The following is a 47,765-nucleotide window of genomic DNA, read 5'->3' as shown; positions in this document are numbered from 1 at the left end:
CGAGGATGCGCCCGGTCACGACGGCCAGGCGCGGATGGGCGTCCAGCAGGTCGGCGGCGCGGTCCAGCGCGCCCGGCTCCCACCAGGTGTCGTCGTCGCAGAAGGCCACGTAGGGCGTGCGGACGTGGTCGAGGGCGGCGTTGCGCCCGACCGCGCCCAGGTTGTCGTCGGCGCGGATCAGCCGGACCTGCGGGAACCGCTCGGCGACGGCGTCGGCGGTGCCGTCGGTCGAGGCGTTGTCGACCACGACGACCGGCGGCCGCCCCGGCAGTCGGGCCAGCCGGGCCAGGACGTCCAGCAGCGACTTCCGCCGGTCGCGGCTGATCACTGCGACGGTGCAGCGCATGGCGGCGCCCTACCCCGGTGAGGCGGGGCCTACCGCCCGTCCGGCGGCGCGCCGCTGTGACTCAGATCACAGGGAATTTGTCGGGGTTCTCCAGTTTGCTCCGCTTCTAGCCGGTGAGGTCCAGAAGTGAATGACCTATGGGTGATTAGGCGCAGACACTAGTAAAAATCCAAAACCGGGTGCTAGGTCCATATTTTAGGGAGCTTCCGACCGAAGCCGATGTCAAGGACGCGGGCATCCGCTTTCCGCCTACGGGCTGAGCTTCGAGCCCGTACCGAAGGGGCCGACACCCCGAAAGCACATCAACAGACGGTGCCGAGCAACGGCCGCCGCGACCCTGCGTGCCGACCTGCCGATCGGAGCCTGCCCAATGCGCATCCTGGGAATCAACGCCATATTCCACGACCCCTCCGCCGCGCTCATCGTGGACGGCCGGATCGTGGGCGCCGCGGAGGAGGAACGGTTCAGCCGGCGCAAGCACGGCAAGCGTCCCGTCCCGTTCTCGGCCTGGGAGCTGCCCGAACGCGCGGCGCGCTGGTGCCTGGACGAGGCCGGGCTGGAACCGGGCGACCTGGACGCCGTCGCCTACTCCTACGATCCCGCGCTCGCGGAGCCCGGCATGTGCGGCCACGACGGGCACTGGGAGGAATTGCGAACCCGATACGCGACACGCGCCCCGCATTTCCTTGCCACGGCTTTGCCCGGCCTCGATCCCGGCATTGTTCGGTTCGTCCCGCACCATTTGGCCCATGCCGCCTCGACCGCGCTCGCCGCACCCGATCCCGGGCGCGGCGACGTCCTTGTCATCGACGGGCGCGGCGAAGCCCATTCGCACCTCGCCGGAACATACGACAACGGCGACGGCAAAGGCGGTTTCACCACGTTCGCCGCGCAATGCCTGCCGCACTCGCTGGGCCTCATGTACGAAGAACTGACCGAGCATCTCGGTTTCCTCCGGTCCAGCGACGAGTACAAAGTGATGGCGCTCGCCTCGTACGGAGAACCCCGCTTCCTCAAGGAAATGAGGGAACGGATCCGCACGACCGGCGACGGCGGATTCGCGGTGGCGCCGATCGACTGGGCGGCGCTGGCCAAGGCCCGCTCCCCCGCCGACGGCGAGGACCAGTGGACCGCCGACCACGCCGATCTCGCCGCGAGCGCTCAGGCCCGGCTGGAGGAGGTCCTGCTGGAACTGGCCTTGTGGACGCACCGCCGCGGCGGCTCGGACCGGCTGACGCTGGCGGGCGGGGTCGCCCTGAACTGCGTGGCCAACTCCAGGCTGGCCGAGGAGGGACCGTACAAGGAGATCTGGGTGCAGCCCGCCGCGGGTGACGCGGGCACCGCCTTGGGCGCCGCGCTGCACCTGGCCTGGGCGGCCGGTGAGCGTCCCGCCGCGATGCCCGGCGCCGACCTGGGACGGCGGTGGACGGACGAGGAACTGGCCGTCCGGCTGGAGACCGCCCGCGTCCCGTACGAGCGGCCCGCCGACCTGGCCGGGACCGTCGCCGACGCGCTGGCCCGCGACCAGATCGTCGCCTGGTTCCAGGGGCGCTCCGAGTTCGGCCCGCGCGCGCTGGGGCACCGCTCGCTGCTCGCCCATCCCGGCAACGCCGCCAACCTGGAACGGCTCAACGCGGTCAAGGGCCGCGAGCAGTTCCGCCCGATCGCGCCGATGGTCGCCCTCGACCGGGCCGCCGAGATTTTCGAGGGGCCGCTGCCCAGCCCCTACATGCTGTTCGTCCATCGGGTGAGGCCCGAGTGGCGCGACCGCATCCCGGCCGTCGTGCACGTGGACGGGACCGCGCGGATCCAGACCGTCGACCACCAGGCCGAGCCGCTGGTCGCGGGCCTGCTCAAGGCGTTCGAGGCCCGCACGGGCCTGCCGGTCGTCGTCAACACCAGCCTCAACACCGCGGGGAGGCCCATGGTGGACGACCCGCGCGACGTGCTGGAGTGCTTCGGCTCCGCGCCGGTGGACCTGCTGGCCATCGGGCCCTACGTCGTCCGGCGCGCGGAGGTGTTCGCCAGGTGACGTCCCGCGTCTCGTACAGCATCGTCGTCCCGACCATGGGACGGCCCAGCCTGCGCACGCTGCTGGACGCGCTGCTCGGCCCGCTCGGAGGGGAGGACGCGCCCGCGCCCGAGGCGATCGTGATCGTGGACGACCGGCCGCGCCCCGGCGCCCCGCTGCCCCTGCCCCCGTCCGTGGACGGGACCGGCGACCTGGTGCGGGTGATCAGGTCCGGCGGGCGCGGACCGGCCGCCGCGCGCAACGCGGGCTGGCGCACGACGGCCACCGAGTGGGTGGTGTTCCTGGACGACGACGTGGTCCCCTCGCCCGGATGGGCCCGCGATCTGGCCGCCGACCTCGCGACAACGGCGTCCGAGGCCGGCGGCTGCCAGGGGATCGTCACCGTGCCGCTCCCCGCTTCCCGCGCCGCGACCGACTGGGAGCGCAACACCGCCGGGCTGGAGTCGGCACTGTGGATCACCGCGGACATGGCGTACCGCCGGGACGTGCTCGCCGAATGCGGGGGCTTCGACGAGCGGTTCCGGCGCGCCTACCGCGAGGACGCCGATCTCGCGCTGCGCGTCATGGACAACGATCACCGGCTGGTGCGCGGCACGCGGCGGGTGACCCATCCCGTCCGCCCGGCGGGGTTCTGGGCCTCGGTCAAGGCGCAGGCGGGCAACGCGGACGACGTGCTGATGCGGCGGCTGCACGGCCGCGACTGGAGGGAACGGGCGGGCGAGAGGTCCGGCCGCTTCCCCCGCCACGTGGCCACCACGGCCGCGGGCCTGCTGGCCGGGGCCGCTCTCGCGGCCGGAGCACACCGCACCGCCCTGGCCGCGGGCGCCGCCTGGGCGGGACTGACCGCCGAATTCGCCATGGCCCGCCTCCCGAGCTTCAGGAGCGGGGCGCCGGAGGAATTCAGTGGGCCGTGCCGGACAGATCTTGCCGAGGGCTTGGGGGGTCGCCTCCCGGCGCTGGGGCGGCTCGGGGCGCTGTGGGCGGGTGAGGTCGCCAAGATGCTGGTGACCAGCGTGGTCATCCCGCCGGCCGCCGTCCTGTACCGGCTGCGCGGGCTGGCCGAGCACCGCGGGGCGGGGCCGTGGCCGCCGCGCCAGGTGGTGCTGTTCGATCGGGACGACACGCTGATCCGGGACGTCCCGTACAACGGCGATCCCACGACCGTCGAGCCCATGCCGGGCGCCGCCGAGGCGCTGGAACGCCTGAGGCGGCAGGGGGTGCGCATCGGCGTGGTGTCCAACCAGTCGGGCGTGGCCAAGGGCTACATCACCACCGACGACGTGCGCCGCGTCAACGCGCGCGTGGAGGAACTGGTCGGCCCCATCGACGTGTGGGAGATCTGCCCGCACGACCGCGACGACGACTGCGACTGCCGCAAGCCGCTGCCGGCGCTGGTGGAACGTGCCGCCGGGCGCCTGGGCGTGCTGCCCTCCGACTGCGTCGTCATCGGTGACATCGGCGGGGACGTGGAGGCGGCCGTGGCGGCGGGCGCCCGGGGCATCCTCGTCCCCACCGGCAGGACGCGGCTGGAGGAGATCGCCGCCGCGAGCGAGGTGGCGCCCGACCTGAACAGCGCCGTCGACCTGGTCCTCGGCGACAACCGGAAACGGGAGCGCGTCCCCGCCGAGCGGGGGGTGCGATGAGGGTCCTGGTCGCGCGCCTGGACAATCTGGGCGACGTGCTGCTCGCGGGCCCGGCGGTCCGGGCGGTCGCGGACGTCGCCGAGCGGGTCACGCTGCTGTGCGGGCCGCGCGGGCGGGCCGCCGCCGACCTGCTGCCCGGCGTCGACGACGTCATCGAGTGGCGCGCCCCCTGGATCGACCCCGAGCCCGTCCCGGCGGACGGCGCCCTGCTGGCCGCCATGCTCGACGTCCTGGCGCGCCGGTTGCGCGCGGGCCGCTTCGACCGCGCGCTGATCTTCACCTCGTTCCACCAGTCGCCGCTGCCGCTGGCGCTGCAACTGCGGCTGGCGGGGGTCCCGTGGATCGGCGGGATCAGCGAGGACTATCCGGGCTCGCTGCTGGACCTGCGGCACCGTCCCGACACCGACGTCCCGGAGACCGAGCGGATGCTGGCGCTGGCCGCCGACGCCGGTTTCCCCGCCCCCGCCGACACGCGGCTGCGGATCCGCGGGCCGCTGCCCGAGGTGTGGCCGTTCACCGGCGGCCCCGGGTACGTGGTCGTCCACCCGGGCACGTCCGTCCCGGCGCGGGCGTGGCCGCCCGAGCGCTGCGCCGAGGCGGTGCGGCTGCTGGACGCCGCCGGGCACCGCGTCGTGGTCACCGGTCACCGCGACGAGAAGGACCTCACCGCCCGCGTCGCCGGTGACCGCGGGCTCGACCTGGGCGGGCGCACGTCCCTTGAGGAGCTGGCGGGCATCCTGGCCGAGGCCGGCGCCGTCGTCGCCGGCAACACCGGCCCGGCGCACCTGGCCGCCGCCGTCGGCACCCCGGTCGTGTCGCTGTTCGCGCCGACCGTGCCCGCGGCGCGCTGGGCCCCGTACGGGGTGCGTCACATCCTGCTGGGCGACCAGGACGCCCCCTGCAAGGACACCCGGGCGCGGGTGTGCCCCATTCCTGGGCATCCCTGCCTGTCCTCCGTCACCGCGGAGCGCGTCGTGGACGCCGTTCAGGAGGTGATCAAGGAATGAGGGTGCTGCTCTGGCAGGTGCACGGCTCCTGGGCCACCTCCTTCGTGTACGGGCCGCAGACGACGCTCGTCCCCGTCGTCCCCGGGCGCGGACCGGACGGCAAGGGCCGCCCGCACACCTACACGTGGCCGGACCGGGCCATCGAGGTCCCGTACGACCGGCTGCGCGAGGAGCGCGTCGACGCCGTCGTCCTCCAGCGCCCGCACGAGATCGAGCTGTGCGAGCGGTGGCTCGGCCGGACGCCCGGCCAGGACGTCCCGGCCGTGTACGTCGAGCACGACACGCCGCGCCGCACCCCCGCGGACGCGAGCCTGCCCGAGGAGGTCGTCCCCGACAGCCGGCACTTCCTGCACGACCGCACCGACATCCCGATCGTCCACGTCACCCACTTCAACCAGCTCTTCTGGAACTGCGGCAACGCCCCGACGACGGTGATCGAGCACGGTGTCGTCGATCCCGGCTACCGGTTCCACGGCGACATGCCGCGCGCCGCGGTGGTCATCAACGACCCGCTGCGCCGCGGCCGGGTGGCGGGCACCGACATGCTCCCCGCGCTGGCCGGCTCCGTCCCCCTGGACCTGTTCGGCATGAACGTCGGCGACGTCCCGCGCAAGCTCGGCATCCCGCACGAGTCGCTGTGGACGTACGAGGACCTTCCGCAGGCGCGGATGCACGAGGAACTGGCCCGGCGCCGCGTCTACGTCCACCCGTACCGATGGACCTCGCTCGGTCTCGCGCTGATCGAGGCGATGATGCTCGGCCTCCCCGTGGTGGCGCTGGCCACCACCGAGGCGGTCGAGGCCGTACCCCCCGAGGCCGGGGTGCTGTCGACGCGCGTCGACACCCTCGCCGAGGCGGCGCGGTCCCTCGCCGCCGACGCCCCGCACGCCCGGCGGATGGGGAAGGAGGCGCGGGCGTTCGCGAGCGAACGCTACGGGCTGCCGCGTTTCCTGCGGGACTGGCGGCACATGCTCTGGCAGCTGACCGAGAGGTGACCCGATGAACCCGAAGCAGATAGCCATGGTCTCCGAGCACGCGAGCCCGCTCGCCATCCGGACGGGGCTCGGGGGCCCGGACGGCGGCGGCCAGAACGTGTTCGTGGCCGACCTGGCGACCGAGATGGGCCGCCAGGGGCACCATGTCACCGTCTACACCCGCCGGGACTCGCCCGACCTGCCCGACCGGGTGAGGCTGTCCCCGGGGGTCACGGTGGAGCACGTCCCGGTGGGACCCGCCACGCCCCTGCCGAAGGACGAGCTGCTCCACCTGATGCCCGACTTCGGGCGCTATCTGGAGAAGCGCTGGGCACAGTCGCCGCCGTACGTGGCGCACGCGCACTTCTGGATGAGCGGGCTCGCGGCGCTGCGGGCCGCCGACGCGCTGGGCGGGCGGATCCCGGTGGTGCAGACCTTCCACGCGCTGGGCTCGGTGAAGCGCCGCCACCAGGGCGGCAAGGACACCAGCCCGATCGAACGGCTCCGGCTGGAGCCCGCGATCGGCCGCACCGTCCAGGCCGTCATCGCGACCTGCACGGACGAGACCAGGGAACTGTTGCGGATGGGCGTGCCGCGCGAGCGCATCAGGGTCGTCCCGTGCGGGGTGGACCTGGAGCGCTTCTGCCCGGACGGTCCCGTGGACCGGTCCGGCGCGGCCGAGCTGGAGGCCCCCGGCTGGCCGCAGACGCGGCTGGTGGCGCTGTCGCGGCTGGTGGAGCGCAAGGGCGTGGACACCGCCATCGAGGCGCTGGCCCAGATCCCCGGCGCGGAACTGGTCGTGGCGGGCGGTCCGCCCTTCGCGGACCTGGACGACGACGAGGAGGTGGGGCGGCTGCGGCAGGTCGCGCGGGAGACCGGGGTGCACGGCCGCGTCTCGTTCCTGGGCCGGGTCGCCCGCGACCAGGTTCCCGCGCTGCTGCGCTCGGCCGACCTGGTCGTGACGCTGCCCTGGTACGAGCCGTTCGGCATGGTGCCGCTGGAGGCGATGGCCTGCGGCAGGCCGGTGGTCGCCACCGGCGTCGGCGGGCACCTGGACAGCATCGTCAACGGCGTCACCGGCGTGTGGGTGCCGCCGCGCCGGCCCGGCGAGGCGGCCCGGCGGATCCGGAGCCTGCTCGCCGACGGGACCCGCGCCACGGCCATGGGCTTCGCCGCCGCCGACAGGGCGCGTTCCCGCTACTCCTGGGAGCGCATCGCGCAGGAGACGCTGGCCGTCTACGAACAGGCCGCGGCCAGGAACGAGGTGGCGGCATGACCCCGCAGCGAGGCGGGGTGACCGCGGTTCCCACCACCACCACGCCCACGGCGGGCACCGGCCCGGTCGCCCGCGAGGACCGTCTGGAGGCGCTGGCCGACGCGGCGCTGCGGTTCCGCGCCCAGGCCCCGGTCATCACGGCGTGGGGACGGCGCCTGGGCGAGGTCCTCGGCTCCGGGGGACGGCTGCTGGCGTGCGGGAACGGGGGCAGCGCCGCCGAGGCGCAGCATCTGACCGCCGAGCTGGTCGGCCGGTACGAGGACGAGCGGCCCCCGCTGGCGGCGATCCCGCTGCACGGCGACAGCTCCACGGTCACCGCGATCGGCAACGACTACGGCGCGGCGGACGCCTTCGCCCGGCAGGTACGCGCGCACGGCCGTCCGGGCGACGTGCTGATCTGCCTGTCCACCAGCGGGCGGAGCCCGAACGTGATCGCGGCGGCGCGCGTCGCGCGGGGGCTCGGGCTGACCGCGTGGGCGATCACCGGCCCGGGTCCCAACCCGCTCATCGAGGCGTGCGACGACGCCATCGCGGTGGACGCCCACAACACCTCGACGGTGCAGGAGATCCACCTGGCCGCGATCCACCTCCTGTGCGGGGTGATCGACCAGAGTCTGGGAGCGCCGGATGACCGCCGGTGAGGGCGCGAGGCGCGTCCGGGGCGCGGCGCCGGGGGGCCGCTCGGACGGGCCCCTGGTCGTGGTCGGCGACGTGCTCCTGGACATCGACATCGTGGGCGCCGCGTCCCGGCTGTGCCCGGACGCGCCCGTCCCGGTGATCGACCACGCCGACGAGCGGCCCCGTCCCGGCGGGGCGGGGCTGGCGGCGCTGCTGGCGGCGGCCGAGGGCCGGGAGGTGGTGCTGGTGACGGCGCTCGCCGACGACGAGCCCGGCCACCGCCTGCGCGCGCTGCTGGAGCCGCACCTGGAGGTGGCCGCCTTCCACCTGCACGGCGGCACGCCCTGCAAGCTGCGGATCCGGGCCGAGGGACGGTCCGTCGCCCGGCTGGACGTCGGGGACGGCAGGGCCCAGGACGGGCCGATCGGCCCGAGCGTCACCGCGGCGCTGTCCCGTGCCGGGGCGGTGCTGGTCTCCGACTACGGCCGCGGCGTCACCGGCCACGCCGCGATCCGCAGCCTGCTGGAGGGCCTGGCCGGACGGGCCCCGGTGGTGTGGGACCCGCATCCCCGGGGCGAGCCGCCCGTCCACGGCACCCGGCTGATGACGCCCAACGAGGACGAGGCGGCCAGGCTCGCCGCCGCCCACGGCGCCGAGATCACCGGCACCGGCCTGGCCCCCTCCACCCGCCGCGCCCGGCACCTGGCCGAGGCGTGGGGCCTGGAGGCGGTCGCGGTCACCCTCGGGTCGGAGGGCGCGCTGCTCTGCGATGGGACGTGCACCCCGTACCTGGCTCCGGCCGAGCCGGTCCCGCCGTACGGCACGCCGGACTGCTGCGGAGCGGGCGACAGCTTCGCCGCCCGCGCCACCGAGGTCCTGGCCGACGGCGGCGGTCTGGCCGAGGCGGTCGGCGAGGGCGTGCGCCGCGCGTCCGCGTTCGTGCACGGGGGCGCGGCCGGGGCGGTGGCGTCGCGGCTGGCCGACACCGGATCGCCGGAGGTGCGCCCGCCCAGCGAGGTCGCCGACGCCTGGGACGTGGTGGAACGCACCCGCCGCGCGGGCGGGACCGTGGTCGCCACCGGCGGCTGCTTCGACCTGCTGCACGCCGGGCACGTCGCCCTGTTCCAGCAGGCGCGGCGCCTGGGCGACTGCCTGATCGTCTGCGTCAACTCCGACCGCTCGGTGCGCCGCCGCAAGGGCCCGGGACGTCCGGTCACCCCGGCGGAGGACCGGGTGCGGGTGCTGCGCGCCCTCACGGACGTGGACGCCACGCTGGTGTTCGACGAGGACACCCCCGAGCCGCTGCTGGACCGGCTGCGGCCCGACATCTGGGTCAAGGGCGCCGACTACTCCGGCGCCGCCCTGCCCGAGGCCGGCACCGTCCGCGCCAACGGCGGCGAGATCGTGCTGCTGCCGTTCATGGAGGGACGGTCCACCACCCGCATGCTCAAGGAGGAATCATCATGAAGGTGCTCATCACCGGGGGTGCCTCCGGCTTGGGCGCGGCCATCGCCCGGCGGGTCGCCGACGACGGCGGCACGCCGCTGATCGTCGACCGGCATCCGCCCAAGAACGAGGCCGGCACGCACAACGGCGACATCGCGCACATGCAGGCCGACCTGGCCGACCGGCAAAGCGCCGAGCGGGCCGTGCACGGCCTGGCCCGGGAGGCGGGCGGCCTGGACGCGGTGGTCACCGCCGCCGGGATCGACTCCTGCGGCCGGCTGGGCGACGTCCCCGCCGAGGACTGGGACCGGGTCGTGCAGGTCAACCTGCTCGGCACCGCCGCGGTCGTGCGGGCCGCCCTCCCCTATCTGGAGCACGCGCCGAACGGCCGCATCGTCACCTGCGCGTCCACGCTGGGGCTGAGGGCGCTGAGCGACGCGACCGCGTACTGCGCGTCGAAGTTCGGCGTGGTCGGGTTCAGCCGCGCGCTGGCCGCCGAACTGGCCGGGCACATCGGCGTCACGACGCTGGTCCCCGGCGGCATGGACACCGCGTTCTTCGACGGCCGCGACGAGCGGTACAGGCCCGGCCCGGACGCCCGGCTCAACAAGCCGTCGGACGTGGCGGCGGCCGTGGCGTTCGCGCTGTCGCAGCCGCCCGGCTGCGAGGTGCGCGAGCTGGTGGTGTGCCCGTCGACGGAGCCGTCATGGCCGTGACGGGGACGGCCGGCGCCGAGCGTCCGCCCCGCGCGTTCGTCCTGCGCGCGCTGGGCCTGGGCGACCTGCTGACCGCGCTGCCCGCGCTGCGGGGGCTGCGCCGCGGCCTGCCCGGCTGGCGGCTGACCCTGGCCGCGCCGCGCAGGGTCGCGCCGATCGCCCTGCTCAGCGGGGCCGTGGACGACGTGTTCCCCGCGTCCGGGCTGGCTCCGTTGCCGCCCCCGGACGGGCCCGTCGACCTGGCCGTCAACCTGCACGGCTGCGGGCCGCAGAGCCACCGGCTGCTGCGCTCGCTGCGTCCCGGCCAGCTCATCGCCTTCGCCAACGGCGACGTGGACGGCTGCGACGGCCCGGCCTGGCACTGCGCCGAGCACGAGGTGGCGCGGTGGTGCCGGCTGGTCGAGGCGCACGGCTTCGACACCGACCCGGGCGACCTGGACCTGCCCCGTCCCCCGCTGGGGTCGGCGGCGCCCGGCGCGATCGTGATCCACCCGGGCGCGGGGTACCCGGCCCGGCAGTGGCCCGCCGAACGGTACGGCGCCGTCGCGGAGGCCCTGCGCGCCAGGGGCGAGCGGGTCGTGGTCACCGGGTCCCGGAGCGAGACCGAGCTGGCGCGGCGCGTCGCGATGCTGGGCGGGCTCGGCCCCGAGGCGGAGCTGTCCGGCCGCACCGGGCCGCTCGAACTGGCCATCCTCATCGCGCGGGCCCGGCTGGTGATCTGCGGCGACACCGGCACCGCGCATCTGGCGACCGCGTACGGCACCCCGTCGGTGCTGCTGTTCGGCCCGACCCCGCCCGACCTGTGGGGCCCGCCGCCCGAACGCACCCAGCACACCGTGCTGTGGACGGGCCACCGCGGCGACCCGCGCGGCGAGCGGCCCGATCCGGGCCTGCTGGAGATCTCCGTGGACCGTGTCGTCGAGGCCGCGACGCGGGTCCTGGAACGCCCCAACATCAAGGAGGGAGCACGGCATGACGGAGCGGTATCCGCGCGCGGTCGTGGCGGGGGGCGCGGGCTTCCTCGGTTCGCATCTGTGCGAGAGGCTGCTGGACCGCGGCATATCGGTGGTGTGCCTGGATAACCTGCTGACCGGGTCCACCCGTACCATCGCGCGCCTGCTGCCGCGCGAGGACTTCACCTTCCTGCGGCGCGACCTCACCCGCCCGCTGGCCGTGGAGGGACCGCTCGGGTACGTGTTCCATCTCGCCTCGGCCGCCTCGCCCGCCGACTATCTGCGCTGGCCCGTCCAGACGCTGGAGGTCGGCAGCCAGGGCACCCGCGTCGCGCTCGACCTGGCCGAGCGCAAGGGCGCGCGGTTCGTCCTGGCGTCCACCTCGGAGGTGTACGGGGACCCGCTGGAGCACCCGCAGCGCGAGTCGTACTGGGGGAACGTCAACCCGGTGGGGCCGCGCAGCGTGTACGACGAGGCCAAGCGGTTCGCCGAGGCGCTGACCTCGGCGTTCCGGCACTCCCGCGGGCTGGACGCCGGCATCGTGCGGATCTTCAACAGCTACGGCCCGCGGATGCGGCCCGACGACGGCCGGGCGATCCCGACGTTCCTGCGGCAGGCGCTGCGCGGGGAGCCGCTGACCGTGACCGGCGACGGCTCGCAGACCCGCTCGATCTGCTTCGTGGACGACACCGTGCGCGGCATCCTGGAGTTCGCGCTGTCCGGCCATCCCGGGCCGATGAACATCGGCAGCCCGTACGAGACCTCGATGCTCGACCTGGCCAGGCTCGTCATCGAGCTGACCGGGTCGCGCTCGACGATCCGCTTCGTGGAGCGCCCGGTGGACGACCCGGGCGTGCGCCGTCCCGACACCACGCTGGCGCGGGAGTCCCTGGGCTGGGAGCCCGAGGTGACGGTCGAGACCGGCCTGCGCTCCACCATCGAATGGTTCGAGCGGGAACTGGCCCTGGACCGCCCCGCCTGACTAGCCCCTGGTCCTGACCCTCGTGCGGGCGAGCGCGGCCGGGTCGAACCGGATCCCGTGCCCGCCGTGGTCCCCCGGGCGCAGCACGCCGCCGTCGACGCGGACCGGGTACGGCTCGGCGAGCAGGCCCAGGTCGGCGAACGAGGCGTCCTCCACGTCCTCCACCATCGGCGGCATCGGCAGGGAGCAGGCGAGCTGCCCGGAGATGTCGGGCAGCAGGTGCGGGAACGCGGGGACGTCGTGCGCGCGGGCCAGTTCGGCGATCCGCAGGAACGGGGTGATCCCGCCGACCCGCACCACGTTGGGCTGGACGATGTCGCACGCCCCGGCCGCGAGCAGGTCACGGAACTCGTAGGTGGTGTAGGTGTTCTCGCCCAGCGCGATCGGCACGTCCACGCTCGCCCGCAAGCGGGCGTAGGCGTGCACGTCGGCGGACGGAAGCGGCTCCTCGATCCAGTACGGGTCGTACGGGCGTAACGCCTCGGCGGCACGGATCGCGCGCGGCAGGTCCCACAGCTGGTTGGCGTCCACCATGAGCAGCGCGTCCGGGCCGAGCGTGTCGCGGACGGCGGCGACCCGTTCCACGTCCTCCGCCAGGTCGTCCAGCCCCACCTTGATCTTCGCGGCGGTCAGGCCGCGCGCCTTCCACCGTTCGGCCTGCGCGACCAGTTCCCTGAGGGTGTAGTGCCGGTTGACGCCGCTGCCGTACACCGTGACCGCGTCGCGGCGGCGGCCGAGCAGGTCCACCAGTCCGGTGCCGGCGGCGCGCAGGTCCCACAGCGCCAGGTCGACGGCGGCGAGCGCGATGGTGACCAGACCGCCCCGGCCCGCCTCGTGCAGCCGCCACCACAGATGGTCGAACACCACCTCGGGATGCGCGGGCAGCCCCATCGCCAGCGCGCGGATGTCGGACTCCAGCAGCGCGTGCGCCGCGCGTCCCCCGACCCACGGCGCCCAGGAGAAGCCCGTGCCGGTACGCCCGTCGGCGGTGGTCAGCTCGGTCACGATGACGTGGATGTGCGTCATCTCCGGGCTCCACGGCCGTGTCATCGGCACGCGATGCAGCGTGCTCTTCAGCGCCGTGATCGTCATGGGAGGGCCTCGCGCCCGGCCTTGACGATGTCGGCCAGCTCCCGCAGGTGGTCCGGCCCGGGGTCGGTGAGCGGCGGCCGGACCGAACCCACGTCCAGTCCCTCCATGCGCACCGCCGCCTTGACCAGCGACACCGCGTAGCCGGGCACCTTGGCGCGCAACTCCACCAGCGGCGCGTAGAACCGGCTGATCAGGCGCCGCACGCCCGCGTCGTCGCCCGCGTCCAGCGCGGCGCGGAACGCCGTCGCCACCTCGGGGACGAAGCAGAACGCGGCCGAGGAGTACAGGTCCACGCCGATCCCCCGGTACGCGGGGGCGGTCAGCTCCGCGGTCGGCAGCCCGTTGAAGAAGGTGAAGTCCGGCCCGGCCTCGCGGCGGACGGCGTTCACGATCCGCGCCGTCCGGTCGATGTCACCGACACCGTCCTTCAGCCCCACCACGCCCGGGATACGGGCGAGCGCGACGGCCTCGGCCGGGTCCAGCGCGATCCCGCCCCGCTGGTAGAGGATCACGGGGATCCCGGCGGCCTCGGCGATCCTGGTCACGTAGGCGCGCAGCCCGTTCGCGGGGCCCTGCGCCAGGTAGGGCGGCATCAGCAGAAGGCCGTCCGCCCCGGCCGCCGCCGCCCGCGCCGCCTGCCGCACCGCCGTGCCCAGCGGGCCGCCCGCCCCGGCGATCACCGGAACCCGTCCGGCCACCTCGCCCACGGCGGTACGGACCGCCAGCTCGTGCTCGTCCTCCGACAGGGACGGGAACTCGCCCGTGCCGCACGCGACGAACACCCCGCCGGGACCGTGCGCCATGCCCCGCCGCACATGCTCGGCCAGCACGTCCGCCGCGACCCCGCCGTCGTTCCCGAACGGGGTCACCGGGAAGAACAGGACACCCTCAAGCTTCACGCCGTATCCCTCCTGGACGCCGCTCATCTTTTCTGTTCCTGGGACGGGTCGGTCCGCAGCCGCGCGTGCAGGCCGCCGTCCACCCGCACGACATGACCGTTGATCTGGGACGCGGCACCGGACGCGAGGAACAGCGCCGCGTCCGCCACCTGGTCGGGCGAGGTGGTGCGGCCCGAGGGGATGTCGGTCGTGGGACGGACGTCTTCGACCACGCTGGCCGGGGCGATGCAGTTGGCGCGGATGCCGAGGCCGCCGAGCTCCACGGCGATCGCCCGCGCCAGCGCCTCCAGGCCCGCCTTGGTGACGTCGTAGGCGCTCTGGTCCTCGTGGGCGCGCGCCCCGCCCGGCGACGACATGTTGACGACCACCCCGCCGCGTCCCCCGTCCCGCCAGCGGCGCACCGCGCGCACCGACAGCAGGTACGCCGAACGCAGGTTGGCGCCCATCACCGCGTCCCAGGTCGCGGTGTCGAGGTCGATGAACGGGGTCCGGTACTCGGTGAGCGCGGCGTTGTTGACCAGGACGTCCAGGCCGCCCGCCGCGTCCACCCACGCGAAGACCCTCTCGGCGGACTCCTCCTCGGCCAGGTCGGCGGTCAGCGTGGCGACGCTTCCCGGACCGGGGAACCGCCGGTCGGCGAACGCCTTCAGCCCGTCGGCGTCCCGGTCCACGGCGAGCACCGTGGCCCCGGCCTCGGCGAACCGGACCACCAGCGCCCGCCCGATCAGCCCGGCCGCCCCGGTCACCACCACCCGCTCGCCGGAGAAGTCGAACCGCGCGTCACTCACTTGTCTGCTCCCTGACCTGTGCGACGATCTGCGTGGGATTGACGAACATCAGCGCGATGACCAGCAGCAGCGCCGACAGCGACATGTAGATCACGGCCATCGCGTCGATGGCCTGGGCGGCCCGGATGCCGGGGGTGAACGCCGCGCTGTACAGCGCCACGATCAGCGTCTGGCTGTCGGCGTCGGCGACCAGGAAGGTCAGCTCGAACATCGCCACCGTCCGCACCAGCACCAGGATCCCCGCGGCCAGGATGCCCGGCAGCAGCAGCGGCACCAGCACCCTGGAGAAGACCTGGCGTGTCTTGGCGCCGCACATGCGCGCCGCCGACTCCACGTTCGCGTCGATCTGCTCCACGAACGGGGTCATCACCAGCACCACGAACGGCAGCGCCGGGACCAGGTTGGCCGCGACCACGCCGGTCATCGTCCCGGCCAGATGCACCTTGTAGAGGACGGTCGCCAGCGGGATGCCGTAGGTGATCGGCGGCAGCACGACGGGCAGCAGCAGGAGCAGCATCACCAGCCGCTTGCCGGGGAAGTCCCGGCGGGCCAGCGCGTACGCGGCGGGCACGCCCAGCAGCAGGGACAGCGCCACCACCGCCAGCGTCACGCTCAACGTCACCTGGAGCACCTCGCCCAGCGCGAACTCGCTCCAGGCTTCGGAGTACCAGGCGGTGGTGAAGCCCTGCGGCAGCCAGCCGGTGAACCAGGCCGTCCCGAAGGAGTTCACCACCACCGACAGGATCAGCGCGAACAGGTTGACCAGGAAGAACGCGACACAGCCCCACACGATCCAGCCGGTCAGGCCGCGGCGCGGCAGCCGCCGGAACGTCGACGGGACGGGAACGGCCGTCATGATCCCTTCCCTCCCATCGCGGGGCCCGCGTACAGCCGTCCGCGCAGCAGCAGCGTGAACGAGATGACCAGCAGCTCGAACACCCCCATCAGCACGGCGATGGCGGAGGCCATCGAGTAGTCGTACTTCTCGAACGCCGCCTGGTACGCCGCGATCGCCATCACCCGCGTCTCCCCGGCGGGCTCGCCGACCAGGTTCGCGGACGGGAACACCGAGAACGCCAGCACGAACGCCAGCACGAACGTGGTGGCCAGGCCCGGCGCCAGCAGCGGCAGCGTGACCCGCCGCATCCGCTGCCACGGACCGGCGCCCAGCGTCGCCGCGGCCCGCTCCAGGTTCGGGTCGATGCCCGACAGGTAGGCCAGCACCAGCAGGAACGTGAACGGGAACCCGGTGATGACCAGCGACAGCAGAACGCCCCAGTAGTTGTAGATCAGCCGGATCGGCTGGTCGATCAGCCCGATGTCCAGCAGCAGCCGGTTGAGCCAGCCGCGCGGGCCCAGGTAGCGCAGGATGCCGTCCGCCACCAGCACCGTGCCCAGCGTCACCGGCAGCACCAGCACCGCCGTGAGCAGCCGCCGCCCGCGGAACCGTCCGCGCAGGCGGTAGGCGATCGGCACCGACACCGCCACGTTGAACAGCGCGGCGGGCAGCGCCAGCCGCAGCGTCTTGGTGATCGTGCCGCGCTGGTAGGCGTCGCCGAAGAACGCCTGGTAGTTGGCGAACATCCCGCCGCCGCTCTTGGGCTGCACCGACAGCCCCACCCCGTACATCATCGGGTAGAGGAACAGCACGCCCACCACGAGCACGGCCGGGACCAGCAGGAGCAAAACCCGGTCCACGCCCCGCTCCGCCAGCCGGTGCCGCAGCCCGCCGCGCACCCGCTCGGGCGGCGGCTTCCCGTGCTTTCCGCGTTTCCCGCGTTTCCGCGGTGGGCGGGCGGGGGGCGCCTCGACGGCCATCAGTCCTCCTCCGGCCCGGGGGACTCGCCGAAGACCAGCACCCGCTCCTCCGGCACCGTCAGCTCCACCCGCGACCCGGGCGCGACCCGTTCGGGCAGCCGGAAGTGGACGACGTGCCCGTCCCCGGTGACGCCCTCCGCCGCCACCTCACGGCCGTGGAACTCCGACACCTCCACCCGCACCGTCAGCGGGTTCGGCTTCTCGGACGCCCCGTCCGCGAGGCGGAAGTCCTCCGGGCGCACGGCCGCGACCGCGTTCGCCCCGGTGATCTTCTCCTGGGGGACGCCGGTGAGCCGCAGCTCGCGGTCGGCGATCGTCACCCGCCCGCCGTCCTTGGACACCACCGGCAGCTCCAGCAGGTTCCGGTACCCCATGAACCCGGCGATGTAGGTGCTGGACGGGTAGGTGTACACCTCCTCGGGCGTGCCGGACTGCTCGATGCGCCCGTCCCGCAGCACCACCACCCGGTCGGCCAAGGCGAGGGCCTCCTCCTGGTCGTGCGTCACGTACACGGTGGTGAGCCCGAGGTCCTGATGCATCCGCCGGATCTCGGTGCGCATCTGGACGCGCAGCTTGGCGTCCAGGTTCGACAGCGGCTCGTCCATCAGCACCAGCCGCGGCCGCAGCACCACCGCACGGGCGATCGCGACTCGCTGCTGCTGCCCGCCGGACAGCTGACCTGGCAGCTTGTGCGCGTGCTCGGTCAGCTCCACCAGCCGCAGTGCCTCGTCCACGCGGCGGGTGGTCTCGGCCTTGCCCATCCGGCGCACCGCGAGCCCGAACGCCACGTTCTTGCGGACGGACAGGTGGGGGAACAGCGCGTAGTTCTGGAACACCATCCCGAACGCGCGCCGTTCCGGCGGCAGCCCGTCGATGCGCTCCTCGTCCAGCCAGATCTCCCCCGCCGACAGCGGCAGCAACCCGGCCAGGCAGTTCAACGCGGTGGACTTGCCGCACCCGGAGGGGCCGAGCAGCGCCAGGAACTCGCCGCCCTTGATCCGCAGATCGATCCGGTCCAGCGCCACCGCCGGCCCGAACCGCCGCGTCACCCCCTCCATCCGCAACTCCGAGAACCGCACCCGGTTCTCCTCGATGGCGACCGTCACGACTTCTTCACCTTCTGGCCGCCGATCTCACGGTCCCACTTGTCGAACGCGGCGACCATCGCCTTGGCGTCCAGCGGCGGCGCCTTGGGGTTGTCGGCGATGAGGCTCTCGTACTCGGGACGCCCGAACTCCTGGAGGACCTTCCGGCTTTCCGGCGGAGCCATGCTGAGCGTGACGCCGTTCACGGCCGGCCCTGGGTAGAAGTAGCCCTTGTCGTAGGTGATGGCCTGCTGCTGGGGTGTGAGCGCGAACTTCATCATGTCCGTCAGCACGTGCAGCTTCTCGCCGGAGATGCCCTTCGGGACGACCATGTAGTGGGCGTCGGTGACCCAGGTGAAGCCGTTGAGCGCGCCGACCCTGACGTCCTTGGGCACCTGCCCGAGAACGCGCGGGTTGATGTCCCAGCCGGTGGTGCTGAGGATGATGTCGCGGGTGCCCTCGCCCAGTTCCTTCATGGTCTGGGTGGTGCCGCTGGGGTAGTACTCGATGTACTTGTCGAGTTCCTTGAGGTAGGCCCACGTCTTGGTCCAGCCGTTGACGGGGTCCATCGGGTCGGAGTCCTTGAGGATGTAGGGCAGGCCCATGATCCAGGTGCGTCCGGGGCCGGAGTTGGCGGGCCGCGCGTACATCAGCTTCTTCGGATGGGCCTTCGCCCACGCCAGCAGCTCGTCGGCGGTCTTGGGCGGGTTCGGGACGGTCTTGGGGTCGTACTCGATGAGCGGCCCGGACGGGTAGTACGTCACGGTGACGCCCCTGTTCTTGGCGAGCGCCTGCATCTTGGCGGCGGGCTCCAGGTAGATGGAGTTCAGGTTCGGCAGCTTGCTGGAGTACTTGCCGACCAGGTCCACCCACAGGTTCTGCTCAAGCCCGGCCGAGAGCCCGTCCGTGCCGGTCAGCACCAGATCGATGTCCAGCCGGCCGGCGTCCTGCTGAGCCTTCACCTTGCCCGCCAGTTCGGGCGAGGTGAGCTTGGTGTAGGTGATCCGCTCGACCAGCTTGGGGTTGGCGGCCTTGTAGTTGTCGAAGATCTTCTGGGTGAGCTGGAGGTTGCCGGCGACATCGACGATGTTCAGCGTGACCGGGTCGGACGGCGCCTTGACGTCGGCGAGCGCGGGTTCGCCGGCCGAGCCCGTCCCGCTCTCGGGCGCGCCACAGGCGGACAGCCAGGCGATCACGGAGGCGGCCAGCATGACGGCGGAGGTGCGCAGCGGAGTTCTCATGGGGGGTGGTCCTCCTGGAAGGGTCCGGGCTAGGTCGGCCCGGTGGTGCTCCGGATGAGCAGTCGGGTCTCCAGCTCCGGCGCCGGCGGGCGTGGCGGCGGCGCGACCCTCCCCGCGTCGGGGTCGGCCGCCCTGAGTTCGGCGAGGAGCATGGCGGACGCGGCGCGCGCCAGCGCCGGGATCGGCACGGCCACGGTGGTCAAAGGCGGTGACACCATCGAGGCGGTGGGCACGTCGTCGAAGCCGACGATGCTCAGGTCGTCCGGCACCCGCACGCCACGGGCGTGCAGCCGGGACAGCACGCCCAGCGCCACCAGGTCGTTGTAGGCGAGAACGGCGCTGACCCCCGTGGCCAGCGCCTCGTCGGCGGCCCGGTACCCACCGGTGAACTTCGGCTCGTACGGGCCCAGCTCGATCAGCTCGATGCCCCGTTCGGCGCACCCGGCCGTCAGGAACTTGCGCCGCTGCCTGTTGGACCAGGAGTCGCGAGGCCCTGCCAAGAAGGCGATCCGCCGGTGCCCGAGCGCGTTCAGGTGCGACAGCGCCTGCGCGATGCCCGGCCCGAAGTCCAGCGCGATGGACGGGACGGTGCGGCTGAGCCGATTGGCCAGCACGACCGTGGTCTTGGCGGCGATGGCCCGCACCCGCATCCCCGACATACGCGGCGCGCAGAGGATCAGGCCGTCGGCGCGCTCGACCATGGCCTCGGCCAGCCGCACCTCGGTCGCGGCGTCCTCGTCGGTGTCGGCGAGGAACACCGCGTAGTCGGTGTCACGGAAGTACGCCTCGACACCCTTGATGAACGGGGCGAACACCGGGTTGGCGATATCGGGCACGATCAGCCCGACATTGGACGTCCGTCCCAGGACCAGCGACCGGGCGGCCCGGTTGGGCCGGTAACCCAACCGGTCCGCGCACTCCAGCACCCGCTGCCGGGTCTCGGCGTTGACCAGCTCGGGATTGTTGATCGCCCGTGACACGGTCGACACCGACACACCCGCGGCCAGAGCGACCGCCCGGATCGAGGTCATGCCCGCGAGTATGAAAACGTTTGTGGAACACGTCAAGAAGCGAACTCAGGGACCGGGCGGCCGGCGGCGGACGCGTCACCTCTTACCGGAAGGCTGCGGCATTGCGCCGAGCCCACTCGGCGAAGGGGCGGGGCGGGCGGCCGAGCACCCGCTCGGCGTCCGGGCTGAGCCGCAGCTCGGCGGCGTTGGGCTCGCCCAGGACGGCCAGTGTGGTCTCCACGACCGGCTCCGGCATGAACGCGGCCATCCGCGCGTGCGCCTCGGCCCGGGTGAGCTCCACGAACCGCACCGCCTCACCGAGGGCCGCGCCGATCGCCTCGGCCTGCTGCCGGGGCGTGACGGCCGCCGGTCCGGTCAGCTCGTAGACGTGGCCCGAGTGCTCGTCCTTGCGCAGGGCCACGGCCGCGACCTCCGCGATGTCCGCCGGATCGACCAGCGGGATCCCCACATCACCGAACGGCGCCGCGACGGTCCGCTTCGCACGTACCGACTCCGCCCAGGCGAGGGCGTTGGACGCGAAGCCGCCGGGCCGCAGGATCGTCCAGGCCAGACCGGACTCGCGCACCGCCTCCTCGATCGCCCGCATGACACCCCCGTGCGAGGGCGACTCCGGCCTGGTCACCACGCCCTGCGACGACAGCATCACCACCCGCTGGACATCGGCGCCTTTGGCCACGTCCAGGACGGCTCGCGCGTCGAGTCCCTGGCCGCCCTTTCCACCATCGTGCAGGAACAGCGCTTCGGCACCGTCGAAGGCAGTCCGCAGCGTCCGCGGCGCGGACAGGTCGGCCCGCGCATGCCGAACCCCGCTCGGCAGGTCCACCGGAGCCAGGCCCCGCGACACCGCCGTCACCCGCTCCCCGGCCTCCGTCAAGGCCCGCACCAGCGACCGTCCGACGTTCCCGGTCGCACCCGTCACCGTAATCATGATCACTCCCGTCTTGTCGCGATGACAGGCGACGCTAACAGCCTCGGTATAGTAGGTACCTAGAGGAAAGTAACTACCTCAGAGGGGTGGAACCCATGGCGACCGAGACGAACTGGCCCGCGGCCGGCGCCATGACCGACCCCGAGCAGGCATGCCCGATCTCTCCGGTCGTGGACATCGTGTTCAGCCGGTGGACCACGCCGATCCTCTGGTCGCTCCACACCTTCGGCCGCCAGCGGTTCGTCGAGCTGGAACGGCGCGTCACGAACATCACTCCCAAGGTGCTCACCCAGCGCCTCCGCCAACTGGAGCGCGACGGCCTGGTCATCCGCACCTACCACCCCGAGGTCCCGCCCCGCGTCGAATACGAGATCAGCGACCTCGGCCGCAGCCTCGCCCCTCTCTTCGCCCACCTCGCCGAATGGGCCGCCACCAACCTCGATCGCGTCGAACAGGCCCGGCGACACTACGACGAGCGCTAGTCCGTGAACCGCACCGCACCGGGCTCTCGTACCAGAAATGACAGAAACCCCTATCTCCGAAGACCCCGTGCCCTAGGGTTCTCAAAGGGGTTCTGACTCATTAGCCTGACCCCCGTGCCACCTGAGGCGGCCACAACCCCGCCGTGATCGAGCCGGCCTCACCCCGACAGCGGAGGACCCGATGTCGCTCGAGCGCACCGATCGCGGCACCACCCTGGAAACCAACGGCGACCAGCCCAAGGACCAGGCCCCCACTGCGGACACTCCTGGCGCCCCGGGCTACCCGTCCCGCCTGGAAAGCCGAGCCGTAGCCCGAGGCGAAGCCCCCCAAGCGACCACGGAGCAGAAGCCCTCCACCGACAAGAAGCCCGGAGAGCAGGACAGCCGGTCGAGCCGAGCGGAACAAGACAAGACCAACTCGCCCGAAACCGCCGAGACGGACCGCAGTCGCCGCCCAGAACCGTCCACACCAGGGTCAAGCGAATCGTTGACCCCCCGGCTGGACTCGCGCCGCGCCTACACCGAGTCGTTCCAACAACCCGCCACCCGGGAAGCCAGGGACGACACTGACCGCGCCCAGGAGAACTCACCGCAAGCGGACCAGGACCGCTTCCCCGACCGCGACACCAAGAACGAACGAGACCAGCGTCCCGGCGAAGACAAAAATTCTCGCGAGCCGGGCGCCCGCGAGGACAAGCCCGAAACCACCGAACCACAGGGTGAACTCACCAGACTCCCCGAGACCAGCGACGGCGCACCCTGGCTAGGCCGAGAGCATCCCGCACCGGAACAGGACGCAAGCGAACTCCCCGCCTCGCCCACCGAACCCGAGCCGACGCCAGAAGGAAGACGCGGAACCGACGGAAGCTGGAACACCCCACAAGAACCAGCAGAAGTCGCCGACGAACGCGAACCCCGCATCCCAGAGCAGCGGCCGGACAGCGAAACCGCACCACCAGTTGAACCCGCCATCGAGCGGTCGTCAGCCCCACAACAGGCCGAGACCACCGATCGGCCTCAACAACCCGACGCCGCTCCAGACGAGCCACCGCAGGACCACACCGGCCAGTCCGACCAGCCCGAACCCGCCAATGACGGCACGCAACCCGACCGCGAACACAGGGAACCGTCCACCGAGGTCGCCGAACCCGCCGAACCCCAAGACCCTGCCACCCGCGACGACTCCCCCTTCCGCGCCCAGGCGTACGTGGGAGAGGACGGCGAGGTCAAATGGGTCCTCATGCCCGACCTCGAACTCGAAGGCCCAGGCTACGAAGGCCCCCGCTCCGCCGACCGCGGCGACCCCCTGAAGCCTGTGGACGAGGAAACGGACCTTGGGAGAGATCCAGAGAGGCCGAGGCGGCTGGGTGACGCGTTGAGAGCGCTGAACAAGAATCCTGACGATGCACAGAAGAATCTTGATTCGACGATGCCGAAGATCGACCGCACCATTCCCGACAAACCACCCATCGGTCACCCAAGCGTTGTAAAAGACTCTCGTTTCGAGATGGAGGCCCCCATCCAGGCGAAGGTGGGCGGTACCCTGATTGCAGGAGCGGCAGCAGTCGTCGTCGGCATCAAGGCCGGACAACTGATGAAGGCACTACTCAGCAGGAGCTAAAATGCAAATCAGGGATCAGATCACTCGCACCTTGTATGCCCAGCTAGCTCGCCAGTGGGATGACCACAAGCAACTGATGAGCCAACTGACCAAAGAAGAGATCAACGGCCCGTACGTACAATTGATCACCGCGGCTTTTTTGGAGGCCGTTCAGCGACGTTTCCTCAAGGCAGGTCAGCCTGCGAGCGAAGAAGAGGTGATCGATTACGTCGCGTCCTCACGGGCTCGCTCGGACGATGCCGCTGAAACCATAGACCCCGTCATTGCTGAGAAGCAGATCAACGTTGCACTTGAAAGACTTCCACCTGAAGCAATGGACGATGTGGACAACAACGTGGCGTTCGATACTCAAGTTTTTCTTTTGAGTTTGCTGGTAGCCGACGCCGATTACACTCCGGATCAGCTCAGTGAGTTTGTGGAACGCTCACGAGATCTGGCGGAGGAGTTCTTCTGATGGGCCCAGAGCCGATCGAAGTCGAGTTTCGGGATGAGCACCTGGAGCCACTGCGCCGATTCCTTGGGGGCGATATTGGGGGCCTAGAGCCGTTCGATGCGAATCCAGACAATCCTGATGTCGAAGCAGCGCGGCTCCTGATGCTCACGGCCGCCATGATTGGGATACAAAAAAGATTCGGGAACCCCTTTTACCGCAGGGAGATCATCCGGTTCGTGGCCGACCTGCGAATCTCGCACGGCAAGAATGCGGAAATCCTTGATCCTCGTGTTCTTGAGGAGCTGATCCTAGTAGCGCTCGGCACGGTGCATCCGAACGACATCCATCACTCGACCAATGACCCAGACGTCGCTGTAACTGCCCAAATGCTAATTCTGGGAAAGCTACGGGACGAGAATGTGATCCCTCCCGAAGAAGTCGATGAGTTCACGCAGGAGGTCATGGCATTCGCTCGTCAAATGCTGGAGGTCCAGCGCGCCTTGGTCGCTGGAACGTTCAGCCTTTAAGCTTTGAAGGGCGTTTCAGGGCGGCGGCCAAGTGGCCGAAGCTCCGCCGGCTCATCATGAGCTTGGAACCGTCTGGGTCCCTACTGTCACGGATGGCTACAGCTCCGCGGACGAGCGCCAGCTCGACACACATGTCGCCTTGCTCGCTACTGCGGGAAGACTTGCGCCAGAGCACTCCTGTCAGGTCCATCACTCACTCACTTCGACACTCGCTATTACCTAGACGTTTTTCAAGGCGCTGGCCAGGCGAGCGAAATCCCGTCGACTCAAAATCAGTATTGAACCGTTGGGATCCTTGCTGTCACGGACGGCTACCACGTTGGCAAGCGAGGCCACTTCCACACACTGGTCACCATCCTCATGGCTGCGAGATGCCTTACGCCATAGGATCGTGTCTGACCTCATTGTCCCCATTAGCACAGCCTGACGTCGATGACCTCAAGTGTTCTTCAGGGCCTCAGTTAAACGTCGAAACCCTTGACGGCTCAGGATGATCTTAGGCCCGGTTGGATTCTTGCTGTCGCGTACCGCGATGAAGTTCCTGGCGCTGGCCACCTCGATGCAGTTGTCATTTTGAACCGTGCTGCGGGTGGCTCTGCGCCACTCCACATTGCTCAGGGTCATCTCTCATCCAGCTCTTCTCTGCTCAGCGCTCTGGCATCTCCTACGTTGATCCCTTCTGCCTTCAGACTAGGAACGTTTGGTTCAGGTTGACAAGGTCTTCTAGCCGACGCTGGTGGTTCGTCTGCCGCGTTCAGGGCGCAGGCTGCTTCCGTTCGGACGCAACACATCACGGGATGACCGTCACCTCGGCGGAAGTTGTCGGCCGGGGGCGGCCATGGGCGGCACTACCTGGCCTTGCCCTTTGTGGATCTAGGCGTTCTTCAAGGCGGCAGCCATCTGACGGAAGTGTCGCCGGCTCATTATGAGCTTGGGGCCATTAGGGTTCTTGCTGTCACGGATGACAACCGTGGCGGCAACGATGGCTAGCTCGACACACATGTCACCTTGCTCACTGCTGCGAGAAGACTTGCGCCAGAGCGCTCCTGTCAGGTCCATCACTCTCTCACCTCGGCGTCACTATCGCCCTGGGCGTTCTTCAGATCACAAGCAAAGCGCTGAAAGCTTTGGCGGCTCAGCATGAGTTTGGGACCATTTGGGTCCTTGCTGTCGCGGATCGCTACTACCTTGGCGAACGAGGCGACTTCAACACATTGATCGCCATCGTCGTGGCTGCGTGATACTTTACGCCATACCGCTTTATCCATTCCTGTCGCTCCCTGACGCACTGCCTGGCTAGGCGCTCATGTGTTCTTCAGAGCACGGACGAAACGTCGGAAAACCCTGGCGCCTTAGGATTACTACAGGGCCATCCGGATCCTTGCTGTCTCGGACAGCTACCGCGCTCGGGATGGCGGCCACCTCAACACAGCTATCGGCCTGAGCAGGACTACGGTACGCTTTGCGCCACGCCACCTGGGCCAAGTCCATCTCTCGTCTCTCACCCTTCCAACCAGTGCTCGCGTTTCTCTGACGTTGAGGGCATCTGCCCGCAGACTGGCGCACGGTTGGTTCAGGATGGCAATATCCCTCGTTGAGCGCTGATGGTTTCGTCTCTCGCATTGGCGAAGTAGGCGACCTTCCCTCGGAACGCTACACAACGCGGGACGGCCAACAACTCGGCGGAGTTGTCGGCCGGATCGGCCTGCGCTGCGCCACCTGGGCCTTGCTGTTTGCGAATTTAGACGTTCTTCAAGGCGGCGGCCAGGCGGCCGAAGCTCCGTCGGCTCATCATGAGCGCAGGGCCATCCGGGTCCTTGCTGTCGCGGACGGCGACAGAGCCGGCGACAAGCGCCAACTCGACACACATGTCACCCTGCTCGCTGCTGCGGGAAGACTTGCGCCAGTGCACCTTCATCGTGTCCATTTTTCCTCTATCACCTTTCTGATGAGAGATCGCGTATCCCTTACGTTGAGCGCTTCCGATTGAAGCACGAGAAAAGTTCCATTGACCGCGGCTATGTCGTCCTCGTTTGTTGTTGTCTCACCTCCCCAGGCCATGACGGCATAGGCAACTTGCCTGTGATCTGAACGCGTGGCGATCGCAAATGACCCATGCACATTCCGTACATATTGAATAGGAGCGATCTGGAGTTGAACCTTCTCGGTGCGAGAAAGTTCGATCAGGTGTTCCAGTTGCTCCCGCATCACCTGCGGTCCACCCACCTCGCGATATAGCACTGTCTCATCGAGGATGATGGAGACGAGAGGGCCAGGGTCCCTGTCCAGGATCTCCTGTCGCCGCATTCTCGACTTGACCTTATCCTCGTTCTTGAGAAGTACGCGTGCATAGGCTTCTGTTTGAAGCAGTCCATGCACCAAGCGCTCATCATAGGCGCGGAAGACGATCGCCGATTGCTCTACCTTCGTGAAGTTAACAAAGAATGTCGGATATCTCTCGGTCTTGATTGATTCTAGTAGATCGTCCCAGGCTTCGGCTATAGCCGTCCCCGACTTGAGTGCCCGGTCGAGCCGGAGGGCGAAGTCGCGGCGGCAGCGCGTACGGCCAGACTCCACCTGTGTGATGTAACTGCGGGTCACGTTGACCAGGGAGGCCAGATCCTGTTGCCGCAGGCCAGCGGCAGCTCGGAGTCGCTTGACCTCAGCGCCGAAGCTCAGGAACTCGGGTTTGATCTTGTTCTGCGGCGACATGACGACTCCGAGAGTTAGCAACTTGGGTAGTGATTGTTGCTGCCGTGACACTCCTTGACCGTTGCCCCACTAGCGTACGCCTTCGCATGACTGAATCGTGACCGTTCGACGACACAGGGTGATCCGATAGGTCTTCATAAGCCGATATGCGGCTCATGTCTGGATCTCCCGCCGATCATGTTCAGAGGTTCAGCCATGTCAGCAGTGGGTCTTGCGCCTGAGGTGCCGGTTCTGGTTCTGGCGCCTTCCGATCGGGCGCCGGCGCAGGCGCGACGGTTCCTTGCCGAGCGGTTTCGTCAATTGAAGATCGCCGACGACTATGTCGGGCGACTCGTCGTTACAGAACTGGTCACCAACGCCTACAAGCACGTTGGTGCCGGTTGCATCGTCGTCCGGATCGTGCCGGACGGGCGAGGCGTTCTGGTCGAGGTCTGGGACGAAGGGCCTCAGTTGCCCGTTCTCAAGCAACTGGACGTCGAGGAGACCTCCGGCCGTGGCCTGATGATGATGGCCGCGCTCGTCGAGGACTGGGGTGTTCGGCTGCTCGACGAGCCGGGGAAGATCGTCTGGGCTTCCTGGGCGTGCGGGAAGGCCGGTTCGTGAGCGAGTACGAGGGGCTGCCGCCCGTCGATCGGCGGTTCTTCATGCCCGGGACGGTGTGGGCCTATCGGGGTGGCGAGTCGGTGCCGATCTCGCGGGACGCGGAACCCGAAGCGTGGGAGGAGGCGGTCGGGGCAGACGACTTCGTCGTGTCGCGGGTCGCGGCAGACGGGAAGCCGATCGCGTCCTCGACGGCGCGTCCGATGATGGCGCAGATGCTCGCGGCGCTGCGGCTTGAGGCTGGGATGCGGGTCCTGGAGGTCGGTACGGGGATCGGCTACAACGCGGCCTGTCTCGCGGCGCTCGGCGCCGAGGTGGTCACGGTCGAGATCGACCGTGCCGCGGCCGACTACGCTCGGGGTGCTCTGCGGGCGGCGGGTTACCCCGAAGTGGTCCTGATCATTGGGGACGGGGTGGAGGGTGCGCCCTCGTATGCCCCCTTCGATCGCGTGATCGTCACGGCGGCCGTACACACCGTCCCCTACGCGTGGGTTGAACAGACTCGGCCGGGTGGGCTCATCGTCGTTCCGTGGGCTCCCACCATCCACCCGGACGGGGCGCTGGCCACTCTCACCGTGCGGGACGACGGCACCGCCGTGGGACGCTTCGCCGCCCCGCGACGCGCCACACAGCCTCTCCACGGCCAGCAACTGTCGTGGGACGCCATTTACAGCGCCTACTCACTGTGGATGCATTGGGGCGAGCCTGACCGCAGCCGGTACGGAGTCACGGTCACCCCCGATGGGCAGGACGTCTGGCTCGACTCCCCCTCGCACCCGATCGCCTTCGACCTGGACTGAGCACCCTCCGCTTGCTGCTCATCTCGTCGACGGGGTTTTCGAGGGGGCTCGGGGCGTGCGCCAGCTCTCTCGCCGGGGCCCATGGGATACGCCGTGTGGCGGCGTTACGGAGAGTGGATGACGCGGTAGCGGAGGTGGGTTACGCCGTTGCCCTGGATGACGGTGATGGGGCCTTCGAGGGTTACCGGGGTGTTCTCCAGGTTGTCCAGTAGGCGGACGCCGTCGCCCAGTACGACTGGGACAAGGTCGAACCACACCTCGTCGAGCAGCCCTTCGTTGAGGGCCTGGCCGGCCAGGTTGCCGCCGGTGACGCTCACGTTCTTGCCGTCGGCGGCGGCCTTGGCGAGTTCGATGGCTCGGGCGACGCCGCCTTCGGTGACGAAGGTGAACGGCACCTCGGTTTCGCGGTCCTTCCAGCTTTCGGGGGCGCTGTGGGTGACGACGAAGCAGGGGTGCCCGCCTGGGGTCCGGCCGCCCCAGCCGTCGGTGAGGTCGAAGAGCCTGCGGCCGATCACGCCCGCGCCGGTGGTGGCCATCATGTCGCGCCAGTGCAGCGCGCTGGGCTCGGACAGGTGCATCGTCCAGTCGAAGAGGGGGACGGGGACGTCCCCGGATTCGTGCCAGCGGAACAGCCGGTCGAAGCCGCTTTCCCCGGGGCCGGAGATGTATCCGTCCAGGGACATGGTCGCTGAGGTGTAGACCTTGGCCATCGTGCTCCCTTCGTCGGTCGGTTCGGACCGCGCCCGTCCCCGGACATCATCGCCCCCATGCCCTTGTTCTACAGAACCTTGACGAGGTTGTGTGCAGATGTAGAGGATTGGGCCGAGCAGAAGCTTCCGGAGAGAGGCGGCCGCTGTGACAGAGCTGTTCAACGCCGCGGACTACCTGGTCGACCGGCATGTGCGCGCGGGGGACGGCGATCGCGCGGCCGTCCTGTCCCCGGGCCGGGCGCTCACCTACGAGCAGTTGTCGGTGGAGGTGCGGCGCGTTGCGGCGGGCCTGCGCGCGCTGGACGTCCGGCCCGAGGAGCGGGTGCTGCTGTGCATGGTGGACGACGTCGAGATGTTCTCCGCCCTGCTCGCCATCATGCATCTGGGCGCCGTGGCCGTTCCCTGCTCCACCATGCTGACCGGACCTGAGCTGGGGACGCTTGTGGCCGACTCCCGTGCGCGGGTGGTCCTGGGGTCCAGTACGTTCGGCCAAGCGGTACGGGGCGCGCTCCAGCACGCGCCCGAGGTGCGGCACGTCGTTCTCACCGGGGACGACATCTCCGGCCTGCCGTCCCATGTCGAGGGCCGTACGTGGCAGCGGTTCCTGGAGGCGGGCGAAGGGATGGACGTCGCCCACGCCTATGCGTCCTGGCCCGAATCTCCCGCCCTCTGGCTCTACACGTCCGGTACGACGGGCAAGCCCAAGGCCGCGATGCACCGGCATATCGATATCAAGATGGTGGCGGAGCTATACGGGCAGCAGGTGCTCGGGGTCCGCCCAGGCGACCGCTGCCTTTCCGTGGCGAAGCTGTTCTTCGCATACGGAATCGGCAATTCGATGTTCTTCCCCTTGTCGGTGGGGGCCACGGCGTTGCTGGAGCCGTCCCGTCCGTCGCCCGACCTGTTCGCGCGGCGCGCCACGGCCGACCAGGCGACGCTACTGTTCGGCACGCCCAGCTTCTGGGGCCCGCTGCTCGCCTCGGACGTCCCGGACGACGCGTTCGCCACGGTACGGCAGGGCGTGTCGGCGGGTGAGGCGCTGCCACCCAGGATGTACCACGGCATGCTCGACCGGTTCGGCGTGGAGGTGCTGGACGGGATCGGTTCTACGGAGATGCTGCACATCTTCATCTCCAACCGGCCCGGCAAGGTGCATCCTGGCTCGTCCGGGACGCCCGTGCCCGGGTACGACATCGAGTTGCGCGACCCCGACAGCGGCGGCCTCATCGAGGGCGTCGGCGAGCCCGGCGAGCTGTACGTGCGGGGCGAGTCGGCCGCCGTGGGCTACTGGTGCCGCGCCGAGACCTCGCGCAGGGTCTTCCTGGGCGACTGGTGCCGTACGGGTGACACCTACGTCCGCAACGACGACGGCACCTATACCTGCATGGGCCGCACCAACGACCTGCTCAAGGCGGGCGGCATCTGGGTGTCCCCCACCGAGGTGGAGGAACGGCTGCTCGCCCATCCCGACGTCGCCGAGGTGGCGGTCGTGGGGGTCCCGGACGCCGACGACCTGGACAAGCCGGTGGCGTGCGTGGTGCCCAAGCCGGGTGGCAAGGTGGAGCCGGACGAGCTCATCGCGTGGTGCAGGGAAGAACTGGCCTCGTTCAAGCGACCCAGGGCCGTGGTGGCGCTGGAGGAACTACCCAAGACGGCGACCGGCAAGATCCGGCGCAACGTGCTGCGCGACCTGGCCCGTTCCGAGGTTCGGCCGGACTCCTCCGATATGGAGATCAAGTGATCGACGACCTGGTGGTCGTGGACGCGCACATGCACGTTCCGCGGCTGTCGACGCTCAGGCCGGCGTGGCTTGAGTGGGCGGACCGGTACTCCGGCCCGCATCCCTGGCGGGACGCCTACGACGAGCAGGGCGTTCCGGTGCCCGAGCGGCTGGACGCCCTGCTGGAGGCCGAGGGGGTCGACCGGGCGCTGTTGTTCTGCGAGTACAGCCCGCGGGCCACCGGCATCCAGCCCATCGAGGACGTGCTGCCGATCGTCGAGTTCAACCCGGTGCGGTTCCGGCTCGTGGCCAACGTCAACCCGCACCTGCACCACCCCGTCGCGTCCGAGGCCGAACGGCAGCTCGACCTGGGCGCGGTCGCGGTCAAGCTGCACCCCGTGCACGGCGGCTTCTCCCCCGCCGAGCCCGAGCTGTACCGGGTGTACGCGTTGTGCGCCGAACGCGGCGTCCCCGTGATCCTGCATTCGGGAACGTCCACCTTTCCGGGGGCGCGCACCCGGTTCGGCGACCCGCAGCTGATGCTGGACGTGATCGAGGACTTCCCCGACGTGCACTTCGTGTTCGCGCACGGCGGCCGGGGGTGGTGGTACGACACCGCCGCCTTCCTGGCGCTGTCCAAGCCGAACGTGTGGCTCGACCTGGCCGGGCTGCCGCCCAAGCGGCTGCCGGAGTACTACGCCCGCTTCGGCCTGTCCCGGCTCGCCGAACGGTGGATCTTCGGGACGGACTGGCCGGGCGTGCCCGGGGCGTCCCGCAACGTGGCGGCGCTCGGCGATCTCGGCCTGCCCGAGGCGACGCTGCGCGCGGTCCTGTCCGGCAACGCCGCCCGGATCTTCCCCGGCCTCGGTCTCTGAACCGGATCCCGGCGCTCTGTCGTACCGGCCCGCTACGTTCAGTCCTCGTGGAAGAACAGCTCGCACACCTGCCGGACGCGTGGCGGTCGCGGGTCCACCCGCGCCGTGGCGGCCGCCATCTGCCCCCAGCCGAGGTCGCGTCCGGCATGGAGCGACCGCCCGACTTGACCGCGCACGACTCGCACCACCTGGAGCGGTCGCTGGCCAAGCACGGCGACTCCGCCCTCGTCAAGAGCGCCCGCCGCTTCCTGCGGGACGAGCCCGACCCGTTGGGCGCCGCGATGGTCTCCCGTGTCGTGTCCACGGGCCCCACGTCCCGGGACTGGGCGATGCCGGAAGGGCAGGCGGTGGCGTGGGCCGCCCAGCACGGCCTCGCGTTCGCCGTGTGCGCCACCGTCGAAGCGGACGCGCTCGTCGTCAACCCGCGTACCGGGCTCCCCGAGCACCCGGCCGTGTACCCCGACTTCGTGCCCTCGCATGGCAACGCCTGTTTGCGCAGCGCACGCACCCTCCTGGCGGTCGCGGCCGACGACGAGTACCGCGCGGCCGTCGAAAGGCTGGAAGAGCACCGCACGACGTACGCGCACCGGCTCGCGACGGCCTATCTGGTGCCTGAGAGGCACGACTGGGTGGAGGACTGCTGCACCGATCCGCAGTACGCCAACCGGCAGTGGCACAGGCACCTCTGGAGGCTGCGCTGCGCGCTGGACACCCCCGACCACGCCGACCTTTTCTTAACCCACATCCAGGAGCCTTGGCGTCATTACGAAGGCGACGACGTCATCGCCACCCTGGTGGACGGGCTCGGCTCCGCCGCCCTCCCTCTGCTGACGGCGTGGCTGCGCTACAGCGACGTCGAATCAGGCAGGACCCTCTACAAGGCCCTTGCCCTCCTGCCTGAGGACGCGGCGTTCGACATCCTGGCCGAGCGGGCGGGCGACAAGCACGTCCAGCCCATCCTGGTCGGCGCCATGGAACGCTTTCCCGTCCGCGCCCTGCGGCTCCTCGGTCCCCGCGCCTCCGGGACGTCCCGTACCGCCCAGACCGTCACCGACCTGCTGCGCGGCCACGTGCGCGCCCACCCGGACCTCGCCGCCTCCGCGCTGCCCGGCCTGCCGGAGCAGGCGCGCAAGGTCGTCGGGACGCTACTGGACGCGGTCACCGCCCAGGTCCCCGACGCGCCCGCCGACGCCCTCCCACGCCTGCTGGTCGAGCCCCCGTGGAAGACCCGGCGGAAGAAGGCCAAGCCGGTCGTCATCCCGGACCTGACCGTCCCGGACCGCCGGTCGATCACGTGGGCGCCCGGTGAACGGGAGCGGTGGCTGAACCAGCGGACGGGCCTGTACCGGGCTGCCGAGCCGGACGACTGGACCGAGGCGGTCGAGGACTTCCGCCGCCTGGCGCAGGTGCGGCAGGTGAACATGCTCGCGTTCGGGCCCGAGGAGATGGTGCGTCCGCTGCTGACCGGTTGGACGCCCGACTATGAGCATCCGTCCCTCTACCCCTCCTGGGCCGCGCCGCAGCGCATCCTGGCGAGGTTCCAACTGGATGCGTTCGAGCTGTTCCTTGGCATCCACCGGGTGAACACGTACCTCTGCGATCAGCTGATCCAGCCGTTCCTGTGCGCGGAGGCGGCCGGCACGGTGGCGTACTGGCTGGCCCGCGTGCCGCGGCGGCGCGCGGCGGCGACGGCCTGGCTGGAACGGCACGGGCTGAACGCCGTCCCGTTCCTGGTCCCTCCGGCCCTGGGCAAGCAGGGCGCGCGGCGCAGGGAGGCCGAGGCGGCGCTGCGCCTCCTGGCGACCACGCACGGCGAGGAAGCGACCGCCGAGGCGGCGGCGGAGCACGGGCAGCGCGCGGCCGACGCCATCGCGAGCCTGCTGGCCACCGATCCGCTGGAGACCTTCCCCGCCCGGCTGCCGAAGCTCGGAGCGTGGGCCGATCCGCGGCTCCTCCCTCAGGTGCTGTTGCGCGAACGCGGCCTCGCCCTGCCCGCGGACGCCGTCGGGCATGTGCTCACCATGCTGTCGATCTCGACGCCCGACCAGGTGTACCCGGGCGTGGAGATCGTCCGCGAGGCGTGCGACCCGGAATCGCTGGCCCGGTTCTCCTGGGAGGTGTTCCGCCGCTGGGACACCCACGGCGTGCAGCCCGGCGACAACTGGGCGCTCCACCAGCTCGGCCGGCTCGGCGACGACGAGGCGGCACGCCGCCTCGCCCCGTTGCTGCGGTCCTGGGCGGCCGAGAGGCGCAACGCGCGCGTGGCCGCGGGACTGGACGTCCTGGCGACGATCGGCTCCGACGTGGCCATGGCGCATCTGAACGGCATCGCGCTGTCGGCCCGGTCGGCACCGCTGCGGAAGAAGGCGCGGGAGAGGCTGGAGCAGGTGGCCGCCGACAGAGGGCTGAGCCCCGAGCAGCTCGCCGACCGGCTGGCGCCGACCTTCGGCCTGGAGGCGGACGGCGGCATGACGCTCGACTACGGCCCCCGGCGGTTCCGGGTCGGCTTCGACGAGCGGCTCAATCCCTCTGTGCTCGACGAGGACGGCAAGGCGCGCACCACCCTGCCCCGCCCGTCGGCCGCCGACGACTCCGACCTGGCTCCCGCCGCCTACCAGCGGTTCGCCGCGTTGAAGAAGGACGTGGCGAAGGTCGCCGCCGACCATCTGCGCCGCCTGGAGCGGGCGATGGCCGACCGGCGCCGCTGGCCGGTGCCCGAGTTCCGCGCCTTCCTGGTGGACCACCCGCTGGTCTGGCACATCGCGCGCCGCCTGATCTGGACGGCCGAGACCGGCGGGGAGCTCACCCACTTCCGCATCGCCGAAGACCGCACCTTCGCCGACGTCCGCGACGACGCGCTGGACCTGCCCGACTCGGCCCAGGTCGCGGTCGGGCACCCGGTACGCCTGGGTGACCAGTTGGGCGCGTGGGCGGAGCTGTTCGCCGACTACGAGATCCTCCAACCCTTCCCGCAACTGGCTCGTCCCGTCCACACCTTGACGAAGGAGGAGGCGGCCGGCGACCGCCTCGCCCAGTTCGAGGGCCTGCACGCACCGGCCAAGAGGCTGCTGGCGCTACGTAGCGGCGCCTGGGACGCGGCCGAGCTGGCATATGAGGGCATCACGGAAATAGCACGAAACGTGGGCGGCGACCGCCAGGTGGTCATCACCCTCAACCATGGGCTTCGCCCGGACCTCGTCGGCCAGGAAGACGACCGCGAGATCACCCGCGTCTCGCTCATCGACCGCACGGACGACACACCCGTGTTCGCCGACCTGCCCCCGGAAACGATCTCCGAAATCCTCCTCGACCTGAACAACCTCACCACCCCATGACCATCACCGCGCCCACCGATCAACCCGCCCCCGAACGGACGACCTCTGTCAGGTCCTCGGCGATATCGACCCGAACGGCCCCACCGCCTCATGACGTCGCACCACTCACGGATCAACTCGTTGCGGCGCGGACGGCATCGGGCAGATCGTCGGCGACACGACCTGAACCGCCTCACGACCACCACTCCACCCGCCGGTCAACCCGCCCCGGAACGGACGAAACCAGCCAGACCGTCGGCGATCTCGACCCGAACGGGCCTCACACCCCACGACCACCGCACCACCCGCCCGTCAACCCGTCCCGGCGCCAGCCGCGCCGGTCAAGCCATCGACACCGACCTGGACAGCCCCACCATCGCCTTCCGACCACCGCGCCGCCGGCGGATCGGCCCGTCCCGGCGCGGGCGGCGTCGGTCAGGTCGCCGGCGACATCGACCTGAACCGCGCCACCGCACCATGGCCACCACGCAGTCTGGCGGTCAGCCCGCTTCGGGGCGGACGGCCTCAGCCGAATCGTCGGTATCGGTTGAGAGCCTTCTCGGCGCGCCGTGGCCGGTGTGTCGCTTGGGGGTCAGGTGGTTTCGGGGCGGGCGGCTTCGGTCAGGTCGTTGGCTATGGCGGTGGCGGTGCGGCGCAGTGAGCCGACCCAGAACGGGATGCGGTCGCGGTCGAAGCGGGCCGAGGGCATCGCCACGGAGATCGCCGCGGCGGGGAGGCCGTCGCGTGGCCAGGGAACCGCGACGCCCAGCGCGCTGAGGCCCGTTTCGGTCAGGCCCTCGTTGATCGCGAAGCCGCGGCGGCGGATGAGCGCGAGTTCGCGCCGCAGGCGGGCGAGGTCGACTCCGGCGGCGGCCGGGTCGGGGTAGCGGCGGGCCAGTTCGTCCGGTGGGAGCGCGGCCAGCAGCACCTTGCCGCTGGAGCTGAGGTGGGCGGGCAGGACACGGCCGGAACGGTCGCCGACCCGCAGGATCTGGTCGCACTCCACCGTGTCCAGGAAGCGGACCTCGCTTCCGGCGAGCACCTGGAGGTTCACCGTTTCCCGTACGCGTTCGACCAGCGAGCGCATGTGCGCGGGCGCGATCTCGTGCAGGAGCCGGACCGGGGCCGGGGTGGCGTCGGCGGGACGCAGCGCGGGCCCGGCCCGGTAGCGGCGGTCGGCGTCCTGTTCGGCGAAGTCGCGGTAGACCAGCATCGCCAGCAGCCGGTGCGCCGTGGAGCGGGAGACGCCGAGCCGCTCCGCCGCCGCCGACACCCCCATCGGCCCCTCCTGTTGCAGGAGCGTCGCCAGGCGCAGGGCGTGGTCGACCGAGTCGATGGCGTACTGGGGCCTGTTCTTCACACCAGAATAGTAGATCCCTTCTGTCAGAACCGCCCTACGGTGAGCCCATGACCGTCTCCATCACCCCAGGTGAGGGTCCGGGCCAGCCCGAGCCCTCGCCCGAACTGGACGCGCTCTACCGCGGCTTCGAGCAGGAGCTGCTGATCCCCCTGTGGACCGAGATCGGCGACCTGATGCCGCCCGAGCCCCGCCCGGCCGCCGTGCCGCACGCCTGGCGGTGGAAGTCGCTGCTGCCGCTGGCCGAGCGGGCGGGCGAGCTGGTCCCGGTGGGCCGGGGCGGCGAGCGCCGCGCCATCGCGCTGGCCAACCCGGGCCTGGGCGGGCGCCCGTTCGCGACGCCGACGCTGTGGGCCGCCATCCAGTACCTCGGGCCGCGCGAGAACGCCCCCGAGCACCGCCACACCCAGCACGCCTTCCGCTTCGTGGTGGAGGGCGAGGGCGTGTGGACGGTCGTGAACGGCGACCCGGTCGCGATGCGGCGCGGCGACTTCCTCCTCACGCCCGGCTGGCAGTTCCACGGCCACCACAACGTGAGCGACGAGCCGATGGCGTGGCTGGACGGCCTGGACATCCCGTTCTCCCACTACGTCGGCTCCACGTTCTTCGAGTTCGGTCCGGACGAGGTCAGCGACACCTCCTCCCCCGACAGGTCGCGCTCGGAACGGCTGTGGGCGCACCCGGGGCTGCGGCCCGTCTCCAGTACCGAGCCGCTGCCCAGCTCCCCGATCGCCGCGTACCGGTGGGAGCACACCGACGCGGCGCTCGCCGACCAGCTCGCGCTGGAGGACGAGGGCCACCCCGGCGTCCTGGAGCCGGGGCACGCCGCGGTACGGTTCACCAACCCCTCGACCGGCGGCGACGTCATGCCCACGATCCGCGCCGAGTTCCACCGGCTGCGCGCGGGCACGACCACCGCGACCCGGCGGGAGGTCGGGTCGTCGGTGTGGCAGGTGTTCCAGGGCACCGGCACGGTCCGGGTCGGCGACCACGAGTGGCGTGCCGAGCAGGGCGACCTGATCGTGGTGCCGTCCTGGGCGCCGCTCACCCTGACCGCGAACGAGACCGAGCTGGACCTGTTCCGCTTCGGCGACGCTCCCATCTTCGAACGGCTCCACGCCGATCGCGTACACGTGGAAGGACGGCATCAGTGAGGCTCGCGACGATCCGGACGGCGGACGGCACCCAGGCGGTACGGGTCGACGGTGACCGCTACGCGGCCCTCGGCGCGCCCGACGTGGGCGCGGTGCTGGCGTCCCCGGACTGGTCCCGCACGGCCGCCGCGGCGGGCCCGGCCGAGACGCCGCTGGACGGGGTGGAGTACGCGCCGCTCGTCCCCAGCCCGGGAAAGATCATCTGCGTGGGGCTCAACTACCGCGCGCACATCCTGGAGATGGGACGCGAGCTGCCGCAGGCCCCGACGCTGTTCGCCAAGTACGCCGAGTCGCTGATCGGCGCCGCCGACCCGATCGCGCTGCCCCCGGAGACCGAGGGCATGGACTGGGAGGCGGAGCTGGCCGTGGTGGTCGGGGCCACGGTGCGGCGCGCGTCCCAAGAGGAGGCCGCGTCGGCCATCGCCGGGTTCACCGTCCTCAACGACGTCACCATGCGCGACTGGCAGAACCGCACCAAGCAGTGGCTCCAGGGCAAGACGTTCGAGGGCACCACCCCGCTCGGGCCCGTCCTGGTCACCCCGGACGAGCTGCCGGGCGGCACCACCCCGGCCCTGGAACTGAGCTGCACGGTGGACGGCGAGCAGGTGCAGAAGGCCGCCACGGACGACCTGGTGTTCGGCCCGGTGGAGCTGGTCCGCTACATCTCCACCGTCCTCACGCTCAAGCCCGGGGACGTGATCGCCACCGGCACGCCCGGCGGGGTCGGCCACGCCCGCAAGCCGCCGCGCTACCTGGCCGACGGCTCCCGGGTGGTCACCGAGATCTCCGGCATCGGCCGCCTGGAGAACACGGTGCGGGCCGAGTCATGACGGGCCGGGAGCACGGCGACTCGCTCGCCTGGATGGAGGAGGGGACGCGGGTCCTGCTGGGCGTCCTGGACGGCCTGCCGGACGACGCGCTGGACGCGGCCACGGAGCTGCCGTCCTGGTCCCGGCGGCATGTGGTCGCGCACGTCCACTACAACGCCGAGGCGCTGCGCCGCCTGGCGAGCTGGGCCCGCACCGGGACGCCCAGCCCGATGTACGCGAGCCACGAGCAGCGGAACGAGGAGATCGAGAAGGGCTCGCGGCTCCCCGCCGCTGAGCTGCGCGCGCTCGTCCACGGGTCCGCCGAGGCGCTGGCCGAGGACCTGCGCGAGCTGCCCGACGACGCCTGGAAGAACGAGGTCGTCACCGCGCAGGGACGCACCGTCCCGGCCACGGAGATCCCGTGGATGCGCACCCGCGAGGTCTGGATCCACGCCATCGACCTCAACGCGGGCGTCGGCTTCGACGACCTGCCGCCCGGACTGGTCCGCGCGCTCATCGACGACATCGTCACCAAGCGGGTCGCCTCGGGGCAGGGCCCGGAGCTCGTGCGCTGGCTGGCCGGGCGCGCCGGCTCCGCTCCGGACCTCGGCCCCTGGCTCTGAACGCGGGGACCCGTCCGGTGTGGCGGGTCCCCCGTTCCGGGGGTTCAGACGGGTTCGGGCTCTGGTTCGGGCTTGGGAGGACCCGGGCGCGGCATCGGTGAGGGCGGCACCAGCGGGCCGGGCTGGGGCGGTTCGGGCTGCGGGCCGGGCTTCGGCGCGGGCTGGGGGGCGGGGTTGGGAGCGGGCGGCGGATGCACCGAGCCGGTGACCGCGTCCGCCGGCGGGTCCTGCCTCATGGCGCCTCCTGTGTCGGTCATATGGGTGTCGGTCGTCCGGATGTATCCGTGGCGGCGCGCCTCGGCGGCCGAGGTGCCTTGATACCCACGGGTCACCCCGGTCATTCGGACGGGCCAGGGCGCGAACGGGCCGATTCCCGGGCGGAATGACGGTGTTGAGCGCTATGCTCCTGCGCTGCAGGGCCGTAGCGCAGAGGTCGTCGCGCCCAAGCACCAAGCTGGAGGACGCCGGTTCGAATCCGGCCGGTCCTGCCTCCCGCGCTCCCCGGCCGAAACGGATGGCAGATTGTCGGACCTGCCCGATATCGTGCCGACGGACGGGGCCACAGCGCAGCGGTCATCGCACTCCGCCGACCGGACGATGCCGATCCGGACACGACCGGTCTCATGCGCGGTCGCCGCCATGCCGACGGGGTTCGAGGGGGCGGGAGTTCGGGAGTGCCGATGACACCGGTCGATCACGACGCGCCCATCGACCCTGCCGACATCGACGCCTGCCTCCGCGTCCTCGCCCGCCTTCCCGCGCCCACCGAGCAGGACACCGGCGATCCGCGGCTGCGGGAGGTGTGGCAGGCCGTCGAACGCGCGCACCGCGAGTTCAAGAAGGCCCGCAAGACCGCGCGCCGCGCCGACCGGCGCCACCACGATCGCGAGGCCACCGCCGCCACCACCCGGTTCCGCGACCAGGACCCCGCCCCCACCCCGGCCGAACCGGCCGCCCCCGCCGCGAACGGGAAAGCGCGACCGCGCACGGCCGTCGTCCTGGGCGGGGAGCGGTCGTGCTACGTGTGCAAGGCGCGCTACCGGGAGCTGCATCCCGAGTACCACCTGCTCTGCCCGCCGTGCGCCGAGGAGAACCTGGCCCGCAGGTTCGCGCGCTGCGATCTGCGCGGGCGCCGGGCGCTGGTCACCGGCGGCCGGGTGAAGATCGGGTTCCAGGTGGCGCTCAAGCTGCTGCGGGACGGGGCCGAGGTGCTGGTCACCACCCGGTTCCCGCGCGACGCCGCCCGCCGGTTCGCGGCGGTGCCGGACGCCGGGGACTGGCTCGACCGGCTGCACGTCCACGGCGTGGACCTGCTCGACCTGCCCGCGGTGGCCGGGCTGCTGCGCGCCGCGCACGAGCGCTTCGACCATCTCGACATCCTCATCAACAACGCGGCGCAGACGATCCGGCGGCCCGCCGCCTACTACCGCGAGGTCCGCGCCGCCGAGGCCGAGGCGCTGGCCGGCCCCGCCGCCCGGATCGACCTGGTGGACGCCGTCCCGCCCGCGCGGGAACTGGAGAGCGGCGGCGCGCTCGCCGTCGCCCGGCCCGACCCCGAGGCGCTGGAGGCGCTGTTCCCCGCGGGCCGTACCGACGAGACGGGACAGCCGCTCGACCTGCGCGACCACAACAGCTGGACGCTGCGGCTGCACGAGGTCGACCCCGGCGAGTGGATGGAGGTGCAGCTGATCAACGCGTTCGCGCCGTTCCTGCTCACCTCCCGGCTGCGCGGCCTGCTGGAGGCGTCGCCCTGGCCGGACCGGTACGTGGTGCAGGTGTCGGCGATGGAGGGCAGCTTCTCCCGCAAGGGCAAGACCGTCCGCCACCCGCACACGAACATGGCCAAGGCGTCGCTCAACATGCTGACCCGCACGGCCGCCGCCGACTACGCGGCGTCCGGCATCCACATGAACAGCGTCGACACCGGATGGGTGACCGACGAGCGCCCGCATCCCGGCAAGCAGGCGCAGCGGGCGGTCGGCTTCCGCCCGCCGCTGGACGTCATCGACGGGGCGGCGCGCGTGTACGACCCGGTGGTGCGCGGTGTGCGCGGCGAGCGGCTGTCCGGATTGTTCCTGAAGGACTACCGACCGGTGGAGTGGTGAGATTGGCAGAACCGACGCCCGTACGCTGCCCGGCGATCGAGCACCCCGACGTGCCCGCCGCCGACCCGAACGACCTGGTGCCGCTGCTCGACCGGCTGGCCGAGCCCGCCGCGGTGGACGGCGACGAGACCTTCCCGCTCGGGACGCTGCGTCCCGACGGCCGGGTCGACCTGTGCAAGCAGGGGCTGGGCGCCGAGGGCGCGGCCCGGCTGCTGCCCGTCGCCGCCGGCTCGCCGCACGCCCGGCACGTGCTCCTCGGCACGAACGCCATCGGCGACGAGGGCGCACGCGCCGTGGCGGACGCGCTGCGTCCCGGGCACGGGCTGGAGACCGTCTACCTCGGCTGCAACCGGATCGGCCCGGACGGCGCGGCGGCCCTGGCGGAGTCCCTGGCCGGCGACGGCACCGTCAAGGCGATCTGGCTCAAGCGCAACCCGGTCGGCGACGCGGGCGCCCGTGCGCTGGCGGAGATGCTGCGAACCAACCGGACGATCCGCACGCTCGACCTGGTCAACACCGGTCTCGGTGCCGAGGGCCTGCGGGCGCTGCTGGACGCCCTGGCCGAGCGCCCGCGGCCGCTGGAACGGCTGTTCCTGGGCGGCAACGGGCTGAGCGCCGCTGAGGCCGGCCTGCTGGCCGCGCTGATCCGTGACGCGGGCGTCCGGGAGCTGTACCTGGCGGCCAACCACCTGGGCGACGAGGGCGCGGCGGTGCTGGCGGGCGCGGCCTCCGGCGCCGGGCGGTCCCGTCCGGTACGGCTCGGGCTGGGCGGCAACGGCATCGGCCCGGACGGCGCACGCGCGCTCGCCGGCGCCCTCGGCGGGATCGAGTCGCTCGATCTGGCCCGGCCGTCGTCCGAGCGGGCCCTGGGCGCGCCTCCCAACGCCACCGGCGACGAGGGCGTGGCCGTGCTCGCCGAGGCGCTGCCCGGCACCCCGCTGCGCCGCCTCGACCTGCGCCGCACCGGCATCACCGGGCGCGGCGCCAAGACGCTGCTGGCCTGCGTCCCCGACGACACGCGCCTGGAGTACGTGGGGCTGGGCCCGGGTGTCCCCCGGCGGGTGAAGCGGGCGCTGGCGCCGCGGCTGCGCCCGGCCGCCCGCCCCCACCCCGACATGCGGGCGATCGCAAGCCTGTACCGGTGACCGGTATCCCTGGAACGGGTGGCACCCATGATCGATCGACGTGGCCAGTACCTGGCCGACTGGCGGAGGATTCGCCGGTACGCGGTGCCCCGCTGGATGATCGAGCGGGCCGCCGAGCGCCGACTGGCGGGAGACTGGGCGGGGGCCTGCGCCGCGGCCCGTGTGCGGGTCGGCTTCGACCTGGCGTCCGTGGCCCGCGAGTACGGCGCCGTGGTCGCCCGCTCGCTTGAGAAGGATCTGCTGCACCTGGCCCCCGACCTGCTGCGCTGGCATCTGCCGAGGCTGAGCGAGGGACGCAGCACCCTGGCCACCCACCAGAAGATCATCCTGGCGCGGCACCGCGCGGGAACGCTGTGGGTCGCCACCCCCACCATGGCCGACGGGTCCCAGCATCTGAACCTGCGGTTCGGCGCGATCCCGCGTACCCAGGACGACTTCTGGAGGCCGCAGCCGCAGGATTGGAGCTCCGCACGTCACCTCTGGGACTCCCGGCACACGGCGGAACTGCTCGAACGCCACGGCGACGGAAAACGGGTCCCCTTCTTCCACCCCGACGGCACCCGGGTCGCCGACGAGGAACTGGGCGACACCCGTACCCCGGTGGGACTGGCCGAGCACGTCACGCTGCTCCAGGACCAGGGGGAGATCAAGGCCGCGTTCGACGCGGCCGGGATCGACCTGGAACTGCAGAACCTCGACCTGCCCGCCCGCTATCGCGCCGAGAACACGACGCTCGTGTCGGGGCTGCCGATCGCACCGTCCCGGCTCGTCGAGGAGGCGAAACGGCTCGGCCGGCGTTACCGCCGCTTCCGGATCCAGACCCGCTGGCCGTCCTCCCTGGTGGTCTCGCTCGGCCGCCCCCCGCGGGCGGCGCTGGTCTCCAACAACAAGGTGGACGACGAGCTTCGGGTGCTGCCCGATCCCGCGTGGCGGCGTCTGCCAGACCTCGACCTGCTGCGCGCCGGGCTCATCACGCCGGAGGAACTGCACCCGCTGGTGCGGTCTGCGCTGTTCCCCGCGCGTCCGCCCGCCGAAGGCCCCGTCGGACCGCCCGATCCGCCGCCGTTCACGCCGCTGCGGGTGCGCTGCCAGGGCGACTGGCACCTCGTCCAGGTCCGGGACGGCGACCTGCGGACCTCGCACACCGCGAAGGAGGAGCAGCGGGAGGCGGCGATGCGGGCGCTCGGCGGCGAGGTCACCGGCTGCTTCGCCGTCCGGCACATCTGGCACGGCGGCGACGGGCGGCTGCCGCGCGACCTGCGCGCCCAGCGCCGAGACATCTTCCTCCGCGCCCAGCACGGCGACGCCCCCGGCATCCTGCGCCTGCTCGACGCCGGAGCCGACCCTTTCGTACGGGACGGACGCAAGCGCACGCTGCTGCACTACATCCACATGGTCGACCACGAGGAACTGCTCCCCCGCCTGCTGGAGGCCGGTCTCGACCTGGAGGCCAAGGAGCAGGGCGACCGCACGCCCCTGCACATGGCGGTCGACGGCTACGGCTCGGAGGCGGTGATCCGCGCCCTGATCGACGCCGGCGCCCGTATCGACATCGTCGACGGGTGGGGCATGGGGCTGATCGACCTCATCAAGCGCACGAGACGCGCCGACCTGGGCTGGCTCCGCGAGCGTCTGAAGAAGGAGCACCCCGATGTCGGCGGCATGTGGTGGGGTCCCGAAGACGAGGAATGAACGGCGCGCGCACCGGCGGGCGCCCGCACGAAAGCTGGGGGTAGACGAGCGTTGGAACCACAGTCATCCGGGCCGCTGGCCGCCGCGGACGAGCTGAACGCGCGGGTGCGCGCGTGGCGGACCGAGCCGTCGGAGAGCCCGCAGCTGGAGGCGCTGGCGCTGGCGGTGACGGCGAACCTGCCGGTGCTGCTGTGGGGTGAGCCCGGTATCGGCAAGTCGGCGGGCATGGAGCAGCTCGCCGCCGGGCTGGACCTGCCGCTGGAGACGGTGATCGCCAGCGTGCACGAGCCGTCCGACTTCGCCGGACTGCCGATCATCGGGGACGACCCGGCCTCGACCGGCGTGCCGATGGCGCCGCCGGACTGGGCGGTGCGGCTCGCCTCGGCGGGACGCGGGCTGGTGTTCTTCGACGAGCTGTCGTCCGCGCCGCCCGCGGTGCAGGCCGCGCTGCTGCGGGTCGTCCTGGAACGGCGGGTGGGAAGCCTCGCGCTGCCCGAACCGGTACGGGTGGTGGCGGCGGCCAACCCGCCGTCCAGCGCCGCCGACGGCTGGCATCTGAGCCCGCCGCTGGCCAACCGGTTCGTCCACCTGCGCTGGACGCACGAGCCCCGGACGGTGGCGCGCGGCATGGCGGGCACCTGGCCGTCGCTGTCGATCCCCATGGTGGATCCGGCGAAGGCGACCGGCGCGGTGGCCCGCGCACGTGGCGCGATCTCCGGGTTCCTCACCGCGCGGCCCGGCCTGGCGCACCACCTGCCCGCCGACGCCGAGGCCAGGGGCGGGCCATGGCCGTCCCCGCGCACCTGGGAGATGGCGCTGCGGCTGCTGGCCGTCGGGTACGCCACGGACGCGAGCCCCGAGGGCCTGTCGGCGGCGATCGTCGGGGCGATCGGCGACGGCGCCGGGATCGAGCTGCTGTCGTACCTGGAGGCGCTGGACCTGCCCGACCCCGACCGGGTCCTGGCGAACCCGGAGGCGTTCAAGCTGCCCAAGCGCGGCGACCGGCAGCTCGCGTTCCTCACCTCCGTGGTCGCGGCGGTGCAGGGCGATGTCACCAGGCGGCGCTGGGAGGCCGGCTGGGCGGTGCTGGCGAAGGCCGTGGACGCGGGCGTGCCGGACGTCGCGGCGCGGGCCGCCGCCGACCTGGCCGCGCTGCGCGACACCGACTGGCCGGTGCCGTCCGGCATCGACGGGTTCGTCGACATCCTGCGGCTGTCGGGGGCCCTGCCGGGCGGTGGGTGAGATGGGCGGCCGCCTCGACCGGACCAAGCTGCTGGCCGCCCGGTACCGGGCCGCGACCGACCGGCCCTACCTGGCGTCGGCCCTGTACTCGTTGTCGGTCGTCGAGTCCTCCGGAGTGCCGACGATGGGCGTGGACCGGCACTGGCGCTGCTACGCCTCGCCGGAGTTCGTGGACGCGACGCCCGTGCAGGAGCTGGCGGCGGTGTGGATCCACGAGGTCTCGCACCTGCTGCGCGACCACCACGGCCGCGCCGACCGGCTGCCGGCGGCCGACCAGCGCGACCGGACCCGGGTCAACATCGCGCAGGACTGCGAGATCAACGACGATCTGATCGACGACCGGCTGCCGCTGCCGGAGGGGCGCATGGAGCCCCGCCTGTTCGGCCTGGACAAGGGGAAGCTGTTCGAGCAGTACCTGCCCGGCATCCCGCCCCAGGAGTTCCACCTGGACTGCGGGTCGGGAGCGCACGGCGTGCCCTCGCCCTGGGAGAGCGGCGATCCCGGTGCGCCGAAGGTCAGTCCCGTGGAGGCGGAGTCGCTGCGGCGGGCCACGGCCGAGGCGGTCCGCGCGCACGAACGGGCCCGCGGCACCGTCCCCTCCGGGTGGAGGCGCTGGGCCGAGGAGGTGCTGGAGCCCACGGTGGACTGGCGCCGGATGCTGGCGGGCGCGGTACGCGAGGCGGTCGCCTGGGCGGGCGGCGCGGTCGACTACACCTACCAGCGGCCGTCCCGGCGCACCGCCGCGATGCGAGGGGTGGTGCTGCCGACGCTGCGCCGCCCGCTGCCGCGCGTCGCGATCGTCGTCGACACCTCGGGGTCGATGGGCGAGGACGACCTGGCGGCGGCCATGGCCGAGGTGACCGGGGTGCTGCGCGAGGTCGGCGTGCGCGGCAACCGGGTCAGCGTGCTGGCCTGCGACGCCGACGTGCACGCGGTGTCCCGGGTGACGAAGTCCGAGCAGGTGGAGCTGGGCGGTGGCGGCGGTACCGACATGCGGGTCGGCATCGACCGCGCGCTGAAGGGCGGGGACCGGCCGAACGTGATCATCGTGCTCACCGACGGGTACACGCCGTGGCCGGAGGAGCCGGTGACCTGCCGGGTCATCGCGGCGCTCGTGGGCACGCAGCCGCCGGACCCGCCCGGGTGGGTGGAGAGCGTCCGCGTCGGGGACGCCGCGGCCTAGCGCGGTGTCAGTGGCTGGTGACCGTGATCCATTCGGCGTGCCTCACGACGTAGCGGAAGTCGGTCCTCAGCGCGTCGACGACCGCCGTCATGTGCGCGGCGCCCCACACCACGGCGACCTTGACGGGCTCGTGGTGGCGTTCGCGGTGGATCGTCCCGAGCGTCCGCACCAGCCTGCGGTCCCGTTCCGCCAGGATCTTCCGTTCCAGGAAGCCGCCGATCCCGCCTTCGGGCACCCACCGGTCGTGCATGTCGACCTGGTCGACGCCGGGGCGGTCGCGCGGATCGCCGTACCGGCCCAGCGCCCGCAGCCCGAGCGCGAACGCCGAGTCCACGGCGGTCTCCAGGATCCGGTCGCGGGCGGAACGCGCCTCGCGGTCGCGCGCCCGCTCCTCGGCCGGGCGGGTGTCGCCGCCCTCCCAGATGACGGGCACGCCGAGCGACTCCAGGTCGAGCGCGTTGAGCTGGTCCACCTGGTCGTCCCAGCGCAGCCGCGCCATCCGGGCCTGCGCGGGAGGCGCGTCCGGACCGCCCTCGGCCACGATCAGGTCGCAGGCCGAGGCGCGGGACGCGACCTCCTCGTAGAACGACCGGCGCCCCACATGGACCATCGGGAACAGCACGAACGTCAGCGGAGTGGTCCGGCGGCCCAGCGTGATCACTGCCGAGCGGACGCCCATCGCGGTGGACTCGATGAACTGCATGAGGCGACCCCCTGCCTGGTTGGACCCCTGGGAGCCGCCACCGGTTGCCATCGCCTCAGCGCAGTTCGGCGGCGGTCGCGAGCCGGATCTGGGCGTCGGCCCAGGCCGTGACCGTCCGCCGCGGGTCGTCACCGTCGAGGGCCGTGGCGAGGGCGTCCAGCAGCGCCGCCGTGGAGGCGAGCCCGGTGGCGCGCAGCCCGTCCGCGACACGGCCGACGCGGGCGCGGACACCGCGCGGAAGGTGACGCAGCCCGCGGTGAGCGGCCTCGGCGCACACCGCGAGGCCGTCGGACAGCGCCTGGCTGAGCGGGTCGGCCTCCTCGGCGCCCTGCGGGTCGAGCGCGGCGCTGCCGTCGCCCGGCGCCAGGTCGGGGACGACGACGCCCTCGGCGGTCAGGACCGCGATCGGGTCGACGATCAGCGTGCCGCGGGCGCGCCGCACCGACCCGCTGATGTAGCGGGGCCCCGCGCTCAGCGCCTCGGCCAGGGCGTCCAGCGCCCCCGGGCTGAAGGGCGAGTACGCGGCGGACACCACGGCGGTGGCGCCCTCCGCGTCGGCGACCGTCGCCCGCAGGATCTGCGCGCCCGCGTGGTAGCCGATGTCCCGGACGTCCGCGACCTCCATGACGCGGACGGCCTCGGCCTCCACCCGCGGCCGGACGAGCCGGGGCGGCTGCGCGGCCAGCTCCGCCTCCAGCGCCCGCAGGTCGCGGGCCAGCATCGTGCCGGGGAGGTCGCTCCAGGACGTGCCGACCGGCGTCACCGTCGTCTTGGACACCCGTCCGGTGCCCAGGCGCACCACGCGGCTCGGGCTGCGCGTCGCGTTCTCCGAGACCACGTTGGCGGCCGACAGCGCGCGCAACGCGGCGCCCGCGATCCTGCGCCCCGCCAGGTCGTGGCCGGTCAGGGACTGGTCCTCGGCCACCTCCCAGCGCCGCTTCAGCACCAGCACGATGCCGGTGCCCGTATGGGCCAGGTAGACGTCGGCGGTGCGTTCGGAGTCGTCACCGCCGACCCGGCAGCCCAGCGCGGTGAGCCGGACCCTGCGCAGCGGGGTCTCGGCGGTCTCGTCGGTGCCGAGCA

Annotated in this window: 51 protein-coding genes and 1 tRNA gene; 28 read left to right on the top strand and 24 right to left on the bottom strand. The window is 71.7% G+C overall.

Annotated features, from left to right (window positions below):
* Positions 1-346: glycosyltransferase family 2 protein (locus tag ACGWYJ_RS30510; RefSeq protein WP_395109896.1), on the bottom strand; the 346-nt coding region annotated here is incomplete at its 3' end.
* A gap of 370 nt (positions 347-716) precedes the next feature.
* Here ACGWYJ_RS30510 and ACGWYJ_RS30505 point away from each other — a divergent pair.
* From ACGWYJ_RS30505 to ACGWYJ_RS30460, 10 genes are read left to right on the top strand one after another with little or no spacing between them, the layout of a single operon-like run.
* Positions 717-2,378 (top strand): carbamoyltransferase, encoded by a 1,662-nt coding sequence (locus ACGWYJ_RS30505; RefSeq protein ID WP_395109895.1) that lies wholly within the window; start codon positions 717-719, stop codon positions 2,376-2,378.
* On the top strand, positions 2,375-4,021 hold the full coding sequence (locus ACGWYJ_RS30500) for an HAD-IIIA family hydrolase (protein WP_395109894.1): 1,647 nt from the start codon (positions 2,375-2,377) through the stop codon (positions 4,019-4,021). Before ACGWYJ_RS30505 ends, ACGWYJ_RS30500 begins: the two co-directional genes overlap by 4 nt.
* On the top strand, positions 4,018-5,028 hold the full coding sequence (locus ACGWYJ_RS30495) for a glycosyltransferase family 9 protein (protein ID WP_395109893.1): 1,011 nt from the start codon (positions 4,018-4,020) through the stop codon (positions 5,026-5,028). The genes ACGWYJ_RS30500 and ACGWYJ_RS30495 overlap by 4 nt, the downstream gene beginning before the upstream one ends.
* Positions 5,025-6,023: a glycosyltransferase gene (locus ACGWYJ_RS30490; protein WP_395109892.1), complete on the top strand. Its 999-nt coding sequence runs from the start codon at positions 5,025-5,027 to the stop codon at positions 6,021-6,023. Before ACGWYJ_RS30495 ends, ACGWYJ_RS30490 begins: the two co-directional genes overlap by 4 nt.
* A gap of 4 nt (positions 6,024-6,027) precedes the next feature.
* Complete coding sequence (locus ACGWYJ_RS30485; protein WP_395109891.1) at positions 6,028-7,278, top strand: glycosyltransferase; 1,251 nt, start codon at positions 6,028-6,030, stop codon at positions 7,276-7,278.
* Positions 7,275-7,919: an SIS domain-containing protein gene (locus tag ACGWYJ_RS30480; RefSeq protein WP_395109890.1), complete on the top strand. Its 645-nt coding sequence runs from the start codon at positions 7,275-7,277 to the stop codon at positions 7,917-7,919. The genes ACGWYJ_RS30485 and ACGWYJ_RS30480 overlap by 4 nt, the downstream gene beginning before the upstream one ends.
* On the top strand, positions 7,906-9,363 hold the full coding sequence (locus ACGWYJ_RS30475) for a PfkB family carbohydrate kinase (protein WP_395109889.1): 1,458 nt from the start codon (positions 7,906-7,908) through the stop codon (positions 9,361-9,363). The genes ACGWYJ_RS30480 and ACGWYJ_RS30475 overlap by 14 nt, the downstream gene beginning before the upstream one ends.
* Positions 9,360-10,058, top strand: coding sequence for an SDR family oxidoreductase (locus ACGWYJ_RS30470; protein ID WP_395109888.1), 699 nt, complete (start codon positions 9,360-9,362; stop codon positions 10,056-10,058). Before ACGWYJ_RS30475 ends, ACGWYJ_RS30470 begins: the two co-directional genes overlap by 4 nt.
* On the top strand, positions 10,049-11,140 hold the full coding sequence (locus ACGWYJ_RS30465) for a glycosyltransferase family 9 protein (protein WP_395109887.1): 1,092 nt from the start codon (positions 10,049-10,051) through the stop codon (positions 11,138-11,140). Before ACGWYJ_RS30470 ends, ACGWYJ_RS30465 begins: the two co-directional genes overlap by 10 nt.
* Complete coding sequence (locus ACGWYJ_RS30460; RefSeq protein WP_395109886.1) at positions 11,031-11,993, top strand: NAD-dependent epimerase/dehydratase family protein; 963 nt, start codon at positions 11,031-11,033, stop codon at positions 11,991-11,993. Before ACGWYJ_RS30465 ends, ACGWYJ_RS30460 begins: the two co-directional genes overlap by 110 nt.
* On the opposite strand, the gene ACGWYJ_RS30455 is transcribed toward ACGWYJ_RS30460, so the two are convergent.
* The 9 genes from ACGWYJ_RS30455 to ACGWYJ_RS30415 all read right to left on the bottom strand — a co-directional run bounded on the left by ACGWYJ_RS30455 (position 11,994) and on the right by ACGWYJ_RS30415 (position 20,875).
* Positions 11,994-13,085, bottom strand: coding sequence for a mandelate racemase/muconate lactonizing enzyme family protein (locus tag ACGWYJ_RS30455; RefSeq protein ID WP_395109885.1), 1,092 nt, complete (start codon positions 13,083-13,085; stop codon positions 11,994-11,996). It lies immediately after the preceding gene.
* Entirely contained in the window at positions 13,082-13,984 is a 903-nt protein-coding gene (locus ACGWYJ_RS30450) for a 5-dehydro-4-deoxyglucarate dehydratase (protein ID WP_395109897.1), read from the bottom strand. Before ACGWYJ_RS30450 ends, ACGWYJ_RS30455 begins: the two co-directional genes overlap by 4 nt.
* Positions 13,985-14,007: 23 nt before the next feature.
* On the bottom strand, positions 14,008-14,772 hold the full coding sequence (locus ACGWYJ_RS30445) for an SDR family NAD(P)-dependent oxidoreductase (protein ID WP_395109884.1): 765 nt from the start codon (positions 14,770-14,772) through the stop codon (positions 14,008-14,010).
* Positions 14,765-15,628 (bottom strand): ABC transporter permease, encoded by an 864-nt coding sequence (locus ACGWYJ_RS30440; RefSeq protein ID WP_395109883.1) that lies wholly within the window; start codon positions 15,626-15,628, stop codon positions 14,765-14,767. The genes ACGWYJ_RS30445 and ACGWYJ_RS30440 overlap by 8 nt, the downstream gene beginning before the upstream one ends.
* A complete protein-coding gene (locus ACGWYJ_RS30435) occupies positions 15,625-16,590 on the bottom strand; it encodes an ABC transporter permease (RefSeq protein ID WP_395109882.1) in 966 nt (321 codons plus the stop codon). Before ACGWYJ_RS30435 ends, ACGWYJ_RS30440 begins: the two co-directional genes overlap by 4 nt.
* Positions 16,590-17,696 (bottom strand): ABC transporter ATP-binding protein, encoded by a 1,107-nt coding sequence (locus ACGWYJ_RS30430; protein ID WP_395109881.1) that lies wholly within the window; start codon positions 17,694-17,696, stop codon positions 16,590-16,592. Before ACGWYJ_RS30430 ends, ACGWYJ_RS30435 begins: the two co-directional genes overlap by 1 nt.
* Positions 17,693-18,916, bottom strand: a complete 1,224-nt coding sequence (locus ACGWYJ_RS30425; protein ID WP_395109880.1) for an extracellular solute-binding protein — start codon at positions 18,914-18,916, stop codon at positions 17,693-17,695. The genes ACGWYJ_RS30430 and ACGWYJ_RS30425 overlap by 4 nt, the downstream gene beginning before the upstream one ends.
* A 29-nt stretch (positions 18,917-18,945) precedes the next feature.
* A complete protein-coding gene (locus ACGWYJ_RS30420) occupies positions 18,946-19,947 on the bottom strand; it encodes a LacI family DNA-binding transcriptional regulator (protein WP_395109879.1) in 1,002 nt (333 codons plus the stop codon).
* 82 nt (positions 19,948-20,029) lie between these two features.
* On the bottom strand, positions 20,030-20,875 hold the full coding sequence (locus ACGWYJ_RS30415) for an NAD(P)H-binding protein (RefSeq protein ID WP_395109878.1): 846 nt from the start codon (positions 20,873-20,875) through the stop codon (positions 20,030-20,032).
* Positions 20,876-20,970: 95 nt separating this feature from the next.
* On the opposite strand from ACGWYJ_RS30415, the gene ACGWYJ_RS30410 reads away from it, so the two are divergent.
* The 4 genes from ACGWYJ_RS30410 to ACGWYJ_RS30395 all read left to right on the top strand — a co-directional run bounded on the left by ACGWYJ_RS30410 (position 20,971) and on the right by ACGWYJ_RS30395 (position 23,938).
* Positions 20,971-21,357 carry a winged helix-turn-helix transcriptional regulator gene (locus ACGWYJ_RS30410; RefSeq protein ID WP_395109877.1) on the top strand — a complete coding sequence of 129 codons (387 nt, stop codon included), beginning with the start codon at positions 20,971-20,973 and terminating at the stop codon, positions 21,355-21,357.
* 181 nt (positions 21,358-21,538) lie between these two features.
* A complete protein-coding gene (locus ACGWYJ_RS30405; RefSeq protein WP_395109876.1) occupies positions 21,539-22,978 on the top strand; it encodes a hypothetical protein in 1,440 nt (479 codons plus the stop codon).
* A gap of 1 nt (position 22,979) precedes the next feature.
* On the top strand, positions 22,980-23,432 hold the full coding sequence (locus ACGWYJ_RS30400; RefSeq protein ID WP_395109875.1) for a hypothetical protein: 453 nt from the start codon (positions 22,980-22,982) through the stop codon (positions 23,430-23,432).
* Complete coding sequence (locus ACGWYJ_RS30395; protein WP_395109874.1) at positions 23,432-23,938, top strand: hypothetical protein; 507 nt, start codon at positions 23,432-23,434, stop codon at positions 23,936-23,938. Before ACGWYJ_RS30400 ends, ACGWYJ_RS30395 begins: the two co-directional genes overlap by 1 nt.
* Here the strand turns inward: ACGWYJ_RS30395 and ACGWYJ_RS30390 are convergent.
* From ACGWYJ_RS30390 to ACGWYJ_RS30355, 8 genes are all read right to left on the bottom strand, one after another.
* Positions 23,928-24,128, bottom strand: a complete 201-nt coding sequence (locus ACGWYJ_RS30390) for a DUF397 domain-containing protein (protein ID WP_395109873.1) — start codon at positions 24,126-24,128, stop codon at positions 23,928-23,930. The genes ACGWYJ_RS30395 and ACGWYJ_RS30390 overlap by 11 nt on opposite strands.
* Before the next feature lie 29 nt (positions 24,129-24,157).
* Entirely contained in the window at positions 24,158-24,343 is a 186-nt protein-coding gene (locus ACGWYJ_RS30385; RefSeq protein ID WP_395109872.1) for a DUF397 domain-containing protein, read from the bottom strand.
* Positions 24,344-24,376: 33 nt separating this feature from the next.
* Entirely contained in the window at positions 24,377-24,562 is a 186-nt protein-coding gene (locus tag ACGWYJ_RS30380; RefSeq protein WP_395109871.1) for a DUF397 domain-containing protein, read from the bottom strand.
* 249 nt (positions 24,563-24,811) lie between these two features.
* On the bottom strand, positions 24,812-24,997 hold the full coding sequence (locus ACGWYJ_RS30375) for a DUF397 domain-containing protein (protein WP_395109870.1): 186 nt from the start codon (positions 24,995-24,997) through the stop codon (positions 24,812-24,814).
* Positions 24,997-25,206 (bottom strand): DUF397 domain-containing protein, encoded by a 210-nt coding sequence (locus ACGWYJ_RS30370; RefSeq protein WP_395109869.1) that lies wholly within the window; start codon positions 25,204-25,206, stop codon positions 24,997-24,999. The genes ACGWYJ_RS30375 and ACGWYJ_RS30370 overlap by 1 nt, the downstream gene beginning before the upstream one ends.
* 28 nt (positions 25,207-25,234) lie before the next feature.
* Positions 25,235-25,429: a DUF397 domain-containing protein gene (locus tag ACGWYJ_RS30365; protein ID WP_395109868.1), complete on the bottom strand. Its 195-nt coding sequence runs from the start codon at positions 25,427-25,429 to the stop codon at positions 25,235-25,237.
* A 250-nt stretch (positions 25,430-25,679) separates the two neighbouring features.
* Positions 25,680-25,865, bottom strand: a complete 186-nt coding sequence (locus tag ACGWYJ_RS30360) for a DUF397 domain-containing protein (RefSeq protein ID WP_395109867.1) — start codon at positions 25,863-25,865, stop codon at positions 25,680-25,682.
* Entirely contained in the window at positions 25,853-26,650 is a 798-nt protein-coding gene (locus ACGWYJ_RS30355; protein WP_395109866.1) for a helix-turn-helix domain-containing protein, read from the bottom strand. Before ACGWYJ_RS30355 ends, ACGWYJ_RS30360 begins: the two co-directional genes overlap by 13 nt.
* A 195-nt stretch (positions 26,651-26,845) precedes the next feature.
* On the opposite strand from ACGWYJ_RS30355, the gene ACGWYJ_RS30350 reads away from it, so the two are divergent.
* Complete coding sequence (locus tag ACGWYJ_RS30350; RefSeq protein ID WP_395109865.1) at positions 26,846-27,253, top strand: ATP-binding protein; 408 nt, start codon at positions 26,846-26,848, stop codon at positions 27,251-27,253.
* Complete coding sequence (locus ACGWYJ_RS30345; protein WP_395109864.1) at positions 27,250-28,050, top strand: protein-L-isoaspartate O-methyltransferase; 801 nt, start codon at positions 27,250-27,252, stop codon at positions 28,048-28,050. The genes ACGWYJ_RS30350 and ACGWYJ_RS30345 overlap by 4 nt, the downstream gene beginning before the upstream one ends.
* Before the next feature lie 104 nt (positions 28,051-28,154).
* On the opposite strand, the gene ACGWYJ_RS30340 is transcribed toward ACGWYJ_RS30345, so the two are convergent.
* Complete coding sequence (locus tag ACGWYJ_RS30340) at positions 28,155-28,760, bottom strand: dihydrofolate reductase family protein (protein WP_395109863.1); 606 nt, start codon at positions 28,758-28,760, stop codon at positions 28,155-28,157.
* Between the two features lie 145 nt (positions 28,761-28,905).
* Here ACGWYJ_RS30340 and ACGWYJ_RS30335 point away from each other — a divergent pair, with 145 nt between their 5' ends.
* Both ACGWYJ_RS30335 and ACGWYJ_RS30330 read left to right on the top strand, forming a co-directional pair.
* Complete coding sequence (locus tag ACGWYJ_RS30335) at positions 28,906-30,501, top strand: benzoate-CoA ligase family protein (RefSeq protein WP_395109862.1); 1,596 nt, start codon at positions 28,906-28,908, stop codon at positions 30,499-30,501.
* Positions 30,498-31,355 (top strand): amidohydrolase family protein, encoded by an 858-nt coding sequence (locus ACGWYJ_RS30330; RefSeq protein ID WP_395109861.1) that lies wholly within the window; start codon positions 30,498-30,500, stop codon positions 31,353-31,355. Before ACGWYJ_RS30335 ends, ACGWYJ_RS30330 begins: the two co-directional genes overlap by 4 nt.
* Positions 31,356-31,393: 38 nt before the next feature.
* Here the strand turns inward: ACGWYJ_RS30330 and ACGWYJ_RS30325 are convergent, their stop codons facing one another.
* Entirely contained in the window at positions 31,394-31,531 is a 138-nt protein-coding gene (locus ACGWYJ_RS30325) for a hypothetical protein (protein ID WP_395109860.1), read from the bottom strand.
* On the opposite strand from ACGWYJ_RS30325, the gene ACGWYJ_RS30320 reads away from it, so the two are divergent.
* Positions 31,520-34,690, top strand: coding sequence for a DUF4132 domain-containing protein (locus ACGWYJ_RS30320; protein ID WP_395109859.1), 3,171 nt, complete (start codon positions 31,520-31,522; stop codon positions 34,688-34,690). The two genes, ACGWYJ_RS30325 and ACGWYJ_RS30320, sit on opposite strands and share 12 nt — an antisense overlap.
* A gap of 571 nt (positions 34,691-35,261) precedes the next feature.
* Here ACGWYJ_RS30320 and ACGWYJ_RS30315 read toward each other — a convergent pair.
* Positions 35,262-36,029: an IclR family transcriptional regulator gene (locus ACGWYJ_RS30315; protein ID WP_395109858.1), complete on the bottom strand. Its 768-nt coding sequence runs from the start codon at positions 36,027-36,029 to the stop codon at positions 35,262-35,264.
* 47 nt (positions 36,030-36,076) lie between these two features.
* Here ACGWYJ_RS30315 and ACGWYJ_RS30310 point away from each other — a divergent pair, with 47 nt between their 5' ends.
* From ACGWYJ_RS30310 to ACGWYJ_RS30300, 3 genes are read left to right on the top strand one after another with little or no spacing between them, the layout of a single operon-like run.
* Positions 36,077-37,180 (top strand): cupin domain-containing protein, encoded by a 1,104-nt coding sequence (locus tag ACGWYJ_RS30310; RefSeq protein WP_395109857.1) that lies wholly within the window; start codon positions 36,077-36,079, stop codon positions 37,178-37,180.
* On the top strand, positions 37,177-38,010 hold the full coding sequence (locus ACGWYJ_RS30305; protein WP_395109856.1) for a fumarylacetoacetate hydrolase family protein: 834 nt from the start codon (positions 37,177-37,179) through the stop codon (positions 38,008-38,010). The genes ACGWYJ_RS30310 and ACGWYJ_RS30305 overlap by 4 nt, the downstream gene beginning before the upstream one ends.
* On the top strand, positions 38,007-38,612 hold the full coding sequence (locus ACGWYJ_RS30300; RefSeq protein ID WP_395109855.1) for a maleylpyruvate isomerase family mycothiol-dependent enzyme: 606 nt from the start codon (positions 38,007-38,009) through the stop codon (positions 38,610-38,612). The genes ACGWYJ_RS30305 and ACGWYJ_RS30300 overlap by 4 nt, the downstream gene beginning before the upstream one ends.
* A gap of 44 nt (positions 38,613-38,656) precedes the next feature.
* Here ACGWYJ_RS30300 and ACGWYJ_RS30295 read toward each other — a convergent pair whose 3' ends face one another.
* The gene (locus tag ACGWYJ_RS30295; RefSeq protein ID WP_395109854.1) at positions 38,657-38,848 is read right to left on the bottom strand and encodes a hypothetical protein; all 192 of its coding nucleotides are present in this window, start codon (positions 38,846-38,848) and stop codon (positions 38,657-38,659) included.
* A gap of 179 nt (positions 38,849-39,027) precedes the next feature.
* On the opposite strand from ACGWYJ_RS30295, the gene ACGWYJ_RS30290 reads away from it, so the two are divergent.
* From ACGWYJ_RS30290 to ACGWYJ_RS30265, 6 genes are all read left to right on the top strand, one after another.
* Positions 39,028-39,100: transfer RNA gene (locus tag ACGWYJ_RS30290), tRNA-Trp, on the top strand.
* A 192-nt stretch (positions 39,101-39,292) separates the two neighbouring features.
* Positions 39,293-40,717, top strand: a complete 1,425-nt coding sequence (locus tag ACGWYJ_RS30285) for an SDR family NAD(P)-dependent oxidoreductase (RefSeq protein ID WP_395109853.1) — start codon at positions 39,293-39,295, stop codon at positions 40,715-40,717.
* A 2-nt stretch (positions 40,718-40,719) separates the two neighbouring features.
* Positions 40,720-41,862, top strand: a complete 1,143-nt coding sequence (locus ACGWYJ_RS30280) for a gala protein (RefSeq protein ID WP_395109852.1) — start codon at positions 40,720-40,722, stop codon at positions 41,860-41,862.
* Between the two features lie 27 nt (positions 41,863-41,889).
* Positions 41,890-43,554 (top strand): ankyrin repeat domain-containing protein, encoded by a 1,665-nt coding sequence (locus tag ACGWYJ_RS30275; protein ID WP_395109851.1) that lies wholly within the window; start codon positions 41,890-41,892, stop codon positions 43,552-43,554.
* Between the two features lie 51 nt (positions 43,555-43,605).
* Positions 43,606-44,796 carry an AAA family ATPase gene (locus ACGWYJ_RS30270; protein ID WP_395109850.1) on the top strand — a complete coding sequence of 397 codons (1,191 nt, stop codon included), beginning with the start codon at positions 43,606-43,608 and terminating at the stop codon, positions 44,794-44,796.
* Position 44,797: 1 nt separating this feature from the next.
* The gene (locus ACGWYJ_RS30265; RefSeq protein WP_395109849.1) at positions 44,798-45,979 is read left to right on the top strand and encodes a VWA-like domain-containing protein; all 1,182 of its coding nucleotides are present in this window, start codon (positions 44,798-44,800) and stop codon (positions 45,977-45,979) included.
* A 7-nt stretch (positions 45,980-45,986) separates the two neighbouring features.
* Here ACGWYJ_RS30265 and ACGWYJ_RS30260 read toward each other — a convergent pair whose 3' ends face one another.
* Both ACGWYJ_RS30260 and ACGWYJ_RS30255 read right to left on the bottom strand, forming a co-directional pair.
* Positions 45,987-46,682, bottom strand: a complete 696-nt coding sequence (locus ACGWYJ_RS30260) for a hypothetical protein (RefSeq protein WP_395109848.1) — start codon at positions 46,680-46,682, stop codon at positions 45,987-45,989.
* A gap of 55 nt (positions 46,683-46,737) precedes the next feature.
* A partial coding sequence (locus ACGWYJ_RS30255) for a hypothetical protein (protein ID WP_395109847.1) occupies positions 46,738-47,765 on the bottom strand: 1,028 nt, incomplete at its 5' end.

Source organism: Actinomadura sp. SCN-SB, from assembly GCF_043906805.1.
Classification (GTDB): domain Bacteria; phylum Actinomycetota; class Actinomycetes; order Streptosporangiales; family Streptosporangiaceae; genus Spirillospora.
This window is presented reverse-complemented; position numbering and strand designations above follow the sequence as displayed.

What these genes read in the sequence shown, in the direction of transcription:
- ACGWYJ_RS30265 (WP_395109849.1), top strand. Translation starts at nt 44,798, where the DNA reads ATGGGCGGCCGCCTCGACCGGACCAAGCTGCTGGCCGCCCGGTACCGG.
- ACGWYJ_RS30465 (WP_395109887.1), top strand. Translation starts at nt 10,049, where the DNA reads ATGGCCGTGACGGGGACGGCCGGCGCCGAGCGTCCGCCCCGCGCGTTC.
- ACGWYJ_RS30395 (WP_395109874.1), top strand. Translation starts at nt 23,432, where the DNA reads ATGGGCCCAGAGCCGATCGAAGTCGAGTTTCGGGATGAGCACCTGGAG.
- ACGWYJ_RS30355 (WP_395109866.1), bottom strand. Translation starts at nt 26,650, where the DNA reads ATGTCGCCGCAGAACAAGATCAAACCCGAGTTCCTGAGCTTCGGCGCT.
- ACGWYJ_RS30285 (WP_395109853.1), top strand. Translation starts at nt 39,293, where the DNA reads ATGACACCGGTCGATCACGACGCGCCCATCGACCCTGCCGACATCGAC.
- ACGWYJ_RS30470 (WP_395109888.1), top strand. Translation starts at nt 9,360, where the DNA reads ATGAAGGTGCTCATCACCGGGGGTGCCTCCGGCTTGGGCGCGGCCATC.
- ACGWYJ_RS30460 (WP_395109886.1), top strand. Translation starts at nt 11,031, where the DNA reads ATGACGGAGCGGTATCCGCGCGCGGTCGTGGCGGGGGGCGCGGGCTTC.
- ACGWYJ_RS30475 (WP_395109889.1), top strand. Translation starts at nt 7,906, where the DNA reads ATGACCGCCGGTGAGGGCGCGAGGCGCGTCCGGGGCGCGGCGCCGGGG.
- ACGWYJ_RS30370 (WP_395109869.1), bottom strand. Translation starts at nt 25,206, where the DNA reads ATGGATAAAGCGGTATGGCGTAAAGTATCACGCAGCCACGACGATGGC.
- ACGWYJ_RS30405 (WP_395109876.1), top strand. Translation starts at nt 21,539, where the DNA reads ATGTCGCTCGAGCGCACCGATCGCGGCACCACCCTGGAAACCAACGGC.
- ACGWYJ_RS30365 (WP_395109868.1), bottom strand. Translation starts at nt 25,429, where the DNA reads ATGGACTTGGCCCAGGTGGCGTGGCGCAAAGCGTACCGTAGTCCTGCT.
- ACGWYJ_RS30425 (WP_395109880.1), bottom strand. Translation starts at nt 18,916, where the DNA reads ATGAGAACTCCGCTGCGCACCTCCGCCGTCATGCTGGCCGCCTCCGTG.
- ACGWYJ_RS30400 (WP_395109875.1), top strand. Translation starts at nt 22,980, where the DNA reads ATGCAAATCAGGGATCAGATCACTCGCACCTTGTATGCCCAGCTAGCT.
- ACGWYJ_RS30495 (WP_395109893.1), top strand. Translation starts at nt 4,018, where the DNA reads ATGAGGGTCCTGGTCGCGCGCCTGGACAATCTGGGCGACGTGCTGCTC.
- ACGWYJ_RS30455 (WP_395109885.1), bottom strand. Translation starts at nt 13,085, where the DNA reads ATGACGATCACGGCGCTGAAGAGCACGCTGCATCGCGTGCCGATGACA.
- ACGWYJ_RS30415 (WP_395109878.1), bottom strand. Translation starts at nt 20,875, where the DNA reads ATGATTACGGTGACGGGTGCGACCGGGAACGTCGGACGGTCGCTGGTG.
- ACGWYJ_RS30390 (WP_395109873.1), bottom strand. Translation starts at nt 24,128, where the DNA reads ATGGACCTGACAGGAGTGCTCTGGCGCAAGTCTTCCCGCAGTAGCGAG.
- ACGWYJ_RS30275 (WP_395109851.1), top strand. Translation starts at nt 41,890, where the DNA reads ATGATCGATCGACGTGGCCAGTACCTGGCCGACTGGCGGAGGATTCGC.
- ACGWYJ_RS30385 (WP_395109872.1), bottom strand. Translation starts at nt 24,343, where the DNA reads ATGAGGTCAGACACGATCCTATGGCGTAAGGCATCTCGCAGCCATGAG.
- ACGWYJ_RS30410 (WP_395109877.1), top strand. Translation starts at nt 20,971, where the DNA reads ATGGCGACCGAGACGAACTGGCCCGCGGCCGGCGCCATGACCGACCCC.
- ACGWYJ_RS30490 (WP_395109892.1), top strand. Translation starts at nt 5,025, where the DNA reads ATGAGGGTGCTGCTCTGGCAGGTGCACGGCTCCTGGGCCACCTCCTTC.
- ACGWYJ_RS30480 (WP_395109890.1), top strand. Translation starts at nt 7,275, where the DNA reads ATGACCCCGCAGCGAGGCGGGGTGACCGCGGTTCCCACCACCACCACG.
- ACGWYJ_RS30340 (WP_395109863.1), bottom strand. Translation starts at nt 28,760, where the DNA reads ATGGCCAAGGTCTACACCTCAGCGACCATGTCCCTGGACGGATACATC.
- ACGWYJ_RS30310 (WP_395109857.1), top strand. Translation starts at nt 36,077, where the DNA reads ATGACCGTCTCCATCACCCCAGGTGAGGGTCCGGGCCAGCCCGAGCCC.
- ACGWYJ_RS30505 (WP_395109895.1), top strand. Translation starts at nt 717, where the DNA reads ATGCGCATCCTGGGAATCAACGCCATATTCCACGACCCCTCCGCCGCG.
- ACGWYJ_RS30300 (WP_395109855.1), top strand. Translation starts at nt 38,007, where the DNA reads ATGACGGGCCGGGAGCACGGCGACTCGCTCGCCTGGATGGAGGAGGGG.
- ACGWYJ_RS30260 (WP_395109848.1), bottom strand. Translation starts at nt 46,682, where the DNA reads ATGCAGTTCATCGAGTCCACCGCGATGGGCGTCCGCTCGGCAGTGATC.
- ACGWYJ_RS30350 (WP_395109865.1), top strand. Translation starts at nt 26,846, where the DNA reads ATGTCAGCAGTGGGTCTTGCGCCTGAGGTGCCGGTTCTGGTTCTGGCG.
- ACGWYJ_RS30380 (WP_395109871.1), bottom strand. Translation starts at nt 24,562, where the DNA reads ATGACCCTGAGCAATGTGGAGTGGCGCAGAGCCACCCGCAGCACGGTT.
- ACGWYJ_RS30485 (WP_395109891.1), top strand. Translation starts at nt 6,028, where the DNA reads ATGAACCCGAAGCAGATAGCCATGGTCTCCGAGCACGCGAGCCCGCTC.
- ACGWYJ_RS30420 (WP_395109879.1), bottom strand. Translation starts at nt 19,947, where the DNA reads ATGACCTCGATCCGGGCGGTCGCTCTGGCCGCGGGTGTGTCGGTGTCG.
- ACGWYJ_RS30360 (WP_395109867.1), bottom strand. Translation starts at nt 25,865, where the DNA reads ATGGACACGATGAAGGTGCACTGGCGCAAGTCTTCCCGCAGCAGCGAG.
- ACGWYJ_RS30440 (WP_395109883.1), bottom strand. Translation starts at nt 15,628, where the DNA reads ATGACGGCCGTTCCCGTCCCGTCGACGTTCCGGCGGCTGCCGCGCCGC.
- ACGWYJ_RS30375 (WP_395109870.1), bottom strand. Translation starts at nt 24,997, where the DNA reads ATGGACCTGACAGGAGCGCTCTGGCGCAAGTCTTCTCGCAGCAGTGAG.
- ACGWYJ_RS30435 (WP_395109882.1), bottom strand. Translation starts at nt 16,590, where the DNA reads ATGGCCGTCGAGGCGCCCCCCGCCCGCCCACCGCGGAAACGCGGGAAA.
- ACGWYJ_RS30295 (WP_395109854.1), bottom strand. Translation starts at nt 38,848, where the DNA reads ATGAGGCAGGACCCGCCGGCGGACGCGGTCACCGGCTCGGTGCATCCG.